This is a genomic window from Micromonospora sp. NPDC048040, from assembly GCF_055587185.1.
Map to the genome: position 1 here is coordinate 168,241 of NZ_JBVJGT010000006.1, position 51,791 is coordinate 220,031.

Sequence of the window (51,791 nt, forward strand, 5' to 3'; positions counted from 1 at the left end):
CGTCGTCGACGAGCGCGACCTGCGGGTGGGTGCTGCGCGCCCACTCCAGGGCCTTCGGGTTGACGTCGGTCGCCACCACCTCGGCGCCGTCGCCGAGCAGGTGGCCGACCAGGTACTTGCCGACCTTGCCCAGGCCGGCCACGCCGACCCGCCTGCCGGCCAGGGTCGGGGTGCCCCAGACGTGCTCGACGGCGGCCCGCATGCCCTGGAACACGCCCCAGGAGGTCAGGACCGAGGAGTCGCCGGCGCCGCCGTGCTCGACGCTGCGGCCGGTGACGTACGACGTCTCCCGGGCGATCACGTCCATGTCGGCCACGTAGGTGCCGACGTCGCAGGCGGTGTAGTAACGCCCGGCGAGGGACTCCACGAAGCGGCCGTAGGCGCGCAGCAGCGCCTCGCTCTTGATCCGCTCGGGGTCACCCCAGATGACCGCCTTGCCGCCGCCGAGGTCCAGCCCGGCCAGGGCGTTCTTGTACGCCATGCCCCGGGACAGGTCGAGCACGTCGGCGAGGGCGGCCTCCTCGCTCGCGTACGGGTAGAACCGGGTGCCGCCGAGCGCGGGGCCGAGCGCGGTGGAGTAGATCCCGATGATCGCCTTCAGGCCGGACTGCTTGTCCTGGCAGAACACGACCTGTTCGTGGCCCGTGGATCCCGGGTCGTCGTTGCTGGCGAATACGCCCATGAGTAGCTCCTGGTGTGGGGGGGTGCGGCCTTGTGGGACGCGGACCTGTGGACGCCGGCGGGATGCTGCCGGTGCCGCTGAGCCTAGTATCGGCCGACGCCGTCCGACCGCCCACGGCGCGCGTGATCGCGGCGCCGACGACGGTCGGGTTCCGATTCGTGGGAGGATCGCGCCGTGCCGTCGCTCTTCGCTTCTTACCTGCGCGTGTACGAGCCCCTGACCGCTTTCGACCGGGACCGCCAGACGTACTGGCGCCGCTACGTCGAGCAGGGGCGGGCGGTGGCCCCCGTGGAGGGGCCCGGCCGGCAACGGACGTCCGTGATCGAGGCGCTCGGCGCGGGCTGGACGCGGCTGCCCGACCTGCCGGACGAGGCGTACGTGCTGGAGGCCGACGACACGCTGTTGGTCTGCCCGTGGAACCTGCGCATCCGGGTGGCCGAGGCGGCGCTGAGCGCGCGTGACGGCGTGCCGCCGGTGCTGGCCGACGCGTTCGTGCCGCCGGTGCTCGCCGGGCAGGCCAAGGCGGTGGTGGAGGACTGGCGCAGCGGGGCCCGCGTGCTGGAGCACGGCGTGCCCCGGCTGCACGAGCAGATCGCGACGTGGGGTGTGCCGCTGCGCTGGTTCGTGCTCTTCGACCCGGAGGAGCGGCACCACGTGACCCGTCCGGGCCGGCGGGCGCTGCGCTTCCGGACGGAGATCTCGAAGGCGCGGCGCCGGTCGTCGCGGGCACTGTCGGTGCTGCGCAAGTCGGTCGGCGACGCGCCGATCACGGAGGCGGTCGAGGAGGCCGCCCGCTGGCTGGAGGAGTTCCACCCCCGCTCGATGGTGGAGCTGGACTACGGCGGCCTGGTCGACCTGCTCTCCGACGAGACGCTGGCCGCCGACGACTCGCCCGAGCTGGTGGCGAGCGGGCTCGCCGGGCTGTCCCGGGGCGAGGCCGAGGAGGCCTCGGCGGCGTACGACAAGTTGGTCGCGCGGTGGCGCGCGGTGCAGCTGCTGGAACGGTGCAACTGAGAACAATTCGCCCAGGCGGGGCCGCGAAGGCGAGGCGTCCTCGTAGTTGACGCATCACGAACCGTGATCATGAGTCCGAATAAGGTACTTTCTGCCGTGTAAAAGTCGCATAAATCGGGCATGGTTCATCCGTCCGTCTAGGGACGTTCGGCCGTTCGGCCCATGTCGGACATCGGGGACTAGCCGGACCATGGGAGACGCGTCGACCGGCGGGACCCCGGCCGATGTCTATACATGTGGAGGAGTGACCGATGGCATCGCGAACGCACGAACCAGAGCCGCTACTCACGCCGGCCGAGGTGGCGTCGATGTTCCGTGTCGACCCGAAGACGGTGACCCGGTGGGCCAAGGCTGGCAAGCTCAGCGCCATCCGCACCCTGGGGGGCCACCGCCGGTACCGCGAGTCGGAGGTCAGAGCCCTGCTACAGGGGCAGATCCCGCAGCAGCGCCAGGGGGACTGACGGCCGGAAGGCAACGGGTGTGCACGAAGGGCGGCGGACACGGTCCGCCGCCCTTCGTCGTGTCGGGGCCCGGCGGGTCGGCGCCCGCGGCCGGACCGGTTGCGCATGCCGGCCGCACAGGCGCCCCGGCCGCCGCGCGGCGACGGCGGGAGCAGCGGCGACGGCAGGGGGCGGGGCGTGGGTCAGTCGCCGCCCGAGGGCCGGCCGTGGGTCAGTCGCCGCCTGAGGGCCGGCCGGCGAGCGAGACCCGGATGCCGACCGTGCCGCCCTCGCCCCGGCGCAACCGGCTGCCGAGCAGGCTGAGCCGCCCGATCATCCGGTACTTCCGCTTGATCAGATCGCGGACCCGTCGGGTGTCGGCCGGGCCGCAGAGCGTCGCGTGGGCGGGCACCGCCTCGCCGTGCGGGCGGCCCCGGACGTCGCACGGCGCGACCGTGACGTCTCCGCTGCGCCGGATCCGCTTCACCTTGCCGGAATCCGCCGCCGACCACACCGCCAGCGCGTCGCCGTCGCGGACCGCCCAGACGGGCGTCGGCACCGCCCGCCCGTCCTTGCGGAACGTCGTCAGCAGGATGTATTTCTCCGCGGCGAGGCGGTCCAGTGTGGCCACCCCGCCAGGATACGGCCGCCGCGGCTGACTGACCGGCCGGATAGCGTGAAGCCGTGACGGTGGAACCACGGATCGGTGACGTCTTCGGCGAGATGCTGCGCGACGCGCTCGCCGTCGCCACCGGCATCGGCCCCCGGCCGCTGGCCGGCGGGCGGCTGCCGAGGCCGGTCATCGAGATCATCGAGCGGGACGACGGGCTGATCAACGGCGCGCCCGCCGCGCACTACCTGGACGGCCCGGCCGACTGGCAGCCGTACGACCACCGGGCGGTGGACCGGGTCGAGGGCGCCACCCTGGACGTCGGGGTCGGGGCGGGCCGGATCGCGCTGCTGCTCCAGGAACGGGGCGTGCCGGTCACCGGGCTGGACACCTCGGCCGGCGCGCTGGCCGTCTGCCGCCGCCGGGGCGTACGCGAGCTGGTGCACGGGACCGTCGACTCGCACGTCGCCGACGGCCGGCGCTACGACACGTTCCTGCTGCTCGGCAACAACGTCGGGCTGCTGGAGGGGCGGGAGCGTGCCCCGGCCCTGCTGGCGGCGCTCGCCGCGCTGGCCCGGCCGGGCGCGCGGGTCATCGCGCAGGGCACCGACCCGTACGGCACCCGGGACCCGCTGCACACGGGCTACCACGAGCGCAACCGGCGCCGGGGCCGGCTCGGCGGGCAGCTCCGGCTCCGCCTGCGCTACCGGGAGCTGGGCACCGAGTGGTTCGACTACCTGGTCTGCTCGCCCGACGAACTCGCCGAGCTGGTCCGGGGCACCGCCTGGCGGCTGACCGACGTGGACGATCACGACGCCCCGTACTACCTGGCCACCCTGCGCCTGGCCGGCTGACGCCCGGGGCCCGCAGCGCGGCGGCACCCCGGACGACCTGCGTACGCCTCAGACCTGGACAGTCGGGGTGAGCTGCTCGGGCGGGAGGCCGCCGTCACCGTCGACCACCTCGTCCGGGGTGCCGTCCTCGTCGAGGTCGACCATCGTGACGTCCACCTTGCCGTCGTGGTCGGTGTCGAACTGGAACAGGTCGGGCCTGCCGTCCCCGTCGGTGTCGGCCACCCAGACGTCGGTGCGGCCGTCGTTGTTGGTGTCCGCGCGCAGCAGGTCGACCCGCTCGTCCCCGCGGGTCTCCACCGTCTCCGCCGCGCCCGCACTGTCCACGGTCTCCGGTGCCTGGCTCATCTCGGTTCGTCCTTCCCTCGGTTGACGGCCGTCGTACCCGATCCGCGCCGCCCCCACGCATGCCGGGGCGAGCGTCGCTGCATAGGGTCGGCCCATGAGCGAGTGGAGCGGGTGGCGGAGCGCGGGTCAACCCCGGGTCGCCGCCGGAGGCAGGGAGGCGTCATGAGCGACCGCTTTGTCGTCGTCGGGGCCGGCACGATGGGGCTCGGCATCGCGTACGTGGCGGCCGGGGCCGGGCACGCCGTCGAGCTGGTCGAGGTGGACCGGGCCCGGGGCGCCGCAGCCGTGGACCGGCTCGGTGAGCTGTGGGACAGGGCGGTGGGGCGCGGCAAGCTGACCGCCGACCAGGCCGCGACGAACCGGGGGCGGGTGACGCTGCGGGCCGCGCTCGCCGAGGTCGCGCAGGAGCCGGCCGTGGTGGTGGAGGCCGTGCCGGAGCGGCCGGACCTCAAGCGGGCGGTGCTGCGCGAGGCCGAGGCGCTGCGTCCGGCGCTGCTGGGCAGCAACACGTCCAGCATCTCGATCGCCGAGCTGGCCGGCGGGCTGGCGCGACCCGGGCGCTTCGTCGGGCTGCACTTCTTCAACCCGGTCTGGGCGATGGCGCTGCTGGAGGTCGTGGTCGGCCCGGCCACCGCCGACGAGACCACCGCCGCGGCCGTCGCGCTCGCCGGCCGGCTGGGCAAGGACCCCGTCGTCGTACGCGACATGCCCGGCTTCGCCACCTCCCGGCTCGGGGTCACCCTCGGCCTGGAGGCGATCCGGATGGTCGCCGACGGGGTGGCCAGCCCGGCCGACATCGACAAGGCGATGGTGCTCGGCTATCGGCACCCGATCGGTCCGCTGGAGCTGACCGACCTGGTCGGGCTGGACGTGCGGCTGGACATCGCGCGCACCCTCCAGGCCGCGTACGGGGACCGGTTCGCGCCGCCGCCGCTGCTGGTGGAGATGGTGGCCGCCGGCAGGCTGGGCAAGAAGTCGGGTCAGGGCTTCTACCGCTGGGAAGGCGGGGTGAAGTCGTGAGCGGGCTGCGGGTCGAGGAGCGGCCGGACCGGCTGGTGGTCACGCTCGACCGGCCGGAGAAGCGCAACGCCATCGACGCCGACCTGATCGCCGAGCTGCACCAGGTCTGCGCGGAGCTGGAGGCGCGCCCCCGCCTGCTGCTGCTCACCGGCGGCACCGAGGGCATCTTCGCCGGCGGGGCGGACATCGGGCAACTGCGCGAGCGGGGCCGGCTGGACGCGCTCGCGGCGATCAACTCCGCCGCCTTCGCCCGGATCAGGGCGCTGCCGATGCCGACCGTGGCGGCGGTGGACGGGCCGGCGCTGGGCGGCGGCGCCGAGCTGGCGTACGCCTGCGACCTGCGGGTCTGCACCGAGCGTGCGGTGTTCGGCCAGCCGGAGGTGCGGTTGGGCATCCTGGCCGGCGCGGGCGCGACCCACCGGCTGCCGGCACTGGTCGGGGAGGCCCGGGCCAAGGAACTGCTCTTCACCGGCCGCCGGGTGGACGCCGAGGAGGCGCTGCGGATCGGCCTGGTCAACCGGGTGGTGGCCGAGCCCGACGAGCTGCTGCCCACCGCGCACGGGCTGCTGGACGAGATGGCCAAGGGGTCCGCGTTGGCGCTGCGGCTGACCAAGCTGGCGGTCGACGCGCCGGCCGCCGCGCACCCGCACCTCGACCTGGTCAGCCAGGCGGTGCTCTTCGAGGACGAGGAGAAGCACCGGCGGATGACCGACTTCCTGGAGCGGCGACGGTCCCGCTGACCGGGGGCATCCGCGCGGCGGCGCGCCGGCACCCGCGGCGGCGGTACCGGCACCCCGTCGCGGCGTCGGCGGCATGACGACGACGGCCGCACCGGTTATCCGGTGCGGCCGTCCGCGTGCGACGGGTCAGCGGCTCAGTGCCGGATCTCCACGCCGGCGTCCGCGAGCGCGCGGATCACCTGCGCCGACTCCGCGAACCCGATGATCAGCACGGCGTCCGCGCCGAAGTCCTTGATCTCCTTCGCCCCGGCCGTGAAGTCCACGGGGTTGGCCTTGGCGTCGGCCGGCGGCTCGTAGGTCAGCAGCTTGATCCGGTCGCCGTCGACGCCGGTACGCTCCAGCTCCGCCTTGACGGTGGCCTGGAGGCCCTCGCCGTAGGAGTCCTTGCGGGCCACGATCGCGATCTTCTGCGGCCCGTCCCGGAGGATCACGTCGGCCAGCGCCCGTCCCTGGAGGCTGTCCGGCGGTGCGGTGCGGAAGTAGAGGCCGTTGTCGTCCAGCTTGGTCAGCCCGGCGTCGGTGTTCGAGGAGGAGAACAGGACCTTTCCGGCCCGCACCACGTCGGGCAGGACCTCGCGGGAGATCCCGGAGGCGCCGGCGCCGATGAGGACGTGCACGTTCTGCTCCACGTGCTTCGCCACGGTGGCCTTGGCCACCTTCGGGTTGGTGCCGTCGTCGCCGTCGATCCAGACCACCGGCTCGCCGAGCACGCCGCCGGCCGCGTTGATCTCCTTGATCGCCAGGGCGGCCGCGGCGGCCATCGGCGGATACGCCAAGGCCAGGTCACCGGTCATCGGCAGCAGGCCGCCCACGACCAGCGGGGAGCCGTCGCTGCGGTCGGTGCGGCCACCGCGCTGCTTCTTCCCCTTCGGCGGGGCCTCGGTGCTCGCCGCCGACTCGTCGCCGGCGCCGACGAACTCCGTCTTGCCGTCGTTGAGCTGCTGGCCGTCGAAGTGCACCGTGGCATAACTGGCGGTCGCCGGCTCGCCGGCGTCGGTGAACCCGGCCCGGGTCATCGAGACGCTGCGGTACTCCAGGTCCTGGCCGGCGCGGGCCAACGCCAGGCAGGACGCCACGTCCTCGCAGCGCTGCCCCTCGTTGGTGACGCCGACGATCTGCTTGGCGATGGCGGCGGGGTCGGTGCTGCCGGCGAGCTGGGCGGCGATCGCGCTGATCACCACCGCGTCGTACGTCTCGGCGGTGTAGAGGAAGTCGTTCAGCCGCGGGTCGACGGACCGTAGCCGGTTCTTGAAGCTCTCCGGCAGCGGCGTCATCGGCGTGGTGCCCTTCATGCCGTCGACGAGGCTGGCGCGGTCCTTCAGCTCAGCGGGGTACGAGTTGAGCATGTTGCCGTCGGAGCCGTAGAGGCGCACCTGGTGGGTCGTCGCCTCGTCGGGCCCCTCGGTCCCGCAGGCGCTGGTGGCGAGCAGGAACGTCGCGCAGGCGGCCAGGGTGGCCGCCCGCGAGGCGCGTGACTTGAGCATGGTCGTCCTTCCTCCGGCGAAGGTCCGCTGCGCACATTAGCGTGCCGACATGTGCGGCGGGACCACGGAGGCGACTCAATCCGCAGGTCGCCCGCCATGCGCACGGAGAGTCACCATCGCCGATCGCTTGACCCGCTGCCCTACCGTGCGGTGCGTGACGGAATCACCACAGCAGACGCTCGACGACGCGACCGCCGTGCTCCGCTCGGCGCTGGCCGGGGACGGCGACGCGGTGGTGGGGGCGTTCGACGCGGTCGTCGACCGCTCCGGCCTGGCCGGCGCGTACGGGGTGGCCTGGTGCCTCGCCGCGACCATGGTGGGCGGGCCGGTGCCGCCGGGCACGTGCGCGCTGGACTTTCCCGGGATCGACGAGGCGGACTACGACACGCGCTGGGTGGCCCGCTTCGTCAGCGCGTACGCCAACGCCGACGCCGACACCGGCGAGGCGCTGTTCGGGGCGGCGGCGGCCGACGGGTTGCTGCCGGACTGCCTGCTCACCCTGGCCGGCTCGACGGTGGCCACCCTGCGCAGCCGGGCCGGCTGATCCGGGGGCCGCCGCCGTCCCGGGTCGACCCGCCCGCGTGACAGGCTTGGGGCATGTCCGAGGCCATGCTCAGCAAGGTGCGCAAGCTGCTGGCCCAGGCCGAGGACCCGGCCTGCACCCCCGCCGAGTCGGCCGCCTTCACCGCCAAGGCCACCGAGCTGATCGCCCGCTACGGCGTGGACCGGGCGCTGCTGGCCGCCCGGGACCCGGCCACCGACCCGGTGGGCGACCGGGTGGTCGAGGTCGTCGCCCCGTACGCCCGGGACAAGGCCGGCCTGCTCGCCGCAGTCGCCGACCCGCTGCGCTGCCGCTGCGTCCGCCGCCGGCAGGGCAGCGGCTTCGCCATGCACCTGTTCGGCTTCGCCAGCGACCTGGAACGCGTCGACCTGCTCTTCACGTCGCTGCTCGTGCAGGCCGCGCACGGGCTGGCCGCGGCCGAGGTGCCGCCCGGCGAGCATCCCGCCGCCTTCCGGCGCTCCTGGCTGGCCGGCTTCGCCCAGGTGATCGGCGTGCGGCTGAGGGCGGCCGAGGCCCACGCGGCCGCCGACTCGGGCGGGTCGTCGGTCGCGCTGGTGCTGGCCGACCGGTCGGATCGGGTGCGGCACCGCGTCGCCGAGGTGTACCCGCGCCTGCGCACCGCCGCGCCGCGCCGGCTGGTCGGCAGCGGGTTCGGCTCCGGCGCGGAGGCGGGACGCCGCGCCGACCTCGGGGGCCGGGGAGTCGCCACGGCTCCCGGCACCCGCCCGGGCATCGGCCACTGACGCTCGGGCCACGGCGACGGTGCCCGTGCCCGGCGGGTGCGGCGGCGGGTGGCGCGGGCCGGGTCAGCCGGCGCCGTGGGCCACCGTGGTCGCGTAGCGGGAGAGCAATTCGTGCCAGCCGGCGGTCAGCGCCTGCCGGTAGCCCTCCGCGGCCTCGCCGTGCCGGTCGAAGTGCCGGTGCTCGACCTCCACCCGGGTCCGCTCCGGCCCGTCCGCGTGGAAGAGAACCTCCACCTCGCTCGCCTGCGCCGGATCCGGCACCGGCGCCCGGTCGGCGCCGATCTGCCAGGTGAAGACCAGCCGCCGGGGCGGATCCCAGGTCAGCACGCGCCCCCAGTCGCAGCGGAAGCCGTACGGGCCGATCTCGTAGAGCATCCCGCCGGCGCGCGGCTCCATGCCCAGCTCGGCCAGGTGCTCCGGGCCGGACCACGTGTACTCCGTCACCCACCAGGCCGCCAGGGCGTCGGTGAACACCGCGAACGCCTGATCCGCGGGGCCGGGGACCAGGAGAACGCTGCGCAACGAGAACTGGTCGTACTCCTGCCGGAAGCCGGCCGGGTCAGCCATCTCCTGTCCCATAGGCCCGGACCATACCGGCTGATGCCCGGGTGTGCAGCTTCGCGCGCTGCCCGGTTCCGGACACCCTTTTCGTACGCCCGTACGGCGGCCGTCGGCCGGCCGGACGCGCCTTCCCGGGGCGGGACGGAGGCGGGACGGGATGGTCGACCGGATAGCGGGTAAGCGCGCCGGACGGTCCCGGCCGGACCGGGCCGGAGGATGCGGAGCGGGGAGCATGAGCGAGAACGCGCAGCAGCGGGAGCCGGACCGGGTCGCCGGGCCAGCGCAGGAGGGGGCGACGGAGCCGGACGTCCTGCTCGACGTACCGGAGGTGTCGGTCGACTCGATCCGGCTCGCCGTGGACGGGCTGGACGCCGACCTGTCCCTGCGGGCGCGCGTGGCCAACCTCCTCCAGCTCGACGCCGGCGTCCGGGTGCACCTGCGGGGCGTCGAGCTGGACATGACCGGGGTGCACGCCGAGGCACAGCTCAAGGTGCGCCTGGAGAAGCTGGTCGACATCCTCGACCGGGCGCTGAGCACCATCGACCGCAATCCGCAGATCATCGACGCCCTGTCCCGTACGGCGATCGCCTCGATCGACGACGTGAACCGGGCGACGCAGCAGTTGGCGAGCCCGGGCGGGCAGGTCGCCCGCGCGGCAACGCAACCCGGCGGGCTGCTCGCCGGCTCGGCAACGCAACCCGGCGGGCGGGTCGCCGGCTCGGCGGGGCAACCCGGCGGGCAGGCAGCGGGCTCGGCGGAGCGGCGGGGCGGGCAGGTCAGCGCCTCCGGGGAGCGGCCCGGCGGCGCGACCGACGATCTCGGGCAGCAGGTCGGCGCCATCGGCGCGGTCGCCGACCGGTCCCTGCGGGAGCCGGGCGCCCCGGGTCAGGGCGGGGGACCGGGCGCGGGCCAGGCGACGCCGGGCGGCGGCCCGGGCGGCGGCGGGGAGCAGGGCCAGCGCGCCCGGGAGCAGGCGGGGCGCGAGGCGGGCCCGTCCGCCCAGGCGCGCCCGGAGCGGGGCGGGCCGGAGCAGGCCCGCGGGGAGCAGGGCGGGCCTGGGCGCGGGCCGCGCGAGCAGCCCGACGAAGCCGGCGGTGGTGGGACGCCGAGCGCGGCGCAGCTCGCGGAGCAGGCGGGGGAGACGCTGCGGCAGGCCGGGCGAAGCGTGTGGGAGGCGATCCAGAGCGGGATGGCCCAGCGCCGGCAACAGGGGCGCTGACGGGGCGGCCCCCGACCCTGGGCCGCCCTCGTCGCGCCGGTGACGACGGACCAGCCGCAGACGACGCCGGTCCCCACCCGCGTCCTGCGCGGGCAGGGACCGTGCATCCCCGACGACTGCGGCCAGGGGTGGTGCTGGCCCACCGACCTTTCCGGCTGCCTGCCCCCTGACCAGTACGGGTCAGGGCGTCGGGCGCCTCGTCATGCCGCCTCGTCCCGGAAACGCACCTCGGGATAGGCCGGGGCCGGTGCGTCGAGCAGGGGCTGCGGTCGATCACGCAGGTGCGCGTCGAGGAACGCCGCGACGTACGCGCGGGTGATCAGCAGTTGCCGGTCCCCCGGGATGGCGCCCGGATCCATGCCTAGTTGGGCGCCGAGGACCGGCCGGTCCGTGAAGGAGAGGTGACCACTGCCGGTGACGGTGAGCCACCGCTTCCAGCCGGTCAGGCCGGGCCAGTCGCGCAGCCAGCTCGCGTCCGTCGGCCGCTCCGAGCCGACCAGCAGGAACGGCTTGGCCACGGTGCCCGCCGGGACCGGGACGAAGTGGGTGCCGTCCAGGTTGACGCCGGCGTCGACCCGCCGGTCGGTGCGGAGCACCTGCGCGGCGCTCGCGCCGCCGATGGAGTGCCCGGCCATTCCGATCCGGCTCGCGTCGATGAACCGGGCGCCGCGCCACACCGGACGCGGCCCGGTCAGCCGGTCCAGCAGGAACGACACGTCGGCCGCCCGTCCCTCGACCACCCGGGGGAGCCTGTCCTGCCCGGTCGCCTCACAGGCGAGACAGTCGGCGACCCGGCCGTCCGGGAACTCGACTCCCCGCGCCTCGTGGGGGTGGTCCACGCCGGCCACCACGTACCCCCGGCTGGCCAACTCCTCGGCCAGCCCGGTCAGCGACTCCCGGCTGAGACTGAAGCCGGGAGAGAGCACCACCAGCGGCCAGCCCCGGGCGGCCGGCCGGACCGGCACGTCGCGGCGGGCGTTGGTGCGTACGGTGGTCAACAGGTCCGGCGGGAGGGGCAACCCCTCGGCGGCGATGATCCGCGCGGAGACCGCCGCGGTGGTGTAGGGCGCCGGCGCGCCCGGCGCGGCCACCGCCGGATACCAGAGCGACACCATCAGCTCCCGGCGCAGCTCGGGCCGCCATTGGTCGGGCCGGGCGTCGTCGGTCAGGTGCAGCCAGGTGGTGCCGACCGGGTAGTGGCCGGTCGGTGCCGGCAGCTTCAACGCCGGCGCCGACGCCTGGGCCGCGACCGGACTGCCGGCCAGCAGTGCGGCCAGCAGCGTCAGGAGTACGAGCAGTGCCCGGCCGCCGCTACGCAAGGCGACCACCGGCCGTTGCGCCCGACGCCGCCGCGCCGAAGCGTGTCACCAGCGCAGTTGAAGTGATCATGCTGCCTCCCTGAGATCCGTCGTGACGCGTCGACGGTAGGGATCCGCCAGGGGCTCGCACCGTGCCCGAACGACAGGCGGGGGTACCCACCTTCGTCAGGTTCGGCCCCGCGCGGTCGGCCACGGCAGCGTCGACCGGCCCGGCGGAGGCGCAGCTTTCTCCGCGTCGCTTTCGGGGCTGGCCGGTCGGGCGACTGCCCGACGAGGAGATCCTCCGCGAGCGGCGGTGATCAGAGCAGGCCGGACACGACGATGGCCACGAAGATCAGGATCACCGCCTCGCTGACCAACCACGAGTGGTCATTGGCCCAGTCGCGGATCTTCGGCAGCGCTGCCGTCGCCCGCTGACCGAACGCGAGCAGGGCGAGCAGTGGCAATGCCAGTAGCAGCAGCGTTAGACACAGGAACGGCAGCAGGTTCCACCACGGCTTGTCGTGGCCTGCCAGGCTCCCGGCGACTGCCAGCATGGTCGCCTCGTCGCTGGGCATGGCGATGAAGAGAAGGAAGCCCAGCTTGAAGGCGAAGCGCGGCTCGGCCTCCTGCAACCTGCTCATCCACTTCGGCGGCTGGCTTCGCCTGCGGCGGGCGAAGATCATCACCATCAACGCCAGCAGCACCAGCAGCACCACCCAGTCGATCACGCGACGCGTGCCGTCATGCTTGCGCTGCCCGTTCCCGGCGCCATGCACCGTGTGGAAGACGACGTACCACACGGTCAGCGCGACGAGGATGCCGAGCCCGGCGCCGACCAGGTAGGCGAGCGAGCTGCGCTTCGCGTTCCGGCTGGAGGCGAGGAAGATGGCGCTGATGATCTGCGGACCGGCGATCATCACGAAGGCGAGCGGCAGGACACTCAGCAGATTCACGGTCCCTCCCTGTCGCCCTGATTCTTTTCCGAACCGGCCCGCCAGGTCGGCGTTCTGGGTGATCCGGTCCGTCCGGCCCACAGTGAGTCCGCGCAATCCACGTGTGACACGGGACGGGCCATCGGCGGGATTCCGGGGTCAACGAGGGGCAGACCGGGCAGCCGGGATTTCGGGCGGAACGCGGAAGCGCCGACCGGCTTTCGCGACGGGGTTACCGGCCGCTCGTAGGAGCACGAGGCGTCGATGAAGGGTCGGTGATCAGCTTCTCGACTCGGGCGCGGATGTCGTCGCGGACCTGGCGGACGACGTCGAGGGGCTGCCCGGCGGGGTCGGTGAGCTTCCAGTCTTCGTAGCGTTTGCCGGGGAAGACGGGGCAGGCGTCGCCGCAGCCCATGGTGATGATGACGTCGCTGGTTTCGGCGGTGTCCCAGGTGAGCCGGGCCGGGGTTTGGTCGGTGATGTCGATGCCGACCTCGCGCATGGCTTCGACGGCGACGGGGTTGATCTGGTCGGCGGGTTCGGAGCCGGCGGAGCGGACGTCGATGGTGTCGCCAGCGAGGTGGCGCAGCCAGCCGGCGGCCATTTGGGAGCGGCCGGCGTTGTGGACGCAGACGAACAGGACGGTGGGCTTGTCGCTCATCGGGGGCCTCCTGTCAGGTGATGGTGGGGCTGCGGCGTTCGATGAGGGTGACGTCGCGCCAGGTGCCGTGGTGTCGGCCGACGCGTTCGCGGGTGCCGACGGTGCGAAAGCCGCAGGCGGTGTGCAGGGCGAGGCTGGCGGTGTTCTCGGGGAAGACCCCGGATTGGATGGTCCAGATGCCGGCCTGCTCGGTGGAGGCGATCAGGGCGTCGAGAAGGAGTCGGCCGACTCCTAGACCGCGGGCGTCGGGATGGACGTAGACGGAGTGCTCGACGACCCCGGCGTAGACGCATCGGTCGGACACGGCCGAGCAGGCCACCCAGCCCAGGACGCGGCCGGTGGGGTCGACGGCCACCCAGCGGTGGTGCGGTAGCCGGGTCGCGGTGAACCGCTCCCAGGTCGGTGGCTCGGTTTCGAAGGTGGCGTGGCCGGTGGCGATGCCGAGCCGGTAAATGTCGAGCACGGCGTCGGCGTGCTGGTCGCCCATCGCGGTGATGGTGATGCCGGCGGTGCTGGCGGGGGCGGTCATCGGTTTTCCTGGGCGAGGTGCGGCACGACGACGGCGTCGGCGGAGTCGGCGGCGTGGGGGTACCAGGCGGCGAGGGCGGCGACGGCGACCAGGCCGCCGACGAGCTGGGCGGCGATGAAGCCAGGCACGGATGCGGGGGCGATGCCGGCGAAGGTGTCGGTGAAGGCCCGGCCGATGGTGACGGCCGGATTGGCGAACGAGGTCGACGAGGTGAACCAGTACGCCGCCCCGATGTAGGCGCCCACGGCGGCCGGAGCAGCGGAGGTGCGGCCGGAGCGGGCGAGGGCGAAGATCAGGAGGACCAGGCCGGCGGTGGCGACCACCTCAGCCAGCCACAGGTTCCCACCGACCCGGTCGGTGCGCGACCAGGCCACGGCCGGCAGGTCGAACATGAGGTCAGCCAGGACAGCCCCGGTGATCGCGCCGCCGATCTGGGCTGCGGTGTAGGCGGCGAGATCCCGTCCGGTCAGGCCGGTGCCGGCGCGGCGGCCGAGCCACCAGTCGACGGCGGAGACGACCGGATTGAAATGCGCCCCGGACGCCGGCCCGAAGGTCAGGATCAGCGCGCCCAGGGCCAGGGCGGTGGCGATCGCGTTTTCCAGGAGCTGGAGCCCGACGTCAGCCGGAGAGAGCCGGGAGGCCGCGATCCCAGACCCGACCACGGCGGCGACCAGGAGGGCGGTGCCGGCGAACTCCGCCGATGCCCGCCGGGGCAGGGCGAGGCTCACTCGGCGCTGCCGGCTGCGGGGGCGGCGGAGATCTCCAGCAGCGCGCCGAGCTGGCGGAACGCCTCCAGCTTCACCCGGTACCAGACCCAGGTGCCGCGCCGCTCGGAGTCGACCAGGCCGGCCTCGCGCAGCACTTTGAGATGGTGGGAGATGGTCGGCCCGGACAGGTCGAACGCCGGGGTCAGGTCGCAGACGCACATCTCCGGCACCGACGCGATCATCGACATCAGCCGCAGCCGGACCGGGTCACCGAGGGCCTTGAACATCGGCGCGACTACCGCCGCCTGCTCGGGGTTCATCGGGCGGACAGCGATCGGGGAGCAGCAGGCGACCGCGTTGAGGCCCACCACCGGCAGCTCTTGTTTCGACATTCCTCTAGCTTGACAGATCTCAAAACAGGGTGCAACGTAGTCCTTGCTTCGAAAAGCATCTAGGCAAGGGCGACCTGATGTTCAAGCTGTTCCACCCCCGCCGTAGCGCCCCCGACCAGGGCGTGACGTTCTGCGAGCCCTGCGGGCAGGTGTGCGCCGCGGCTTGCCGTGCCGACGCCCGCTACGAGCGCAACCGCACCGCCGCTCTCACCTACCACGTCCGCTGAATTCATCAGGAGGAACAACCATGTCTCGTGTCCAGCTCGCTCTGCGCGTGTCCGACCTCGAAGGCTCCGTGGCCTTCTACTCGAAGCTGTTCGGCGCCGAGCCCGCCAAGCGTCGCCCCGGCTACGCCAACTTCGCCGTAGAGAACCCGCCCCTGAAGCTCGTCCTCTTGGAGGGCGAGGCCGACCAGCCCACCGTGATGGACCACCTGGGCGTCGAGGTGCTCAGCACCGACGAGGTCACCGCCGCGACCCGGCGTCTCACCGACTCCGGCCTCATCACGCTGGAGGAGAACAACACCGAGTGCTGCTACGCCCTCCAGGACAAGGTGTGGGTGCGCGGGCCCGGCAACGAGGCCTGGGAGGTCTACACCGTCAAGGCCGACTCCCCCCGGTTGGAGAAGGCCACCGAGAGCGCGTGCTGCACCCCGGCCGCCGAGGAGGAGCCGGCCACGGCCAGTGCCGCTGGAAGCTGCTGCTGACTGGTGAGGCATACGCGCCCGACCTCGACCAGGGGGCGGGCGCGTTCGGCTTGAGGGGAGCCGTGCGATTCACGTGCGATACGTGACGGTTAAGGCGAAATAGCCGAACACGACGCCGGCGACTCCCGGAAGGAGAACGCGGGTGTAATCCCACAACGGCACCCACAGCACACCTGCGGCGAGCGCCAAGAACGACAGTGCCATGCCTTCGCGATCGCGTGCCATGCCTGCTTGATCGCGTGCCATGCCTGCTTGGTCGCGCGTTAGCGTCGGCAGGTCGGCCACCAGGACGTCCAGTTCGCCGTAGGTCTTCGCGGCGTAGGCATGCGTTGACCGGTCCTCGAACTCCGCGAGGGTCAACCGCCCCTCGCTCGCAGCGACGCCGAGCCGGACCACGACCGCTTCTCGCTCGCGGTGTGACACCCGGATGTCGTTCACAAGCAGAGGGTAGCGACGGCAATGGTCACGAGAGGGACCGAAACCGAATCTGATCGACCCGGCAGGCGAGGAAGCGGCGTGCAGCGAACGTGCAACATGTGGCGGTGATCACCGGCGAAGAGCGGTCAACCACGGGCAACGCCGATCGATACGGCAGGAGCCCGCACGCAGAAGCGCCGACCGGCGTTTCCGCTGGTCGGCGCTTCAGTAGCCCGGCGAAAGGCTATGTGGCCAGGGGCGGGGTCGAACCGCCGACCTTCCGATTTTCAGTCGGACGCTCGTACCAACTGAGCTACCTGGCCGTGTTGCTCGGTTCATGCTACCCGCACGGCGGGCTGTCCGCCGGGAGGGTCACACGCTCCGATACGCAGAACGCCGCGCATGGTGGGCGCGGCGTCAGCGCTGGCGGTCCTGACGGGACTTGAACCCGCGACCTCCGCCTTGACAGGGCGGCGAGCACTCCAACTGCTCCACAGGACCTAGCTTTGTTGCCTCCGGCCGAAGCCGGACCGTGCCCCCAACGGGATTCGAACCCGTGCTACCGCCTTGAAAGGGCGGCGTCCTGGGCCGCTAGACGATGAGGGCGGCCCCGCCATCATTGCACACTCGCAACTTCAAGCGGACTTGCTCCCATCCGGCCCCGCCGGAGGCTTGGATAGCTTACGTGATGGTCGGCCGCTCGACCAAACCGGTATGGCGCTGGCCACAACGAGCCCCAAAACCGCAGGTCAGGGGCGGTCTAACGGAGCCGGGCGATGCCGAAGCGGCGCTTCAGGTCGGTGATCAGGTGCGGGCAGGCGGCCAGTGTCGCGGCCCGATCGCCGCCTCCGTCGTGCAGCAGCACGACCGATCCGGGCCGGGCCGCGGCGCGTACCCGCTTGGTGATCGTCGCGGTGGTGGGCTTGCCCCAGTCCTGCGGGTCGACGTTCCAGTGCAGCGACCGCATGCCCAACTGCTTGGCGACCGACACCACCTCGGGCGTCCACCGGCCGCCCGGCTGCCGGTAGAACGGCACCTTGGCCCCGGGCACCGCGGCCCGGATCGCCGCGTTGGTGCGGGCCAGGTCGCTGCGGATCTCGGCGACCGGTCGCCGGGCGAGGTCCAGGTCGTGGCGCCAGCTGTGGTTGCAGAGCTGGTGCCCCTCCCGCACGATCCGCCGCACCAGATCGGGGTGGCGGCGGGCCTGGGTGCCCACCACGCAGAACGTGGCGGTGACCCGCGCCGCGCGGAGCTGGTCGAGGATCTTCGGCGTCCAGACCGGGTCGGGCCCGTCGTCGAAGGTCAGCGCCACGGCCCGCACGCCGCTGCTGCGCTGCAGGCCCGGCGGCAGTTTGCTGGGCAGCGGCCGGACCAGGCGTTTGGGGGGCGGGGTGCTGCGGGTCGGGCGCGGGCTGGCCGTCGGGGTCGGCTCCGGCGGCAGCGGCGCCGAGGCGACGGGGCTGGGGCCGGCCGCCTCCGGCGGGGACGCGGAGGTGTCGCCGCAGCCGCCGAGGACAAGGGCAAGGGCCAGACCGGATGCCAGTACGGCGCGTGGGCGCATCGTTCGCTCCCGAAGGGGGTCGGGGTCAGCGGACCCCCGACGCTAGTGGACGGCTTTCCGTCCCGGCACCCCGGTCAGCCAGCGGTGGACTGGCCCAGCGAGTCGCGTACGGCCAGCGCGAGCGAGACCGCCTCGCTGAGGTCGAGCGGCCGCACCACCCCGGCGGGCAGCGAGTCCGCCGGCCAGCCGGGGCCGGCGGCGAGCACCAGCAGCGGCCGGCGGGGCGCGGCGAGCAGGGCGGTGAGCTGGGCGGGATCGGCGGTGGCCGGGGCGTGCGACCAGACGACCACGGCGGCCGGCCCGGTCCGGTTGACCGCCTCGACCAGCGCCGCCATCGGCACCCGGGCACCGAGCATCCGGTAGCCCACCCCGGCCTCGGCGAGCGCGGCGGCGAGCGCCTCCAGCGGCAGGCTGTGCTGCTCCTCGTCGGCGCAGGAGAGCAGGACGCGCGGCGGCCCGGTGGGCGCGCCGGCCCGGGCGACCGCCGCGAACGCCTCCGACACGCACCGGGACACCAGGTGCTCGACCTCGATCAGGCCGGCGGTGGCGGCGTGCCGCTCCCCGATGCCGACGAGCACCGGGCGCAGCAGCCCGTCCCAGGTGGCGACCACCCCGTCCGTCTCGACGGCGTGCGCGATCGCCTCGCTGATCGCCACCGAGTCCAGCCGCATGGCGGCACGGGCCAGGCCCCGGGCGGCCGGCCCGGCCCGGCCGACCGGGATCGTCGGGCCGCCGCCGTCCCGAGCGCCGGCGGTACGCGCGGGCGGGCGGGCGCCGGCGTCGGCGGCGGGTGCGGCCTCCGGCGTCCGACGGGCCCAGCGGGCCGCCTCGGCGGGGGTGACCCCCTGGGCGGTGAGCCGCCGCATGATCTCCAGGCGCGCGAGGTCGGCCGGCGTGTAGCGCCGGTGGTGTCCCGGTACGTGCTCGCTCGGGCCGAGCCCGTAGCGCTGGTGCCAGGTGCGCAGGGTGGTGACGGCGACCCCCAGCTGCCTGGCCACCGCCCCCGCGCTCAGCGCCTCATCGGCCACCCGACCGCTCCGACGCGTCGTCCGCCGGCAGCGCGGAGGGGCTCGTGGCCGTGTTCGGCGGGCCGACGGTCGGCCGCAGCAGCCGGTTCACCACCCCGCCGAGCCAGGGCGCGTACGCGCGGGGATCGGCGTCGAGGTCGGCGACCAGCTCGACGGGATCGACCCAGCGCAGCTCGGCCACCTCGTCGGGGTCGGGCAGCAGCGGCGTGCCCGGCCGGAACCCGCCCCGCAGGACGTGGTCGTACTCGAACTCGACCCGGCCGGTGGCCGGGTCGTCGGCGTAGTAGACGTACACCCCGACCTCGGTCAGCTCGACCGGGTCGGCGCCGAGCTCCTCGCGCAGCCGGCGGTTGGCGGCCTCGACCAGCGACTCGCCGGGCGCGGGGTGACCGCAGCACGAGTTGGCCCAGCGCAGCGGGAAGCGGGTCTTCACCCCGGCCCGGCGCTGGAGCAGCACTCGGCCGTCGGGGTCGACGAGCAGCACCGAGAAGGCGCGGTGCAGCTGGCCCGGGGGCTGGTGGGCGGCGGACACGGTGGTCTCGCCCCGTGCGTGCCCGGCGTCGTCGACGAGCTCGACGAGGTGCTTCTCGCGGGTGGTCACGGCAGGTGCCTTTCGGGTGTGCGGGCGAGGGCCATCAGGATTCCCCGGTGATGCGGCCGGCGGCGAGCTTGCCGGAGATGAGCACCATCGGCACGCCGACGCCGGGCTGGGTGCCCGAGCCGACGAAGACCACGTTCGGCAGCGTCCGGTGCAGGTTCGACGGGCGGAACGGGCCGGTCTGGAAGAAGCTGTGCGCGGCGGCGAACGGGGTGCCGGCGGCCATCCCCTGCTCGGCCCACTCGGCCGGGGTGACGGCCCGCAGCACCTCGATGCCCGCGCCGAAGCCGACGTAGCCGCGCTCCTCCAGGGTCCCGACGAGCTGGTCGGCGTAGCGGTCGGTGAGGTCGCCCCGCCAGTCGAACGGCGCCCGGTGGAGGTTGGGCACCGGCGCGAGCACGTAGTAGCTGTGCCGGCCGGCGGGCGCGACCGACGGGTCCGTCCGGCTCGGGTTGGTCACCAGCAGGGACGGGTCGCTCATCAGCTCGCCGCGCCGGATGACCTCATCGAAGGTGCCCTTCCAGGACCGTCCGAAGTGGATGTTGTGGTGGGCGATCCTCCCATATCCCTGCCGGGATCCAATGTGCAGGACCACGCAGGACGGCGAGTAGGTGAGCCTGCGGGGGCGGGTCGGCGGCAGCAGGTCGCGGTAGGCGACCGGCAGGTCGGGGTTGAGCACCACCACGTCGGCCGGGATCAGCTCCCCGTCGGCGGTCAGCACGCCGGTGGCCCGGCCGTTCGCGGTCTCCACCCGGGTCACCGTGGTGTCGTACCGGATCTGCACGCCGTGTTTCTCGGCGGCGCCGGCCATGCCGCGGGAGACCGCGTGGATGCCGCCGCGCGGGAAGTAGACCCCGGCCACCGAGTCGAGGTACGCGATGACCGCGTAGATGGCCAGGGCGTCGTGCGGGGCGAGGCCGGCGTACATCGCCTGGAAGGAGAAGATCCGCTGGGTGCGCGGGTCGCGGAAGAACTGGTTGATCTTCGTCTGGAGCCGGCGGAAGGCGCCGCCCGCCAGCAGCCTCAGGAGGTTGCCGGTGAGCAGGTCGGTGGGTGCGTCCAGGTTGCGCTCGATGAAGTCGGCGCGCTCCCACTGCCAGAGCTTCCGGGCGTAGTCGACGAAGCGCAGGTAGCCGTCGGCCTCGCGGGGGCCGCAGACCCGGGCGATCTCGGCGGCCATCCGGGCGGTGTCGGTGATGACGTCCAGCGTCGACCCGTCGGGGTAGTAGGCCCGGTAGGCCGGGTCGAGCGGGGTCAGGTCGAGCCAGTCGTCCAGTTCCTCGCCCACCGCGCCGAGCGCCTCGGCGATCAGGTCCGGCATGGTGAGCACGGTGGGGCCGGTGTCGAACTCGTAGCCGTCGACGCCGAGCCGGCCGGCCCGGCCGCCCGGCACCGGCTCGCGCTCCAGCACGGTCACCTGTCGGCCGCTGCCCGCCAGGTGCAGCGCGCAGGCCAGCCCACCCAGGCCGGCGCCGACCACCACCACCCGGTCCGTACGCCCGTGCACGGTGCGCACGCGACCACCCCCCTGTGCGAAGCTGCCCATCATGCCCGCCGGTTGGTGGCGGCGGTGGCGAGACCGGTCAGCGCGGTGCGCGCCGTCTCGTCGATCGACGCGGCGTCGAGCGCGGCGAGCGCCTCGGCGACCCGGTCGGAGATCATGCGCTCGACCCGGTCCACCGCGCCCGTGTCGGCGACCACGCCGGCGAGCCGGGCGATCTCCTCGTCCGTCACCCCGTCGCCGACCCGGTCCAGCACGCGCCGCTGAGCCGGCGTGGCGAGCTGCCGGGCGAGCATGAGCAGCGCGGTCGGCTTGCCGGTGCGCAGGTCGTCGCCGGCCGGCTTGCCGGTGGCCGACGGGTCGCCGTAGACGCCGAGCAGGTCGTCGCAGAGCTGGAACGCCTCGCCGACCGCGAGCCCGTATCGGGTGTACGCGGCGGTCAGCGGGGCGTCGGTGTCGACGCCGGCCAGGCAGGCGCCGAAGAGCAGCGGCTTCTGCACCGTGTAGCTCGCGGTCTTGTAGCGGGCGACCCGCAGCGCGCGGTCGACCGACCAGTTCGCCGCGTCGCTCTCGCCGAGCACGTCGAGGTACTGCCCGGCGATCGTCTCCACCCGCATCTGGTCGTAGCAGCGGCGGACGTGGAGCAGCCGGGCCGGCGGCAGGGCGGCGTGCGCGAGGAGCCGGTCGGCCCACACCACGCAGAGGTCGCCGACCAGCACCGCGACCGCCTCGCCGAACCGACGCGGGTCGCCCCGGTGCCCGGCGGCGGCGTGCCGGGCGGCCTGCGCCACCTGCACGGTCGGCCGGCCGCGTCGAGTGGCGGAGGCGTCCATCACGTCGTCGTGCACGAGGGCGAAGGTGTGCAGCAGCTCCAGGGCGGCGAACGCCGGCAGCACGGCCGGCAGCGGCTCCGCGCTTCCCGCGCCGCGCCAGCCCCAGTAGGCGAACGTCGGCCGGACCCGCTTGCCGCCGGCCAGCACGCTGTCGCGCGCCGTCGCGGCGAAGCGGCCCATCGCCGCGTCGATCTCGGCCAGCGAGGCGACCTCGGCGGCCAGGAAGGCGGCCAGGGTGCGGTCCACCGCCGTGACCAGATCCCTGGTGTACGCGGCCAGGACCGCGCCGACGAGGTCGTCCCCGTCCTCCGGGCCTGCCGGCGTGACGTGGAGGGTGTTGCCGGCAACTGCGTCGTTGGCCATGCGGCCGAGGGTACCCTAGGGTTACGTCTTGCGTCGATTGGTGCGTCGATACTTGAGGAGGGCCGGTGGACACGGATCTCACCGCTGCCTATGACCGTTGCCGTGCGGTGCACAGACGCCACGGCCGCACCTACTATCTCGCCACCCGGCTGCTGCCCGCCTGGAAACGGCGGCACGTGCACGCCCTCTACGGGTTCACCCGCTACACCGACGAGATCGTCGACCGGACCGAGAAGTTGTCCCCGGCCGAGCGCGCGGCGCGGCTCGACGACTGGGCCGGCCGCTTCGTCGCCGGGCTGCACGGCCAGCCGGTCGACGACCCGCTGCTCCCGGCCGTGCTGCACACCATCGCCGTCTTCGATCTCGACCGGGACGACTTCGTGTCGTTCCTCAAGAGCATGGCGATGGACCTGACGGTCACCTCGTACCGCACCTACGACCACCTGCTCGACTACATGGAGGGCTCGGCGGCCGTCATCGGCACGATGATGCTGCCGATCCTGGGCAGCTCCGACCCGGCTGCGGCCCGCGAGCCGGCGCGCCAGCTCGGCTTCGCCTTCCAGCTCACCAACTTCATCCGGGACATCGGCGAGGATCTCGAGCGCGGGCGGACGTACCTGCCCGACGACGACCTCGCCCTGTTCGGCGTCACCCGCGAGGAGTTGACCGAGGCCCGCGCCCGGGGGCGCGCCACGCCCCGGATCCGGGAGTTGATCGCGTACGAGGTGGGCCGCGCCCAGGCGCACTACGCCGCCGCGGCACCCGGGATCACGCTGCTCGCGCCCGCCTCGCAGGCGTGCATGCGCACCGCGTACGCGCTGTACGGCGGCATCCTCGACGAGGTGGCCGCGCAGGACTACGACGTCTTCGCCGGCCGGGCGCTGGTGCCGCGGCGCCGCCGGCTGGCGGTGGCCGCCCGCGCCCTGCTCACCCCGACCGGCACGCCCGTGGTGATCCCCGGGCCCGCCGTGGCGACCGCCCCGGTCCCCGTGCCCGCCCCGTGACGGCCGCGCCGCCCCGGGGGGTCAGAGGCAGGAGTGCAGGGCGTCCACCAGGGCGTCGACCCGGTCGTGGTCGGCCAGATGGGACGTGGCGTAGGCGAAGGTGTAGCCGCGCGCGGGGTCGGCCCAGGCGGAGCTGCCGCCGATCCCGCCCATGCCCCAACTACCGTCCTCGTCCCACTGCATGCCCAGCGTCCACCGGGTGCGCCGGCCCAGCAGCAGGTCGTCGCCGTCGTACTGGACCCGCGTCGCCTCGCCCACCAGCTCCGGGCTGAACAGGCGTACGCCGTCGAGGACGCCGCCGGCGAGCAGGCCAGCGTAGAGCCGGGCCAGAGCGCCCGCCGTCGAGTGCAGGTTGACCGCCGGCACCTCCGCGCCCCGCCAGAGCGGGCTGTTCACCACCGCCAGGTCCCGCCCGCTGGGCGGGTTGTCCAGCGCCCGCGCCCAGAGCGATCCCGGCGTGCCGGCCACCCGGTCCGGCCACCCCGGGTCGCCGTACCGCAGCTCGGCGCAGCGCCGCCGGTCCGCCTCGCCGAGGCCGAAGCCGAGGTCCAGCCGCCACGGCCCGGCGATCTCCTCGGCCAGGAAGCGGCCCACCGACCGCCCGTCGACCCGCCGCACCAGCTCGCCCACCAGATGCCCGTACGTCCAGGCGTGCTCGCCCGCGACGGAACCCGGCGGCCACTCCGGCCCGGCGGCGGCGAGGTCGGCGCAGAGCAGGTCCCAGTCGGCGACCGCGGCGGCCGGCCGGGGCACCGGGAAGGTCGGTAGTCCGGCGGTGTGCGCGAGCACCTGCCGGACGGTGGCCGCGGTGCGGAAGTCCGGCCAGTGCGCGGCGACCGGGTCGTCCAGGCCGAGCCGGCCCCGGTCGACCAGCATCAGCAGGCAGAGCGCGGCGACGGGCTTGCCGACCGAGTAGACGTTCACCAGCGTCTCCGGCAGCCACGGCCGCCCCGGCGACCGTTCCCCGCCGACGATGTCGACGACCGGCTCCCCGTCGTACCAGATCGCCAGGCCGGCCCCGGTCTCCCGGCCGCTGGCGAGCAGGTCGGCGAAGCAGTCGTGGACGGCGGAGAAGCGGGCGCGCATCCGGCCACCGTAGGCGGCCGACCACCGCCCGGGCAGCGAATATCGCGCCGGCCGGGTGGTCGGAGACCGGGTGGTGCGGAATGCTGGCGGGATGGCGGAGCCGGAACTGGTGGACGTGGTCGTGGTCGGGCTCGGGGTCGGCGGCGAGGAGGTGGCCGGGCGGCTCGCCGAGGCCGGGCTGACCGTCGTCGGCGTCGAGCGTGACCTGGTCGGCGGGGAGTGCCCGTACTGGGGATGCATCCCGAGCAAGATGATGATCAGGGCGGCCAACGCGATCGCCGAGGCGCGCCGGGTCGACGGGCTCGCCGGCACCGCCCAGGTCCGGCCCGACTGGGCGCCCGTGGCGAAGCGGATCCGCGAGGAGGCCACCGACACCTGGGACGACACGGTCGCCGTGGAACGCTTCACCGGCAAGGGCGGCCGGTTCGTCCGGGGCAGCGCCCGCCTCGACGGCCCCGGCCGGGTCCGGGTCGGCGAGCGGGTCTTCCAGGCCCGGCACGGAATCGTGCTCGGCACCGGCACCAAGCCGTCCGTGCCGCCGGTCGACGGGCTGGCCGACACGCCGTACTGGACCAACCGCCAGGCGATCGAGGTCGAGGAGCTGCCGGAGTCGCTGCTGGTGCTGGGCGGCGGCGCGATCGGCCTGGAACTGGCCCAGGTGTTCGCCAGGTTCGGCGTCCGCGTCACCGTCGTCGAGGCGGCGGGCCGGGTGCTCGCGGTCGAGGAGCCGGAGGCGTCCGAGGTGGCCGCCGCCGCGCTGCGCGCCGACGGGGTGGAGATCCACACCGGCGTACGGGCGGAGCGGGTCCGCCACGACGGGCGCGGCTTCACGCTGCGCGGGGCCGACGGGGCGGAGTTCACCGGGCAGCGGCTGCTGGTGGTGACCGGCCGTCGGGCCCACCTCGACGAGTTGGGCCTGGACACCGTCGGGGTGGACGCCGGCCAGCGGTACCTGGCCGTCGACGACCGGCTGCGCGTCACCGACGGGATGTGGGCGGTCGGCGACGTCACCGGGGAGGGCGCGTTCACCCACGTCGCCATGTACCAGGCGGGGATCGTCGTCGCCGACGTGCTCGACCACGCCCGGCGCGCCGACGGCGGGCCGGACGCCAGCGGCACCGCCCGCGTGACGGGCGGCGCGGCCGGCGTGGTCAGCGCGTCCGGCGCCGCCGGGCCGGGCGCCTCCGCCGGCGCGGTGCCGCCCGCCGACTACCGCGCGCTGCCCCGGGTCACCTTCACCGACCCCGAGATCGGCGCGGTCGGCCTCACCGAACGGCAGGCCCGCGAGCGCGGGATCAACGTGCAGGTCGGCCTCGCCGAGCTGTCGTCGTCGGCGCGCGGCTGGATCCACAAGAGCGGCAACGAGGGCTTCGTCAAGCTGGTCGCCGACGCCGACCAGGGCGTGCTGGTCGGCGCGACGTCGGTCGGACCGGCCGGCGGCGAGGTGCTCTCCGGGCTGGTGGTGGCGGTGCACGCGGCCGTGCCGCTGGCCCGGCTCCGGCACATGATCTACGCCTACCCGACGTTCCACCGTGCCATCGAGGACGCGCTGCGGCACCTGCGCTAGCCGGCCGCGCCGTGCCGCCAGCGCTAGCCGGCCGCGCCGTGCCGCCAGCGCTAGACGGCCGCGCCGTGCCGCCCGGCGCCGGCGGCGAACCGGGCCGCCCCGGCCGCCGCGTCGGCGGCGAGCGAGTCCATCCCGTACGCCAGCTCGGTCGCCAGCGCCGCCGGCTCCGGCTGGCCCGCGCCGGCCAGCACGGCGGCCCGGTCATTGCGCAGGCAGGTCTGCGGGTGCCGGGCGATCTCGGCCGCCAGCCGCTCGGCCGCCGCCCGCGCCTCACCCGGGGCGACCAGCCGGTTCACCAGCCCCATCGCGTACGCCTCCTCGGCCGGCACCGGCCGGCCGGTGAGGATCAGGTCCATCGCCCGGCTCTCGCCGATCAGCCGGGGCAGCCGGACCGTCCCCCCGTCGATCAGCGGCACCCCCCAGCGCCGGCAGAACACCCCGAGGACCGCGTCGGACTCGGCGACCCGCAGGTCGCACCAGAGCGCCAGCTCCAACCCGCCGGCCACGGCGTGACCGGAGATCGCGGCGATCACCGGCTTGCCGAGCGTCATCCGGGTCGGGCCCATCGGGCCGTCCCCCTCCGGCTCGACCCGGTTGCCGCTCGGGGTGCCGATCGCCTTCAGGTCGGCCCCCGCGCAGAACGTGCCGCCGGCGCCCCAGAGTACGGCCACCGCCGCGTCGGGGTCGGCCTCGAAGGCGCGGAACGCGTCGGCCAGGGCCCGGGCCGTCGGCCCGTCGACCGCGTTGCGGGCCGCCGGCCGGTCCAGGATCACCGTGGTCACCGGCCCGTCGTGCTCGACGCGTACGCCCATCGGCACAGCATGCCCCGGTGGTGCCGGCGGCGCCAGGGGGCGTCAGCGCGCCTTCGTGGCGCGGGGGCGGACCAGGGTCGCGCCCAGCGCGGCGCCGACCACGCACGCCACACCGGCCGCCTGCGGCCAGGCCAGCAGCTCGCCCAGCAGGACCAGCCCGACCAGCGCGCCGATCGCCGGCTCCAGGCTGAGCAGGATCGCGAAGACCCGGGCCGGCATCCGGCGCAGCGCGGCCAGTTCGGCCGAGTACGGCAGCACCGACGACAGCAGTGCCACCGCGACGCCCAGCGCGAGGGTCCACGGATCGAGCAGCGCCGTGCCGCTGCCGGCGACCCCGAACGGCAGTACGGCGAGCGCGGCGACGGCCATCCCCAGCGCGAGACCCTGGCTGCCCGGCACGCGGGCGCTGACCGCCTTGCCGAGCAGTACGTACCCGGCCCAGCCGACCGCGATGGCGACGCACAGCAGCAGCCCCACCCGGTCCACCCCGGTCCCGCCGAGCCCGCTGATCAGCAGCACCCCGCCGCCCGCCAGGACCGCCCACGCCACGTCGGCGGGCCGGCGGCTGCCGGCGAGCGACACCAGCAGCGGCCCCGCGAAACCGATGGTGACCGCCACGCCGAGCGGCACCCGGTGCAGCGCCGCGTAGAAGGCGAGGTTCATCAGCGCCAGGGTGAGCCCGAACGCCCCGACCAGGCCGGCGGCGCGCCAGCCCAGCCGCAGCCCGGGCCGGGCCACGAGCAGCAGGATCAGCGCGGCGAAGCCGAGCCGCAGCGTGGTCGTACCGCCGGCGCTGGTGCTGCCGAAGAGTTGCTTGGCGACGGCCGCACCGACCTGCGTGGAGAGCATGCCCAGCAGCATCAGCAGCGGCGGCGGCACGGCCCGGGGCCGGCCGAGGGCGACGGTCAGCCGGGCCGCCGGGTGGCCGGCCGGCAGCGGGCGGGAGGCGAGTGCGTACACCCGGACCACACTGGTCGCGGACGGCGCGGCCCGCGACCGGATTTCCACGCCCGGCCGGCGGTCGGGCCCGGCCCTTGGCGGGTCCGGCCGGGCGGCGGGGCGGCGGGTCCGGGTGGCGCGGCGCTAGCATGCCGGGCGGCACGATCATGTGAGGTGCCCCGCGCGAGCGGGGAGAATCGGGAAGCCGGTGCGAATCCGGCACGGGCCCGCCGCGGTGACCGGGGAGCCACCGTCCACGCGCGAGAGCGCAGCCACTGGCCCGCCCGGGCCGGGAAGGCGGACGGCCAGGCGTCGATCCGGGAGTCCGAAGACCGGCCTCGCGGTCACGTGCCCACGCCCGGAGCGTGGGCCGAGCGCAGCGGGAGCCTGCCTTGGATCTCTACGACGTCATCCATCGCCGCCGGGACGTCCGCGGCCAGTTCACCGGGGCGCCGGTGCCCGACGGGACGCTCCACCGCGTCCTGACCGCGGCGCACGCCGCGCCGAGCGTCGGCTACTCCCAGCCCTGGGACTTCGTCCTCGTCCGCGACCCCGAGTTGCGGCGCCGGTTCCACGAGCACGTCCTGACCGAGCGGGACACCTTCGCCGCCACCCTGGACGGGGAGGCGGCCGAGCGGTTCGCCCGCATCAAGATCGACGGGGTGCTGGAGTCCACCCTGTCCGTGGTGGTCACCTACGACCCGGCCCGCGGTGGCCCCGCCGTGCTCGGGCGGCACGCCATCGCCGACACCGGGCTCTACTCGGCCTGCCTCGCCATCCAGAACCTCTGGCTGGCTGCCACCGCCGAGGGGCTCGGCGTCGGGTGGGTGTCGTTCTACCGGGAGCCCTGGCTGGCCGAGCTGCTCGGCATCCCCGACGGCGTACGGCCGGTGGCGTGGCTCTGCCTCGGGCCGGTCACCCACTTCGAGGCCGTGCCCGACCTGGCCCGGCACGGCTGGCGGCAGAAGCGCCCGCTGGCCGAGGCGATCCACCACGACCGCTGGACGCCGCCGGACCGCTGACCGCACCATCGCGGAGGGTGGGCCCCATCCGGCCGGGGCCCGCCCGGTTCCGGGTCGGCAGGGGCCTCGTCACGTACCGCTGCGGATCCGTCACCGGAGACCGGTTTGCGGTCGCTCCTGCCGGGAAGTCGGTCCGGGTGCGAGCACTCATGACGAAGATCGAGCAGGCCTCCGCGCTGGACCGGATCGGCGACCGGTTGCAGCGGGCCGTCCAGGCCACCCTCCGCCCAAGGCGCGTTCGCGACTTGCTGCACGGTGTCTGGCTGGGGCACCCGCTGCACCCGGCGATGGTGCAGGTGCCGGTCGGCGCGTGGCTCAGCACGGCCGTGCTGGACCTGATGCAGGGGCAGCGCCGCGCCGCCACCACGCTGTGCGCGGTGGGCACCATCAGCGCCCTGCCGGCTGCGGTCGCCGGGCTCAACGACTGGGCAGCCCTCGCCCGAGACCAGCGCCGGATCGGCCTGGTGCACGCCGCCTCCAACAGCGTCGGCCTGGCGTTCTACGCCAGCTCCGTGGCCGCCCGGATGACCGGCCGGCACAACCTCGGCCGTACGCTCGGCTTCCTCGGGCTCAGCGCCGCGAGCATGGGGGCGTACATCGGCGGGCACCTGGCGTACAAGCAGGGCGCGCAGGTCAACCAGAGCATTTCCGAGCTGCACCGGATGAGTGACGGCTGGCACTCGATCGCGGACATGTCCGCCCTGCCGCAGCGAAAGCTGATCACTCGGGAGATCGACGACGTCTCGGTGATCCTCTACCGGCACGGCGACGAGGTCACCGTGATGCTGGAGCGCTGTCCGCACCAGAGTGGCCCGCTCGGCGAGGGCGAGGTGCAGGAGATCGACGGGCACGCGTGCGTGGTCTGCCCGTGGCACGGCAGCACGTTCCGGCTCAACGGCGGCGAGGTCGTGCACGGGCCGTCCGGCAACGACCAGCAGGTCCTGCCCACCCGCATCGTCAACGGCATGCTGGAAACCCGCCTCCCCTGACCCACCCACCCCACCCTCATGCCGTTGATCATGAAGTTGTTGCGGTCCTGATCGGAGCGGCGTCAAGTGGTGAGTGCAATCGTCAGGGCGCGATGAGTTGAGCGAGACGCTGGGTTGGGTGGGTTAGGGGCGGCGGTGGCGAGCACGTCGTCGTAGCACTTCACCGTGCGGCCGTTCCACTGGCACTTCCCGCCGCCGCCCCCGCCGCCCGAGTCGCCGCCCCCGCCGGTGTCCCCGCCGCCGGGGCCGCCCGGGGTGCCGGGGTCGTCGTCCCAGACGCTGCAGTCGCTCTGCCCGGGCGGGCACTCCGCGCCGGGGTCCGCGCGCCCCGCGGCGGGTGCGGACACGGCCGCCCCGAGCGCCAGCAGCAGCGCCAGGCCGGCACCGGCCAGCGCCCGGCGGGTCGCTCCGGCACGGGCCAGCGCCCGGCGGGTCGCCCCGGCCCCGGCGGTGCGGGTGCGGGTCGCCCCGGCCCTGCTCGACGCGACGGCCGGGGCGCCCCCTCCTCCCCAGGTCAGCACGGCAGGTCCTCGTGGGCGGCACCGGCGCTGATCAGCCAGCGGCCGTCCGGGTACCGGGTGGCGGTCGCCGTGGCCAGGTGCCGGGTCCCCCCGGTGCCGGGGACGACCCGCTTGTCCCTGGCGTAGACCAGGCGGTAGCCGGTCGCGTCCAGGCAGTCCTGGATCTCCACGGTGGGCGGGCTCGAATCCAGGCTCACCGACGTCACGGTGGGGTCGGAGACCAACGTGCCGGTACGCATCGCGCCGTGCTCCTTCGCCTCGCGGATGGACAGCCGGACCCGCGTCAGCAGCGGGTCGGCGAGGAACCGCGACAGGTCCGGGTGGTGGGGGTCGCTGCGCCCGCTCGCCGTGCGGGACGCGGCGAGGTATCCGGCGTACGCGGCCAGGGCCGCCTTCCTGGCGGCCTGCTCGTCAACGCCCCGATGGGTCGGGGTCGGGGCGCCGTTGGCGGGAGCCGCCCGGGTGGTCGTCGCCGGGTCGGCGCCGCAGGCCGTGACCGCCGCGATCGCCGCGATGGCGAGCAGGCGGGCCGTCGACCGGCCGAGCTGCCGTCCGCGCACGTCGTGCCTCCTCGGTGGCCGTCCGGAGGTCGGTGCACCGGCCTCCGGGCATGCGGCGGCGTGGCCGAATGGGGCCATCCGGACCTGTCGGAAAGCGTCGTCGCATTCGCCGTTATGGATATCTACAAATGCAAGCCCTGGGTCGTCCCGTCGTTTCGTCGCGGGGTTGCACCGCACCCAAGGGGCGAGCATAGGCTGACGTCCGCCGATGCGACAGAGGCAATTCAGATGACTACCATGAGTGATGACAGGTGGTGGCGAGGGGTGACTGCGGGCGGTGCGATCGAGTCGGGCTGCGGGGTTCCGCAGGGCGGCTGGAAAAGTCGACGCGGCGGGAGTCCGTCCGGTGAACGAGTGGGCGTCGTGGTCGCCGGGGGCTGTCCCGGACGCGGCGTCTGGTCCGATCCGTCCCCCGCCCTGAGGTATCAAAATTCCATTCGTATGGGATTCCCGCTCATGTGGTCGCGCTATTTCCGCGCGCATTTCCGCGATTCCGGCGGGAGGGGCGCAGGCCGTCGCGCCCGTTACCGGCCGGCCGGGTCGTCACTACCCTCCGTGTCGCGCCCCGGCGTCCGGCGGGAGGGCCGTCCATGGCGCTGACCGAACCGCCGGTGCGGGCGGAGCCCGCCGGGCCGCCGCCGGTCGCCTCCCCCGCCGCGCGGGCGCTGGCCGTCCTCGCCCTCGGCCCGGTGCTCCGCCTCGCCGCGATCCGGTACGCCGTACCGCCGGGGGTGGCCACCAGGACCGGGTGCGACGCCTGCGGCGCTCCGATCGGGCTGGCCCGGCCGTGGCCAGCGCTGGGCCCGACGGCCCGGTGCGGGCGGTGCCGGGATCGCGTCGGCCCGCCGCCCGGCGCGGTCGAACTCGCCGTGGCGGCGGCGCTCGGGGTGCTGCTGCTGGTCGGTCCGCCCGCCGCGGTGCTGGCCGCCACCGCCTGGTGGCTGGGCTGGGCGATCCCCCTCGTCTTCGTCGACGCGGCCGTGCACCGGCTGCCGGACCGGCTCACCTGGCCCGCCGCGGCAGGCACCTGGCTGCTGCTCGGCGTGGCCGCGCTCGCCGGGGCGGGGCCGGCGCCCTGGCTGCGGGCCACCGTGGCCGGGGCGGGGCTGGCGCTGTTCTTCGCCACCACCACGCTGCTGTTCGGCCGGCGCGGGTTCGGCCTCGGCGATGCCAAGCTGGCGCTCGGCGTCGGCGCCCTGCTGGGCTGGTACGGCTGGGCCCTCCCGGTGGTCGGGCTGGTGCTCGCCCTGCTGCTCTCCGGGCTGGTCGGTGTCGCGCTCCTGGTCACCCGCCGCGTCGGCTGGCGCAGCCACCTCCCCTTCGGCCCCTTCCTCGCCCTCGGCGCCGTCGCCGCGCTCCTCCTGGCCTGAGCCCGCCCGCCGCGTGGTCAGCGGCGAGCGGTCGGGGTGGGGTCCGGGACGGGGCGCTCGGCGTGGCGGGCGCGGCGTTGGAGCAGGCCGGCGGCGGGGCGGGCGAGCAGCGGCGTGAGCAGCGCGGTGACGAGGGCGCCGAGCAGGACGCCGACGACCACGTCGTGCGGGTAGTGCACGCCGACGAAGGTGCGGGAGAACGCGGCCAGCGCCGCCACCGGCACCGCGACCAGCCCGACCCGGCGGGACAGCAGCAGCGTCGCCACCGCCAGCCCGCCCGCGATCGTCGAGTGGTTGCTGGGGAAGGACCAGTCGCCCGTCGGCGGGCAGTGCCCCGCGATGATGGCCAGTTCGGTCGCCACCGCCCGGCAGGGGCGCTCCTGGTCCACCACCACCTTCAACGCCTCGCTGCACCCGTACGCGAGCACCACCGCCACCGGCGTCACCAGGGCGTACGCGCGGGAGCGCGGGCCGCCGCCGAGGCGCGACACGGCCCCCACCAGCCACAGTGCCCCGAGCAGCAGGATCGCGGCCTCGGTGAAGTGCCCGGCGAACCACTGCACCGGTTGCGGGGTGTCGGCGGCGAAGTCGACGATGTCCCTGTACCACTCGGCGCTGATCTCCGGCACATCCGTCGTGCCCGCATCAACCATGACTCACCTCACCAATCGTTCATACCGCGTTTACCTCACGGACAACCCTGGAACACCTGGAAGCCGGACGCAGTGTGCGTTGGTCAGGCCGAGACCCTGACTTTCGTCTCAGCGATCTCTCAGCCCGGTCTGCCACGGTCGACCCGGTACGTCGGACTCCCTGGAGGCGCTGTGCACGACACCCCGACCGCCGATCGGCCGCCGACCGCGCCCGGGGCCGGGGACGACGAGGCCTGGCGGATCCGGCGTACGGAGGCGGACCTCGACCGGCTCGCCGAGACGGAGTCGATCTTCGCGCTGGGCAACGGCTGGGTCGGCTGGCGCGGCAACCTGGACGAGGGCGCCCCGTACGGCATGCCCGGCAGCTACCTGAACGGCTTCCACGAGCGGCGCGAGCTGACCTACCCCGAGGACGGGTACGCCTTCCCGCAGCTCAGCGACACGGTGATCAGCGCGCCGAACGCCGCCCTGATCCGCCTCTGGGTCGACGGCGAGCCGCTGGACGTGCGCACCGGCACCCTGCGCACCCACGAGCGGGTGCTCGACCTGCGCGCCGGGGTGGTCGAGCGGCACACCGAGTGGGTCTCGCCGGCCGGGCACGGCGTACGCGTCCGCAGCACCCGGCTCGTCTCGCTGCCCCGCCGCCCGGTGGCCGCCGTCCGGTGGAGCGTCGAGCCGCTGGGCGGGACGGTCGACGTGCGGGTCTGCGCCGACCTGCTCGCCAACGAGCGGGTGCCGGAGCGCTCCGACGACCCCCGCGCCGCCTCGGTGATCCATGACCCGCTGACCGCCGAGTACCGCCACTCCAACGGGCACGACGGCGTCCTCGTGCACCGCACCGAGCGCAGCGGGCAGCGGGTAGCCGTCGCCGTCGCGCACGAGGTGCGGGCCCCGGCCGGCTTCGCCCCCGCCGTCGACTGCGCGCCGGACCGGCTGCGCCTCACCCTGACCGGGACGCTGCGCGCCGGCGAGCGGCTGGAGCTGACGAAGTTCGCCGCGTACGAGTGCGCCACGGTGGACGCGACGCCGCCGCAGGGGCTGGCCCGCCTGGTCGCCGAGGAGGCCGGGGCAGCCCGCGCGGCGGGCTTCGACGTGCTGCTCGCCGCCCAGCGCGCGGCCCTGGACGCCGCCTGGCAGACGGCCGACGTGCTGCTCGACGGCGACGCCGAACTCCAGCAGGCCATCCGGTTCGCCGTGTTCCACCTCATCCAGGCGGGCCGGCCGGACGGCGACCGGACCATCCCCGCCAAGGGCCTGACCGGCAACGGCTACGACGGGCACGTGCTCTGGGACACCGAGGGCTACGTGCTGCCGGTGTTGACGTACCTCGCCCCCGAGGTGGCCCGGTCGGCGCTGCGCTGGCGGCACGCCCACCTGCCCGAGGCCCGCGAACGCGCGGCGGAGCTGCGGCTGGCCGGGGCGACCTTCCCGTGGCGCACCATCGGCGGCCGGGAGTGCTCCGGCTACTGGCCGGCCGGCACCGCCGGGCTGCACGTCAACGCCGACATCGCCGACGCGGTGCTGCGCTACGTCGCCGCCACCGGCGACCACGAATTCCTCGCCGGGGTCGGGCTGGAGCTGCTGGTCGAGACGGCCCGGCTGTGGCACGGCTTCGGCCACTGGTCCGACGCGGGCACCTTCCACCTGCGGGGGGTGACCGGCCCGGACGAGTACTCCGCCCTGATGGACGACAACCTCTTCACCAACCTGATGGCCCGCCGCAACCTGCGCGGCGCCGCCGACGCCGCCGAGCGGCACCCCGAGGCGGCGGCCCGGCTCCGCGTCGACCCGGCCGAGGTGGCCGGCTGGCGGGCCGCCGCCGACGCGGTCTTCGTCGCGTACGACGGCAAGCGCGGGGTGCACCAGCAGGCGGCCGGCTTCACCGCGCAGCCGGAGTGGGACTTCGCGAACGCCTCCGACGACGACTACCCGCTGCTGCTGCACTTCCCCTACCTGGAGCTGTACCGCAAGCAGGTGGTCAAGCAGGCCGACCTCGTGCTCGCCATGCAGCGGTGCCCGGGGGAGTTCACGGCCGACGAGAAGGCGCGCAACGTCGCCTACTACGAGGCGCGGACCGTCCGGGACTCGTCGCTGTCGGCCTCCCCGCAGGCGGTGCTCGCCGCCGAGGTCGGGCACCTCGACCTGGCGTACGACCTGTTCGCCGAGTCGGTGCTCCAGGACCTGGCGGACCTGGGCGACAAGACCGGCGACGGGCTGCACCTGGCGTCGCTGGCCGGGGCGTGGCTGGCGCTGGTGCAGGGCTTCGGCGGGCTGCGCGACGACCGGGGGGTGCTCTCCTTCGACCCCCGGCTGCCGGCACGGATCGACCGGCTCGGCTTCTGCCTGCGCTGGCACGGCCACCGGCTGCGGGTCACCCTGACCCGGGACGAGGCCCGCTACGAGCTGCCCGACGCCGACCCGGCGACCGGCATCGAGGTGTGGCACCACGGCGAGCCGCTCCGGGTCACCGGCGCCGGGCCCGTGGCACGGCCGATGCCTGCCGTCCCCGACCCCGGCCCCGAGCCGCCCTCCCCGCCCGGCCGCCGCCCCACCCGCCGCTCCGCCGGCGACCGCTGACGCCGCGATATCCCGGGGCGGGCGCGGGCCGCGGTTGGCTAGGGTGGCGCGGTGCCCGACCTCCAGCGGCTCGCCGCCCACCACGCCGTCGCGCTGCTGCGCTTCGAACGCGAGAACCGGGAGTGGTTCGCCCGGTCGGTGCCGGACCGCGGCGACGCGTACTTCGCCGACTTCGACGCGCGGCACGCGGGGCTGCTCGCCGAGCAGGAGACCGGCGCGTGCCACTTCCACGTCCTGGTCGACGCCGACGGGGCGGTGCTGGGCCGGTTCAACCTGGTCGACGTCGCCGACGGCGAGGCCGAGCTGGGCTACCGGGTGGCCGAGCGGGCCGCCGGGCGCGGGGTGGCGACCGACGGCGTCCGCCGCGTGGCCGCGCTGGCACGTGCGGCGTACGGGCTGTGCCGGCTGAGGGCCAGGACGACCCTGGACAACGCCGGCTCGCTCGCGGTGCTGCGGCGCACCGGCTTCACGCCGGTCGGCGAGATGTCACTCGACGGGCGTCCCGGCCTGCGGTTCGTCCGCGAGCTGACGGCCGACGACTGACGCGCCGGTCATCCGCTCCCGGACGGCCTCCAGCGCCTCGAAGGCGTACGCCCAGTTGTGGCACTTGAAGCTGCGCAGCCCCTCGATCGGGGTGCGGCAGTCGGCGCAGCGCACCCCGGCGATCGCGTCCGGGACCTCGGTGTTGACGTACCTGCGGTCGCCGAGGATGACCGTCGCGATCATCATCCGGTCGTGCACGCCGGAGAGGGCGGAGGAGACGATGTCGTACCAGGTGACCCGCCGCCCGCACTTGGGGCAGTCCGGCTCGTCGCCGCTGACCCACAGCGGGGCGCCGATGCTGCGCAGCGGCATGCCGAGCAGCTTCTCGATGCGCCGCACGTCCGACTCCGGGGTCGTCCACCGGTGCGCGCCGGGCAGCGACGCGGGCGAGTCGTAGACGGCACGGAACAGGACCGGGTCGACCTCCACGGTCTCGCGCTGACGGGTCATCGGCGTGCCTCCTCACGGTCGGTGCCCCCACCGTCGTCGCAGGTGGGGGCGGCTCAACCGGATCAACGACACGGCGGGCCGCCGGATCGCGTCGTGGCCGACGACATCCGCCGGCCGGCTCAGCTCTCCGGCGGTGGCGGCAGTTCGGCGTGCCGCACCCGGTAGCCGCCCTCGGTCACCGGGGCGAAGGGAGCGGGCGCCATGCAGGTGCCCACGCTGCCCTCCCGCCACTGCCCGTCCGGGCCCTGGTCGGCGTTGACCACCGCCCAGGAGAAGCCGACGCGGTCGCGGCCCGGCCCGTCGTACACGCTGAAGCCCAGCCGCCGCCCGACGAGGTCGGCCACCGGCGCGTCGGCCTCGGTGACCACGGCGGTGAGGGTCGCGGTCCGCGCGGCCGTGACCAGGCAGTCGACCCGGGCCGCGAAGCGGACGGTGGAGCCGTCCGCCGCGACCCGGTGGGCGACGTGGACGGTCCCGGTCGCGTCGGTGGGCAGGCCCTGGGGCGCCCCCGGCAAAGGTCGGGTGTACGGGGTGGCGCGCGCGTCGAAGCTGAAGCTGCGCACGTCCTGGTCCGGCGCGAACGTCAGCCGGATCTCGCCGCTGCCGGTCACGTGCGCGATCCCGGCGGGCTCCCGGTCCGCCGTCGCCGAGGCGGTGGCGCCCGACGCGCCGGCCAGGGCCACGCCGACCACGACGGCCGCCGCGCCCAGCCCACGGAGTGTCGTCCTCATCGATCCTCCCGAAAACGGTGGCGACCCCTCGTCGCCCTCGCCCTCCAGGCTTCCGGCCGGCCGCCGGCCACACCTCCCGCGACGGCGTGAGTCCCCTCCTTCCCACGGGGGACGCCCCGCCGTCAGCGGTCGTTCAGCATGAGCAGCACCGTCTCGTGCTCGACGTCGAGGAACGCCACCCGCCCGCGCGTGGCGGGCGGGGCCTCGTCGTACGACCGGCTGTGCAGCCAGCGGGCCCCGGCCGGGACGTGCGGCCGGAGGTCGGGCCACACGTCGGCGGGCGTCCTGCCCTGGTCGTGCTGGGCCGGGTCGTCGGCCGCGACGGGCGCGAAGTCGTACTGCTTCGCCAGTTCTCGGGCGTCCTGCGGATGGAGTCTGACGACGGCCTGGTACGCCCAGTCCGTCGGACCCGGGACCCGGGAACACGGCTCGCCCAACGCGCGAGCCTGCCAGTGGATCTCGGGATAGTCCCCGAGACCCGGCAACTCCTCCGGCGGGTCCCAACGGTCCACCCGGACCTTGGCCTCCGCCTCGTCCACCGACTCCTGGCACCCCCGCGCCTCGCGCGCCGCCGCGCCGCCGCAGCCGGCGACCAGCCCGATCGCCGTGACGATGGTGGCGGCCCGTGCCAGCGTCCCCGTCCTCATGGCGAGGACAGTAGACGGTCGCCGCTCACCCCTCACCGGGCCGGCGCGGCTCGGGACCTACGCCCAGATCGCCGTGCCGGTCAGCCTTCGTAGAGCGGGTAGTCCCTGGTGCTCGGCTTCGTGTCGTCCACACCGACAGCCCGCAGGTCGGCCGTGTCGAACGTCAGCTCCGCGCGGTCGCCGAGCATCACCGCGACGAGTGCGTCGAGCATCTCCAGGTGGGTCTCGCGCGACTCGGCGGTGAGGGCGTCGATGCGCTGGCTGGCCGCCATGACGCGCTCGCCCTCCGCCCCCGCCTCCTCGACCTTCCGGATCAGGAGGCCCGCCTCCAGGAAATCGGACCACGGAGTGCGCAGCGCGAAGAACGAGGCGGCCGTCGAGGAGAACAACATGAACAGCACCCGGTGGGTGAACGTGTCGACGCCGTCCCGGTGCAGCCGCAGCCCGAAGAGCTGCTGGAGCCCGTCGAGCATCGCCGCGTAGTGCGCCTTCAGCGCCGCGTTGTAGGCCGACGATTCGGCGTAGTAGCCACCGAACCTGTTGCCCTGTGCGGCAAGGTAGACGCGGACGAGGTCGCGCCGGTCGTACATGCAGCCCTCCTGCGATGATCCACAACGTTCGGTTCAGGCGTCGACGGCGGTGCCGGCCCGGCCGGTCAGAGCCTTCCAGGCGGTGTCGGCGAGTGCGCGGACGTCGGTGTCCGTCAGGGTGCCCTCGACCAGCCACCGGTAGACGAGCGGGCCGGCGAGGAGATCGCGCGCGGTGGCCGGCGAGGTGTCGGACGGAAGGTCGCCACGGGCGATGCCGCGCTCGACGACGTCGGTGATGGTGTTGAGGCGGGGACGCAGGTACCGCTCCCGCAGTGGTGCGGCGAGGTCGTCGCGCCCGATGCTGTCGGCGAGTACGCCGAGGATGACCGGCGCCAGGCCGGCGAGCCGGTCGACGAGGCCGCGTGCCAGGTGGTGCAGGTCGGTGCGGGTGTCGCCGGTGTCCGGGGCGGGCGCGACGGGCACCGCTTCGGCCAGGGCGTCGACGACCAGACTGGCCTTGTCGGGCCAGCGGCGGTAGACGGTCGGCCTGGTCACGCCCGCCCGGGTGGCCACCTTCTCGATGGAGAGGGCGCGGTAGCCGCCGTCGCGGAGCAGGTCCAGGGTGGCGTGCAGGATCGCCGCGTCGGTCTCCGGCCGCCGGGGCCGACCTCGCTCGTTGGCCACGTCACATCCTCTATAATTTACGAACTGTATCGTAAATTATAGGCCCATGACTTCGCGGAAGGACGGAGCCCTCCCCGCGGCGGCCACCTGGGGGCTGCTGGCGGCCTGGGCGATCCACGACGCCGAGGAACTCGCCACGATGGGCGCCTGGCTCGACCGCGCCCGGCCACGGCTGCGGGCCCGCTTCCCGCAGGTGCCCGAGCGGGTGTGGGACCAGCTCCGGGTCAGCCCGGCGCAGGCACGCATCGCCATCGGCGCGATGGGCGTCGTGATGGCCGCCGCGGCGGCCCGGGGCGCTCGCACCGGCGGGCGCAGCGGCTTCTACCAGTCGGCCCTGGTCGGCTTCGGCCTGCACGCGGGCGGGCACGTCGCCCAGGCCGTGGTCACCCGCGGATACACCCCCGGCGTGGTGACCGCGCCGCTGGTCGTCGCCCCGTTCTCGCTGTGGGCCTGGCGGCGTCTGCGGGCGGCCGGCGTACCCCAGGCCGGTGGCGGTGCCACAGCGAGCGCGGCCCTGCTGCTGCCGCTCGTCGCCGGCGCCTGTCACGCCGTGGCCCGCATCCTGGCACCGGAGCGGCCACGCTGACGGGCGTGCCGGCAGAATCGATCGGCGGCGGCGGCACCGCCGCCAGCAACCCGGCGACCCTGGCACCACGCCGGGCGGGGGCCGGCACCCGCACAGCCAGGATCAGCGCTAGCGATCTGGCAGGAACTGTGCCGCCCACATCGCCTTCGCCCGAACTCTCGGATCCGCACTCAGCTGGGTGAGGATGTGCCGGGCTCGCACAGGGGCACCTTCGACGAGGTCCAGGATTTCGGCGGACAACCCGTCCTGGTCGTCCCCCAGGTCCCGAGCCGCCGCTTGAAGCAGCACCGGCAACGACTCCACTCCCGCGATGCGGGCCAACGCGGTGGCGATGGCGTCGCGGGCGAAGAAGTTGCCCTCGCCGAGGTAACGGTCGAGTTGGGCCTCCAGGGCCGGCAGCAGTGCCGCATCGCGGCTGGCCACGAGGTCGTCGACGATGTCGTACACCTCGGTGCCGTCGTCGTCCTCTTCCGGCTCATCGATTCGCCGGACGAGAGCATCCACGCTTGCCATGCAGGAAGCCTAGGGCCCTGGCGAACGCGGGAACCGACGTGACCGCCCGGCAAGCCGTTCCGGCCAAGACCTTGGGGCCATTCGATGCCCCGCGCCCACCTACGATCTGACCCATGCGTCGCGTCGCGCCGGTATTGGCTCTCTTGCTCCTGGCCGCTTTGTCCGCTTGCACCTCCGAGCCGAAGGACGCCGGGCACACGACGTTGACCGTCCTGCTGGACCGCGACGTGACGGCAGCGCAAAAAAGTGCGGTGGAGCAGCGGCTACGCGCGATGCCGAGCGTCGAGGGCGTCGCCTTCGAGACCCGCGAGCAGGCCTACGAGAAACTGCGGAAGGACTCGCCGGACCTGGTGGCGGATCTGGATCCGGAGAACATGCCGGAGTCCCTTCACGCGACTGTCACCGACGCGTCGGTCGCCGAGGCGGTCGATCTGGTGATGGGTACGGTCGACGGCGTCGAGTGGGTTGGGCTCAGGATCGCCGATGCTGATCCCCTGCCGTCGCGGATCGGGGCGATCGTCCGGCTGGAACCGACGGCTACGGAAAAGCAGCGAGCCGCCGTAGAGGAGGCCGTCCGGGCGCTGCCCCGCGCGGAGTCGGTCGAGTTCGAGGAGCGCGACGCCGCCTACGAGCGGCTACGCAAGCAGTGCCAAGGCAAGGGCGACCTTGCCGCGCAATTCGACTCGCAGGTGGCGCGCGCTTCGCTGCGGCTCCAGCTTCCCTTGAACGGCAAGGGTGGGACCGGGCTACCCGAGATCGAACGCCTCGATGGCGTCGAGGCGATTCGCCTGGTGCCCGTGGCGATGCTCTGAGTGGCGCCGCCGGAGCGGCCAACGGGGTCCCTACGCCGTCCTCCTCCGCAGCTCGCAGCGACCGTCGGTGCAGGAGCGCTCCAGGCGCCCCGACGAAAGCGTCTGCACGAGGCCGACCGCCCAGCACATCGGACAGCCCCGGAGTGCGAGCAGGCCGACGGGGAAGAGCAGCAGGCTAACCGGGCCGACGACTGGCAGGAGTGCGATCGAGCCGATCAGCCCGCCGAACCCGACCACGCCACGGGCGAGGTGCCGCGCCAGCGATTGACTGGCGAACGAGGGACCATCAGCCATCGATCATCCCTCCCTGCAGGGCGCGGTGCACCGAGGCGCGGGCGCGGTGCAGCCGGGACTTCATCGCGGCCGTGCTGAGGCCGAGCGCGTCGGCGACGGCCCGGCCCGGGAAGCCCTGGATGTCCCGCATGATCAGCACATGACGCTGGTCGGCGGGCAACGCGGCGATCGCCTCGGCGACGCGGCCGGCTTCGAGACGTTGCAGCACCTCGTCCTCGGCCGACGCCGCGGCGATGTCGGCCACTGGCGCAGGGCGATGGCCGACGAGCCGCAGCCGGCGCAGGCATTCGTTGCGTACGATCCGGAACATCCACGATGCCAGCGCCCCGGAGGCACGCAGCGTGCCAATCTTGCGGTAGAGGATGATCAACGCCTCCTGCGCCGCATCCTCGGCATCTTCGGGCGTGGCGCACAGCGTGTGCGCGAACCGCCGCACGCCCGGGTACGAGCCGGAGACCAGCGCGGTGACCGACGCGATGTCCCCGCGCTGGGCGGCGATAACCAACTGCTCGCTCGGCCATGCGGTCTCAGCCACGGGAACGTCCCCTCCGTCGCAGCAGGAATACGGTGCACATGCAGACCACGAGGGCTCCGACCGCGATGGCACCCCACCATACGAGCTCCATGTCATCCTCCAGTTCTCCGCCGGCGCGTCTCGCCGGCACAGGTAAGAGGCGACGAGCCCGGCAGAGGATTCGGGTCCTGACCGACCAGTTGCAACGGCGCCCGCACTCGGCGAGAAAGCAGCCATTTGTACGAAGATTGTCCGGAATTCATCGGAGCCGGTCTCCTGCGGACGCCGGCTACCCGAGAGCCCACCGGGTGGCCTCACCTATGGGGGTTGTCGCGGATGACCAGCAGCGGTAGAAAGCCAGCAGTCCACACAGACGTGCACGATTGACGGTGGCTGCCTTCGTTTTCGCACCACATCAGGTCCCGCACTTCAATTCCCTTGTCGGCCAAAGGATGTCTCAGTGAGCGACACACCGCATCTCGGTCCAGTTCCCCAGCGCATTGCCGTATCCTCGCCGAGATCTTCTCTGAATACGCGGCCGGCGCCGTCACCGTGCCCCAGCCATGAATAGCCACCACGCCGGGCAAGCCCTCACCGAGCCATGATCACAATCCCCGGCTGGCGCACCAGGCGTATGTCAGCAGCTCCCCGCACTGACCGCTGCGTCGGGCGCGCTACGGGCGCGGCTGACTCAAGGGCCTAAGATCGTGCCCTTGGAGAGTCGCGGAGCCGTCAGCGTGGTACCCTGCGGCGCGCTGAATTGCTCGACTCGGGTCGATGCAAGTTCCATTGCAGCGACATGCCGCCCGTGCGTGAGATCAGGGGGCGATGGCCACACAGTGGCGGGGAAGCAGAAGATCAAAACCATCTAGTACTTCGTTGAGTTACCGGAGGTCAGACAGCCATGCAGATCTACTACCTCGAAATCGTGACCAAGGAAGTCGACGTGGTGTGTGCCACCTACGCAGCAGCGAATGGGGTGCAGTTCGGCGAGCCGGATTCCGGGCTCGGCAACGCGCGGACGGCCGAAATGCCGGGAGGCGGGCTGGTGGGGGTGCGGGCGCCGTTGCGCGAGACCGAAGAGCCGGTGGTGCGGCCCTACTGGCTGGTAGATGACATCGAAGCGGCCGTCGCAGCGGTAGCGGAGGCCGGCGGCGAGATAGCCGTGGAGCCGCTGGAGATCCCCGGGCATGGCACCTTCGCCATCTACGTTCAAGGCGGCAACGACCACGGCTTCTGGCAGCTGTAGACCATCAGCCGAGACGCGCCTGTCAAGGATCACCTGAGACACGGCGCGGCCCGGTCCGCCGCATTACCGTTCGGGGCGCTCGGCCAGTCGGGCTAGCGTGACCAGGATCGGGGCCAGGCTTCCACGCGCGTGACTATTCGCTGGAGGCTTGCCTCGAAGGCAGCGTCGTCAAGATCGTCCTCTCGGCGACGGGACCACAACTCATTCAGTTCGTCTTCAATGGCACCCAGCTCGATGAGGCGATCGGCGGATGCAAGCGCCCTTCGGCGCAACTCGGCCGGGCTTCCGGAACTGGTGGTCATCTTGTCCGCGAGGACGGCGAGTGTGCAGCGCGCCTCAGCGGCGATGCCGCGCCCGGCGGCCTCCACGGCGCGCAGGGTCCCCTCCGGGCCCTGGACGATCTCGGTGAACAAGGCGAGCAGCCGCGAGTTGCGCACGAGTGGTCCGTCCGTCATCGTCCGGCCTTTCGCTGTTCCATCACTGCCGCCGCTTCAGCCGAGTCCAGGATTCAGGAAGCTACCCGCTTGGCAGCCGACCTGCTGCTGCACTTCGCTGCTGTACCGGCCCCGATCCTGGCAGCAGCGAAACCCGGTCAGGGCCGTTGACCTGCGGAAAGTGGGCCGCCAGGGACTCGAACCCTGAATCCCACTCACTTGGCAGAGATCATCTCGATTTGGGCTGATCGGTCAATGGGCCTGGGTAAACTCTTCCATTGTCTTACAGCGGTTGACGGCTCTTGTTGGCCTCAGTTGTGCCCAGGTTGTGCCCGACGATCTTGGGTGGCCCGGTGCCGGTCGTCCATCCGGGCCGCCCTCTAGCCGTCCAGCGGTTGGACTCTTGGCATCCCATCGATCAAGATGTCAGTTATGTCTTGCAGAAGGTCCACTTCGGGGTCTCTGGTCGGAACGGCTCGATCACAGGGCCTCGGCGCATGAGCCGACGGTGGGACTTCTACGAGGCCGCCGGCGGGGGTGATCCAGTCCGCAGAGAGATCCTTAAGTCCAGGCTTACGACGGCCGAAGCCGCAAAGCTACAAACGATCATGGACAGGGTCGCGGAAGGGCGCACCCGGCCCGGCGACGTCAAGCCGCTGCGGGACGGCGTGCTAGAGGTGCGTGTGCGGGTGGGCCAACGCCGACTCAGACTGGCCTACGGTGAGTGTGAAGACGGGCTCGTCCTCCTGGCGCTTCACTTCTTCCAGAAGCAGCGACAGAACGAGAGTCACCACGTCGAGGTCGCCGTAGATCGTTTCCGTGACTGGAAGTCACGACACGACAGGTAGTGCCATTATCGCCTATAGGCGATACGCTGGCGGCAACCAAGGGGAGATAGGACATGGGACACGAACTTTTCGATCTTCTCGGCCTAGAACCGGACAATCCTCGCGTTCAGCTTGCTCGGGAGGACGCCAGGGACGCCGAACGCCTGATCGACACGCTCGTCGGTCTCAGAGTTCGTCAAGGTCTCACTCAGGCGGAGGTGGCATCTGAGATGGAGACAACTCAATCTGCCGTCTCAAAGTTCGAACGATCCGGGGGAGATCCCAGGCTTTCCACCGTTCAGCGCTACGCGAGGGCAACGGGCGCACGAGTTCGACTCATGGTGGAAGTTTCTCGCCCCGCCGCGTCTTGGAATGCGAGCTATCATGTGCCCGCATCTCTCGATAGTGAAATCGACGAAGCCGATAGCCCGACCGAACTGTGCCCAGTAATTGAATTGGCGTCATGACTTCCAAAACTGTTGCCAATGTGGCCGAACTCGCGTCTCTGCTCAACCTCAAGGGCGTGCGCGTGTATGAAGTTTCGGCACGGAGGCGCGATGGGTTCGACCTAGAAGAAGTTCCTGTTGACTCAGGTGCTTCGGACCTGAAGGTCCAGCAAGCAGTGACGGCCGATGAGCTCATCTTCCGCTCCCGAATCGAGATAGCCACCAAACGAGCGATAATATGGGCTGATGTCGCGGCCATATTCGAGACGGCTGAGGCAATAGTCGAGCCAGCTGAGGAGATCCTCGAAAACTTCGCTCACGAAGTTGGTCTACCAACCACAATGCCTTACCTGCGGGTGTACGTGCAGCAGGCGGCGAGACTTATTGGCGTGCCGGCTCCGCTACTCAAGCACTATTGGGGCGATGAGTTGAGGGGACTAGAACTTCGCCGCCATGAGCACGGAGAAAGTGATAGCCCCGAGCATCCGGAGTCTCCGAACGCCTGAGGACTTTCGGACGAGACCCCCGCACCCCACCTGCCTTAGCCATCCCGTCGGCCTTCGTCCGCACACCGTGGAGTGGGTGGGGCCTGCTCGGTCAAGGTGGAGCACACCACCGTCTGAACGACCTTGACCGGGCAGGCCCCACCCACTCGGCTTTGCCCGGACGGAGGCTGTCGGGATGGCGCCAACCATCCCGGAGTGCCCGAGAACCCCGCCGGAGGCACTGCCTGTGTCTCGACCAACTGAAGCCCCGGATCTGCCATCTACCACGGCGGCCCGGGGCTTCGTCGTATGTCGCGCCGCCGGCGGGCTGCAACCGTCGCGCTGGCGGCCGAAGGCCAGAGGCGCGGCGGCGGGCCATCGGCCCGGCCCAGGTTCGGCGGCGCGAGCGGCCCGCGACGCGGGCCGCCTTGATCCCGTACAGAAAGTTCTCACACCACATGCGTTGCCTCCTTGCCCTGAGACTGCATCGAAGCTCTTGCACCGATGACTAGACTGAATCGCTTGCCGTTCGTGCGGGCTGCGGAAGGGGCTACATGATCACCAGGTTCAAGCTGAAGTGCAGCGGGTGCGAACAAAGCTTCATCCTTCGCCTAGAGATCACACCTACCGTGCTCACGCGCATTTTGTTCCAGTGCCCGTTGTGCTCCTATGGCATCAGGGGCAGCTTTCAGGGACGTGAACTTGACAAAGCCACGGTTCAATTCGATGACGCCTCTATCGAGCCCGAACCTGTTGAGGAAATTCCTGACGACGCTGCGGTCTTCACCGCAGGGACGGTGTCGCCCCTGGCTCCTGCGGCACGTTCGCTCGGCGACTTCGGCGGGGGTCCTAACATAACTTTCGGCCGGCTTGTAGGGGACAACTTGTGGGCTAATAGATTCCATGAGCGCCTACACGGGCAGGCGGACCTGTGGCGACAGTACGAGCGGTTTCTTCACTATTATCTCAACCAGCAATGGGATCTCTTCCACAAGAAGGGCGCGGAGCTTCACCGAGGGTGGGTCAAACCTAAGAACTCACAAGAGCGACACATTGCCGCTTTGTGGCCAGCGCAAAACCTGCTACTTCCTTTAATTCCGGGGCACGGCGGGAGGGAACTAATAAGGGATTTCGTAGCTTCGGTTCCGGCGGCTGTGCACAATACAGATTTCACAAGTTGGGCAGCAAGGGCAGAGAAGTCGGGGACGCTAGGCGGGATTCATAAGCGGCTCTTCGTTCAACTCCAGTCGTTTGTGCGCGCATGGGAGAGCTGGGCACCCGGATTTATCGTCAGGGCCACGGAGCCCGCCATGGCGCAGCACCTAGAGGAGTTGCGAGTCGTCAGGGACGATTTCCATACCCTCAGAGATCTCTATGTTCAGGTGTACGAAACGTGCTTTCAAGCGCTGCCTTACGCGATCGCAGTGATGAACGCGGCCGCGAGAGGAAACCCGGACTCATTCTGCGTGGTGCCGGAAATCATCCTGAAGAGCAACGCAAAGGCGAAGAGCCCGAAATCGCTCGATGATTTTGCCGACCTACCGAATGCCACTAAGATTCACTGGTTCCAGGATTGGCCGTCGTGGATTTCTCAACTACCCAATCTCCTGGATAAGCGAATTCGTAACGCAGTGGGACATGCCAGCGCAAGTTACGACTTGGCAGACGCTGTAGTAGCCGGCGACGACTTCCGTATTAGCTATCTAAATTTCGCGGCGTCCACCCTTGATCTGGGACACCCCCTCCTTGTCCTCCTTCAGGTCATCAAGTCTGTAAGGCTTATCGCTGCGGACGCGCGTTGAGCGGGAAGGATTGCCAAAGACAAGCGAGGTGACAAAGTGCAATTCTGCGAAGACGGCGGGGCACTGGTGACAGGGCACGCCTAACGGCCGTAGGATGACGACGTGAAGGAGATCGCCAAACGGGCTGCTCAGGTGAGCGCGGAGCACCTTAGCAGCGTCCTGCCACGTCGCTGGAGTCATGTGCAAGCGGTGGCAGCGAAAGCGCAGCGCCTCGGACCGCTAGTAGGCGATGATGCCGGCGTGCTTACTGCCGCTGCATGGCTGCACGATATAGGCTATTCGCCAGATATCGTGGATACCGGGTTCCACGCTCTAGATGGTGCCCGCTGGCTACTGAGGGAAGGTTTTTCCCTGCGCCTCGCTGCGCTTGTTGCTCACCATTCGTGCGCCTCCTACGAGGCCGATGAACGCGACCTCGGAGAGGTGCTGGCCTTGGAATTTCCCCGAGAGGAATCTCCGACGTCCGATGCACTTTGGTATGCCGACATGACAACGGGTCCGGATGGCCAGGACTTCACGGTCGTTGACCGACTCGCCGAAATCCGCCAGCGCTACGGACCGGACGATCTAGTGACTCGCTTTTGGCAGAAGGCTGAGCCCGTATTGATGGAAGCGGTACATCGGACTCAGGCACGCATCGCGGCTCATCCGATGTAGGGCTCTCTCCGTTGCTCAAAACCGTGGTCGATGCGGAGTCGCATCGACGGATGAATTGACAGGTTGTCAAGTTCGCCCAACGCGACCCACCGCACAGCCGAGGACTCTTCGCTTGTAGTAGGAACGCCGCCGATATACCGGGCTCGGAAGCAGATCGAGAACTGCTGCCGCACCTCGCCGTCGCTGTACTCCACGACATGGTTAGGGTTGGTGTAGATCCCGATCACCCCGATCACCTCAACTTCGACGCCGGCCTCTTCGCGCGTCTCCCGTACGGCCGTCTCAGCGATGTACTCGCCGAAGTCCTGGGCGCCGCCGGGTAGCGCCCACAGGGCGTTGTCGGTGCGCTGAATGAGCAGTACCCGTCCCTGGTCGTCTTGGACGAAGACGGTTACTGCGACGACGATGCTGTTCGGCTTCGGGGCTTTGGGGTTGTTGAAATGCTCGATCCGGGCCATGGCCCTAGCCTCTCACCGCCGACGGCTCAGTGCTCTGGCCAGACGGCCCGCTTCTTCCCGAGGACTCTGTTGAAGCTGGCGACGTAGCTGTCAAACAAGTCTCCGCCGCCGAGCCGGCGGACGTGCAGCACGGGGGCGTACGCGGCCGGCGTGCCGTAGAGGTGGGTGTTGACCAAAATCTCGTCGTCGAAGCGGTAGATGGAGTTGTACAGGATCGTGTCGTGGTAGTAGATCCCGACGTTGGGCAGGTCCCGCAGGTCCGTGTAGAAGGCCAGGGCGTTCAGGATCTTGCTGGACATGGCGTGACCGATGCCTTCGTCGTCGCCGCGCTCGGCAATGTTCTTGCCCTCCGGGTCGCCGAATAGCAGCTCGACCTGGACCCCGGCCAGCGCCTTCTCGCGCAGCGTCGGCACCCATCGGTGGTTGAACTCGGGCAGGAACAGCCCGCCGTAGACCAGGACGCCGACCTGGCGGGTGGCCTTCTCCAGCAGCTGTTGCCAGAGGTCGGTCGGCACGGCTCCGCGGCGCGGGTAGATGTGGACGACTTCGGACTGGCTGACCTGGACCGCTCGCTGCGTGGGTAGCGCGTCCGGCCAGAGGTACGACTCGCTCTCATCCAGGAGCTCGGCGATGGAGTGGCGGTAGCGCGGGTACGGGTTGCGGCTCTGGGTGATCCACCGTTCGACGGTCTTCGGATCGACGCCGAGTTTGTCTGCGAGCGTGGCCGGCGTCAGGCCCTTCTTGAGCATCCCGCTGCGTAGGCGGTCGTTCGGCATCTCGGCTCCTGCTCGTTGGACGGCGGGACGACTTAGAGGGACGACTAACCCTAGCAAGGACGTCCCTAGTCGTCCATATCTCGTGGTGAACTCGTCACTACTGATCGACGCACCCTGATTCCACAAGAGCTGCCGTCCAGAGAGGACGCACTTGGCCCACCGATGCGGGCTCAGCTCACGAGATGAAGGAGTCAGTCATGGGACGTCTGCTGCTGGACACCTCGCGGGTGTCGTACGAGGTGTCGGTGAACCCGGTGCCGAAGCTGGACCAAAACGGTCAGCAGAAGTTCGATCGGGAGACGAAAAACCCGATGTGGACGGTGCACCTGTACGCGCTGTCGGAGGGCAGTGCGGAGGTCATCAACGTGACGGTGGTCAACCCGGTGATGCCGCCGGTGACCGTTCGTCAGCCGGTGGTTCCGGTGGACCTGGAGGCGCTGCCCTGGGTCAACGACCGGGACGGCAAGGTCCGTTCGGGTGTGGCGTTCCGGGCCTCGGCCCTGACGCCGCTGGACACCGCCGCCTAGCGGCGGGCGTGTCGATCGGCTCCACAGAAGCGAAGTGGTGGACACGGGGTCGCCGTTGATTGGCGTCGTCTGCGACCCCGCGTCCTGTCCCAACAAATCCGGTCCCTACCTAGGGAGGACTTGTCGTGTCCAAGTCTAGTTCGCGGTCCCCGTTCGGCTGGTCGAACCGTGGGGGCAACGCTGTCACTGTCATTGAGGCTCCGGTCGCCCGTTCTTATCGTCGTCGGGCCACCATCGCCTTCTGGGTCACCCTCGGCGTGGTCGGCCTCCTGGCCGCCACGGTGGCCTCGCACTACATGCACCCCATCGTGGGTGCGCTGCTCGGTGGGTTCATCGGTGCCCTGTTCGGCGCGGTCGTGTTCGCGCTGATCGTGGCGTGGCCGGTCCTGCGGGTGTTCTGGCACTGGCTGACCGAGATCGTGCTCGGTCTGGTCGTCGTCTACGGCTGGATCGGCGTGATGCAGTCCACCCCGATGTGGGGGTCGCTGCTTGTCGTCGCCCTGGTCGTCGGCCTGCCGGCCGCGATCGGCCCGGTCCGCCGCCGCATCATGGCGTGGGTCTGGTGTCTGGTCGTGCGGCACCGGCTGCGGATGTGCTTCGCGGCGTTCATCGCCACCAACCGTGCCGGTTCGCTGCCGCTGATCCTGCCCGCCCGGCCGACCCCGGCCGGTGAACGGGTGTGGGTGTGGTTGCGTCCCGGCCTCTCGCTCCGCGACTTGGAGCAGGAGGGGCAGGTGCAGAAGCTCGCCGTGGCGTGCTGGGCGAACGAGGTCCGTGTCATGCGCGCCTCCCGCAAGTACGCGGCGCTAATCCGCGTGGACATCACCCGCCGAGAGCCGCTGGCGGGCAAGGTTCTGTCTCCGCTGCCGGACTACGTCCCCGCCGACGTGCCGGCCAACGCTCCTACCTCACCGGGCATGCCACCTGTCGGCCTGGACCTGCCCGACGTGCCGGACGAGCCGGTCACTGCACCGGCCGACGCCCCCCGGCCGCGCAAGCCGCGCAACCCCACCACCGCGAGCCCGAACGGGTTCGACCCTTCCGACTACGCCTGACCGACCGGGACGGCGCGGACCGAGTACCCGCCACGGGTCCAGCGTCCGCGCCTCTCCCATCCTCCCCCGCCCGCTTGACACCTACGTGTCAACCAACCCCGTTGGGAGCCCGTCATGGACCTCACCGACACCATCGAACTGCCCGCCCACACCGACCCGGCCACGGTGCCGGTCGCCTCTGTCTTGTCCATCTTCGATCCGGTGTTCCTCGGCATCGATGAGTTCGGGCAGGCCGTGTACCTGCCGATGATCTACCGGAACATCCTGATCGGTGGTGAGCCCGGCGCGGGCAAGTCGTCGCTGTTGAACACGATCGTCGGCCACGCGGCCCTGTGCCCGGATGTGCGGCTGTGCCTGCTCGATGGCAAGCAGGTCGAGCTGGGTCTGTGGGAGGACGCCTGCGACGTGTTCGTCGGCCCTGACCTGAACCACGCGATCCGCACGCTGCGCCGGGTGCAGACGGTAATGGACAACCGGTACGCCTTCCTTAAGGCCCGGCGTCGCCGGAAGATCGGCCCGAACGACCTGTTCGGTCAGATCCTCGTCGCCTGCGACGAGATCGCCTACTTCTCCGCCACCGCCGGGGACAAGAAGGACCAGGAGCTGTTCGCCGCGCTGCTGCGCGACATCGTGGCCCGTGGCCGCGCGGTCGGCATCATCGTCGCCGCCGCCACGCAGCGGCCCTCGTCGGACATCATCCCGACCTCGCTGCGGGACCTTTTCGCCTGGCGCTTCGCGGGCCGCTGCACCACCGACGTGTCGTCGGACATCGTGCTCGGGCACGGCTGGGCCGCCCGCGGCTTCTCCTCCAACACCATCGATCCCAACAACCAGGGCGCCGGTTTCCTCATCGCTGAGGGCGGCATCCCGGCCCTGGTCAAGGCCGCCTACATGACCGACGCCGACATCATCCGGGTCGCGGACTACGCGGCCTGGACCCGCCGGCAAAGCGGCCTGGTCACCCCCGCCGAGCGGTACGCCACCGCCTACAAACCGAAGGCTGCGGCATGACCACCACCGCCACCCGATCGCGGGTCCTGGACCTGGTGCTCATCGGCACCGCCGAGGACATCGCCGCACTCACCGCCATCGCCCGCCAGACGGGCTCGCTCGTCTTCCGCTCCGCACCCACCGCCGCCGGCCCGAACGACGACCGGCAGCGGGTGTTCCTCCGGCTCCACCTGCACCACCGATAGAGGAACGGCCGACAGACCGGGACCAGCCCTAGGAAAGCGAACCCGGCCCGTCGGCCACCAACCACCGCCCACGAAAGGACGTGGCCGCCATGAACCCTACCCAAAATCAGCCCGACACCTGCGGCGCGCTGGCCGACCTGACTCCGGCCGTCATCTTGCGCTGCGCCGCCCGCTACCTGGAACTGCACGGCTGGACGCAGCGCGTCTACTTCGACCGCACCACTGAGGCGTGGTTCCCGCCCGCCTGCGTCACTGGCGCTCTCGGCATGGCTGTCTACGGCAACTGCCTGCCGATCCTGCTCAACGAGCCGGCGGCCCCGGGTGCCCGCCAGTACGACCTGGCCATGCGGTACCTGGCCGACTACCTCTGGCGCGACGGCCGCACGCCCGAGCACGACTACTACAGCGCGCTCTGCTGCTCCGACCGCGAAATCGTCCAGGACTGGAACGACGACGCTACCCAAACCCTGACCGATGTCCTCGACGTCCTCCGCGCCGTTGCCGACGACTACGACTGGACGCACGCCACCGAGGACGACCTTGAAACCTACGCCGATGCCTGCGTGTGGTCGGAAAAGCGCCCAACCCGTGAGGGCTTCCTCGCCTGGCTCGGTGCCCGATGAGCGCCCGCCTCGACCGCCGGCTTCTCGCCGCTGGCCTGGGCGTGACCGT

At 72.2% G+C, this 51,791-nt stretch carries 63 protein-coding genes, 3 tRNA genes, 2 pseudogenes and 1 riboswitch (2 of these 69 only partly in view); of the genes and pseudogenes, 31 read left to right on the forward strand and 37 right to left on the reverse strand.

From position 1 onward, the window contains the following. Positions 1-682: the 5' portion of a Leu/Phe/Val dehydrogenase gene (locus ACZ6O2_RS10010; RefSeq protein ID WP_350702126.1), read on the reverse strand. Its footprint begins 401 nt before the window's first position; 682 of the gene's 1,083 nt are visible here — the first part of the coding sequence; the start codon lies at positions 680-682; the stop codon falls past the left edge of the window. Positions 683-856: 174 nt separating this feature from the next. Between ACZ6O2_RS10010 and ACZ6O2_RS10015 the strand changes: the two genes are divergently transcribed. Together ACZ6O2_RS10015 and ACZ6O2_RS10020 are read left to right on the forward strand one after the other, a co-directional pair. Further along, positions 857-1,696, forward strand: a complete 840-nt coding sequence (locus ACZ6O2_RS10015; protein WP_350702125.1) for a DUF8083 family protein — start codon at positions 857-859, stop codon at positions 1,694-1,696. 251 nt (positions 1,697-1,947) lie between these two features. Continuing rightward, a complete protein-coding gene (locus ACZ6O2_RS10020; RefSeq protein ID WP_007073996.1) occupies positions 1,948-2,157 on the forward strand; it encodes a BldC family transcriptional regulator in 210 nt (69 codons plus the stop codon). A gap of 211 nt (positions 2,158-2,368) precedes the next feature. Here ACZ6O2_RS10020 and ACZ6O2_RS10025 read toward each other — a convergent pair whose 3' ends face one another. Continuing rightward, entirely contained in the window at positions 2,369-2,767 is a 399-nt protein-coding gene (locus ACZ6O2_RS10025; protein WP_350702123.1) for a PPOX class F420-dependent oxidoreductase, read from the reverse strand. Between the two features lie 53 nt (positions 2,768-2,820). On the opposite strand from ACZ6O2_RS10025, the gene ACZ6O2_RS10030 reads away from it, so the two are divergent. Beyond that, entirely contained in the window at positions 2,821-3,600 is a 780-nt protein-coding gene (locus tag ACZ6O2_RS10030) for a class I SAM-dependent methyltransferase (RefSeq protein WP_466022598.1), read from the forward strand. Positions 3,601-3,648: 48 nt separating this feature from the next. Here the strand turns inward: ACZ6O2_RS10030 and ACZ6O2_RS10035 are convergent, their stop codons facing one another. Then, positions 3,649-3,945, reverse strand: a complete 297-nt coding sequence (locus ACZ6O2_RS10035; protein ID WP_466022599.1) for a hypothetical protein — start codon at positions 3,943-3,945, stop codon at positions 3,649-3,651. Between the two features lie 162 nt (positions 3,946-4,107). Here ACZ6O2_RS10035 and ACZ6O2_RS10040 point away from each other — a divergent pair, with 162 nt between their 5' ends. After that, the gene (locus tag ACZ6O2_RS10040; protein WP_466022600.1) at positions 4,108-4,965 is read left to right on the forward strand and encodes a 3-hydroxyacyl-CoA dehydrogenase family protein; all 858 of its coding nucleotides are present in this window, start codon (positions 4,108-4,110) and stop codon (positions 4,963-4,965) included. Further along, positions 4,962-5,705 (forward strand): enoyl-CoA hydratase/isomerase family protein, encoded by a 744-nt coding sequence (locus tag ACZ6O2_RS10045; protein WP_350702117.1) that lies wholly within the window; start codon positions 4,962-4,964, stop codon positions 5,703-5,705. The genes ACZ6O2_RS10040 and ACZ6O2_RS10045 overlap by 4 nt, the downstream gene beginning before the upstream one ends. 134 nt (positions 5,706-5,839) lie before the next feature. Here ACZ6O2_RS10045 and ACZ6O2_RS10050 read toward each other — a convergent pair whose 3' ends face one another. Next, positions 5,840-7,189 carry an ABC transporter substrate-binding protein gene (locus ACZ6O2_RS10050; protein ID WP_350702116.1) on the reverse strand — a complete coding sequence of 450 codons (1,350 nt, stop codon included), beginning with the start codon at positions 7,187-7,189 and terminating at the stop codon, positions 5,840-5,842. Between the two features lie 154 nt (positions 7,190-7,343). Between ACZ6O2_RS10050 and ACZ6O2_RS10055 the strand changes: the two genes are divergently transcribed. Both ACZ6O2_RS10055 and ACZ6O2_RS10060 read left to right on the forward strand, forming a co-directional pair. Beyond that, positions 7,344-7,733: a hypothetical protein gene (locus ACZ6O2_RS10055; protein ID WP_350702114.1), complete on the forward strand. Its 390-nt coding sequence runs from the start codon at positions 7,344-7,346 to the stop codon at positions 7,731-7,733. Positions 7,734-7,786: 53 nt separating this feature from the next. Next, positions 7,787-8,494, forward strand: coding sequence for a DUF2786 domain-containing protein (locus tag ACZ6O2_RS10060; protein WP_350702112.1), 708 nt, complete (start codon positions 7,787-7,789; stop codon positions 8,492-8,494). A 63-nt stretch (positions 8,495-8,557) separates the two neighbouring features. Here the strand turns inward: ACZ6O2_RS10060 and ACZ6O2_RS10065 are convergent, their stop codons facing one another. Further along, positions 8,558-9,073 carry an SRPBCC family protein gene (locus ACZ6O2_RS10065; protein ID WP_350702110.1) on the reverse strand — a complete coding sequence of 172 codons (516 nt, stop codon included), beginning with the start codon at positions 9,071-9,073 and terminating at the stop codon, positions 8,558-8,560. 214 nt (positions 9,074-9,287) lie between these two features. On the opposite strand from ACZ6O2_RS10065, the gene ACZ6O2_RS10070 reads away from it, so the two are divergent. Beyond that, on the forward strand, positions 9,288-10,274 hold the full coding sequence (locus ACZ6O2_RS10070; protein ID WP_466022601.1) for a hypothetical protein: 987 nt from the start codon (positions 9,288-9,290) through the stop codon (positions 10,272-10,274). Positions 10,275-10,474: 200 nt separating this feature from the next. On the opposite strand, the gene ACZ6O2_RS10075 is transcribed toward ACZ6O2_RS10070, so the two are convergent. From ACZ6O2_RS10075 to ACZ6O2_RS10100, 6 genes and pseudogenes are all read right to left on the reverse strand, one after another. Continuing rightward, positions 10,475-11,602, reverse strand: a complete 1,128-nt coding sequence (locus ACZ6O2_RS10075) for an alpha/beta hydrolase family protein (RefSeq protein ID WP_466022602.1) — start codon at positions 11,600-11,602, stop codon at positions 10,475-10,477. A 290-nt stretch (positions 11,603-11,892) separates the two neighbouring features. Further along, positions 11,893-12,528: a GAP family protein gene (locus ACZ6O2_RS10080; RefSeq protein WP_466022603.1), complete on the reverse strand. Its 636-nt coding sequence runs from the start codon at positions 12,526-12,528 to the stop codon at positions 11,893-11,895. A gap of 211 nt (positions 12,529-12,739) precedes the next feature. Then, entirely contained in the window at positions 12,740-13,168 is a 429-nt protein-coding gene (locus ACZ6O2_RS10085) for an arsenate reductase ArsC (protein ID WP_363702390.1), read from the reverse strand. A gap of 13 nt (positions 13,169-13,181) precedes the next feature. After that, positions 13,182-13,697 (reverse strand): GNAT family N-acetyltransferase, encoded by a 516-nt coding sequence (locus ACZ6O2_RS10090; RefSeq protein WP_466022604.1) that lies wholly within the window; start codon positions 13,695-13,697, stop codon positions 13,182-13,184. 20 nt (positions 13,698-13,717) lie between these two features. Beyond that, a pseudogene (locus ACZ6O2_RS10095) lies at positions 13,718-14,425 on the reverse strand (aquaporin); the annotation flags it as partial. Then, positions 14,422-14,796, reverse strand: a complete 375-nt coding sequence (locus tag ACZ6O2_RS10100; protein ID WP_466022605.1) for an ArsR/SmtB family transcription factor — start codon at positions 14,794-14,796, stop codon at positions 14,422-14,424. The gene ACZ6O2_RS10100 and the pseudogene ACZ6O2_RS10095, both read right to left, overlap by 4 nt. Before the next feature lie 77 nt (positions 14,797-14,873). On the opposite strand from ACZ6O2_RS10100, the gene ACZ6O2_RS10105 reads away from it, so the two are divergent. Both ACZ6O2_RS10105 and ACZ6O2_RS10110 read left to right on the forward strand, forming a co-directional pair. Beyond that, the gene (locus ACZ6O2_RS10105) at positions 14,874-15,023 is read left to right on the forward strand and encodes a hypothetical protein (protein ID WP_466022606.1); all 150 of its coding nucleotides are present in this window, start codon (positions 14,874-14,876) and stop codon (positions 15,021-15,023) included. 20 nt (positions 15,024-15,043) lie between these two features. Beyond that, positions 15,044-15,502 (forward strand): ArsI/CadI family heavy metal resistance metalloenzyme, encoded by a 459-nt coding sequence (locus tag ACZ6O2_RS10110; RefSeq protein WP_466022607.1) that lies wholly within the window; start codon positions 15,044-15,046, stop codon positions 15,500-15,502. Positions 15,503-15,571: 69 nt separating this feature from the next. Here the strand turns inward: ACZ6O2_RS10110 and ACZ6O2_RS10115 are convergent, their stop codons facing one another. The 9 genes from ACZ6O2_RS10115 to ACZ6O2_RS10155 all read right to left on the reverse strand — a co-directional run bounded on the left by ACZ6O2_RS10115 (position 15,572) and on the right by ACZ6O2_RS10155 (position 21,803). Continuing rightward, positions 15,572-15,940 carry a DUF1707 SHOCT-like domain-containing protein gene (locus tag ACZ6O2_RS10115; RefSeq protein WP_466022608.1) on the reverse strand — a complete coding sequence of 123 codons (369 nt, stop codon included), beginning with the start codon at positions 15,938-15,940 and terminating at the stop codon, positions 15,572-15,574. Positions 15,941-16,168: 228 nt separating this feature from the next. Beyond that, positions 16,169-16,242, reverse strand: a tRNA-Phe gene (locus ACZ6O2_RS10120). Positions 16,243-16,343: 101 nt separating this feature from the next. Further along, positions 16,344-16,420, reverse strand: a tRNA-Asp gene (locus ACZ6O2_RS10125). A 32-nt stretch (positions 16,421-16,452) separates the two neighbouring features. Next, positions 16,453-16,525, reverse strand: a tRNA-Glu gene (locus ACZ6O2_RS10130). Between the two features lie 154 nt (positions 16,526-16,679). After that, a complete protein-coding gene (locus ACZ6O2_RS10135; protein WP_466022609.1) occupies positions 16,680-17,480 on the reverse strand; it encodes a polysaccharide deacetylase family protein in 801 nt (266 codons plus the stop codon). A 74-nt stretch (positions 17,481-17,554) separates the two neighbouring features. Next, positions 17,555-18,508: a MerR family transcriptional regulator gene (locus ACZ6O2_RS10140; RefSeq protein WP_466022610.1), complete on the reverse strand. Its 954-nt coding sequence runs from the start codon at positions 18,506-18,508 to the stop codon at positions 17,555-17,557. Beyond that, positions 18,498-19,109, reverse strand: coding sequence for an isopentenyl-diphosphate Delta-isomerase (gene idi / locus ACZ6O2_RS10145; protein WP_466022611.1), 612 nt, complete (start codon positions 19,107-19,109; stop codon positions 18,498-18,500). The genes ACZ6O2_RS10140 and idi overlap by 11 nt, the downstream gene beginning before the upstream one ends. Positions 19,110-19,143: 34 nt before the next feature. After that, positions 19,144-20,652: a phytoene desaturase family protein gene (crtI, locus tag ACZ6O2_RS10150; protein ID WP_466022658.1), complete on the reverse strand. Its 1,509-nt coding sequence runs from the start codon at positions 20,650-20,652 to the stop codon at positions 19,144-19,146. Beyond that, positions 20,652-21,803, reverse strand: a complete 1,152-nt coding sequence (locus ACZ6O2_RS10155) for a polyprenyl synthetase family protein (RefSeq protein ID WP_466022612.1) — start codon at positions 21,801-21,803, stop codon at positions 20,652-20,654. The genes crtI and ACZ6O2_RS10155 overlap by 1 nt, the downstream gene beginning before the upstream one ends. Before the next feature lie 65 nt (positions 21,804-21,868). On the opposite strand from ACZ6O2_RS10155, the gene ACZ6O2_RS10160 reads away from it, so the two are divergent. Continuing rightward, a complete protein-coding gene (locus ACZ6O2_RS10160; protein ID WP_466022613.1) occupies positions 21,869-22,807 on the forward strand; it encodes a phytoene/squalene synthase family protein in 939 nt (312 codons plus the stop codon). Between the two features lie 21 nt (positions 22,808-22,828). Here ACZ6O2_RS10160 and ACZ6O2_RS10165 read toward each other — a convergent pair whose 3' ends face one another. Beyond that, a complete protein-coding gene (locus ACZ6O2_RS10165; RefSeq protein WP_466022614.1) occupies positions 22,829-23,893 on the reverse strand; it encodes a serine hydrolase domain-containing protein in 1,065 nt (354 codons plus the stop codon). Between the two features lie 91 nt (positions 23,894-23,984). Between ACZ6O2_RS10165 and ACZ6O2_RS10170 the strand changes: the two genes are divergently transcribed. Then, complete coding sequence (locus tag ACZ6O2_RS10170; RefSeq protein WP_466022615.1) at positions 23,985-25,460, forward strand: dihydrolipoyl dehydrogenase family protein; 1,476 nt, start codon at positions 23,985-23,987, stop codon at positions 25,458-25,460. Positions 25,461-25,510: 50 nt separating this feature from the next. On the opposite strand, the gene ACZ6O2_RS10175 is transcribed toward ACZ6O2_RS10170, so the two are convergent. After that, the gene (locus ACZ6O2_RS10175) at positions 25,511-26,272 is read right to left on the reverse strand and encodes a crotonase/enoyl-CoA hydratase family protein (protein WP_350702086.1); all 762 of its coding nucleotides are present in this window, start codon (positions 26,270-26,272) and stop codon (positions 25,511-25,513) included. 42 nt (positions 26,273-26,314) lie between these two features. Then, a complete protein-coding gene (locus ACZ6O2_RS10180) occupies positions 26,315-27,232 on the reverse strand; it encodes an EamA family transporter (RefSeq protein WP_350702084.1) in 918 nt (305 codons plus the stop codon). Positions 27,233-27,371: 139 nt separating this feature from the next. Next, a riboswitch (cobalamin riboswitch) is annotated at positions 27,372-27,566 on the forward strand. A 37-nt stretch (positions 27,567-27,603) separates the two neighbouring features. Between ACZ6O2_RS10180 and bluB the strand changes: the two genes are divergently transcribed. Together bluB and ACZ6O2_RS10190 are read left to right on the forward strand one after the other, a co-directional pair. After that, positions 27,604-28,233 (forward strand): 5,6-dimethylbenzimidazole synthase, encoded by a 630-nt coding sequence (gene bluB / locus ACZ6O2_RS10185; RefSeq protein WP_466022616.1) that lies wholly within the window; start codon positions 27,604-27,606, stop codon positions 28,231-28,233. A gap of 149 nt (positions 28,234-28,382) precedes the next feature. After that, positions 28,383-29,222 (forward strand): Rieske (2Fe-2S) protein, encoded by an 840-nt coding sequence (locus ACZ6O2_RS10190; protein ID WP_466022617.1) that lies wholly within the window; start codon positions 28,383-28,385, stop codon positions 29,220-29,222. Between the two features lie 140 nt (positions 29,223-29,362). On the opposite strand, the pseudogene ACZ6O2_RS10195 reads toward ACZ6O2_RS10190, so the two are convergent. Together ACZ6O2_RS10195 and ACZ6O2_RS10200 are read right to left on the reverse strand one after the other, a co-directional pair. Next, positions 29,363-29,644: pseudogene (locus ACZ6O2_RS10195) on the reverse strand (hypothetical protein); the annotation flags it as partial. A gap of 92 nt (positions 29,645-29,736) precedes the next feature. Beyond that, positions 29,737-30,303 carry a hypothetical protein gene (locus tag ACZ6O2_RS10200; RefSeq protein ID WP_350702068.1) on the reverse strand — a complete coding sequence of 189 codons (567 nt, stop codon included), beginning with the start codon at positions 30,301-30,303 and terminating at the stop codon, positions 29,737-29,739. 590 nt (positions 30,304-30,893) lie between these two features. On the opposite strand from ACZ6O2_RS10200, the gene ACZ6O2_RS10205 reads away from it, so the two are divergent. Further along, positions 30,894-31,673 carry a prepilin peptidase gene (locus ACZ6O2_RS10205; protein ID WP_466022618.1) on the forward strand — a complete coding sequence of 260 codons (780 nt, stop codon included), beginning with the start codon at positions 30,894-30,896 and terminating at the stop codon, positions 31,671-31,673. Positions 31,674-31,690: 17 nt separating this feature from the next. Here ACZ6O2_RS10205 and ACZ6O2_RS10210 read toward each other — a convergent pair whose 3' ends face one another. Beyond that, positions 31,691-32,326: a phosphatase PAP2 family protein gene (locus ACZ6O2_RS10210; protein ID WP_466022619.1), complete on the reverse strand. Its 636-nt coding sequence runs from the start codon at positions 32,324-32,326 to the stop codon at positions 31,691-31,693. Positions 32,327-32,497: 171 nt separating this feature from the next. On the opposite strand from ACZ6O2_RS10210, the gene ACZ6O2_RS10215 reads away from it, so the two are divergent. Both ACZ6O2_RS10215 and ACZ6O2_RS10220 read left to right on the forward strand, forming a co-directional pair. Then, entirely contained in the window at positions 32,498-34,903 is a 2,406-nt protein-coding gene (locus ACZ6O2_RS10215; protein WP_466022620.1) for a glycoside hydrolase family 65 protein, read from the forward strand. Between the two features lie 51 nt (positions 34,904-34,954). Further along, positions 34,955-35,446 (forward strand): GNAT family N-acetyltransferase, encoded by a 492-nt coding sequence (locus ACZ6O2_RS10220; protein WP_466022621.1) that lies wholly within the window; start codon positions 34,955-34,957, stop codon positions 35,444-35,446. On the opposite strand, the gene ACZ6O2_RS10225 is transcribed toward ACZ6O2_RS10220, so the two are convergent. The 5 genes from ACZ6O2_RS10225 to ACZ6O2_RS10245 form a co-directional block, all read right to left on the reverse strand. Then, positions 35,390-35,896: a hypothetical protein gene (locus ACZ6O2_RS10225; protein WP_466022622.1), complete on the reverse strand. Its 507-nt coding sequence runs from the start codon at positions 35,894-35,896 to the stop codon at positions 35,390-35,392. The two genes, ACZ6O2_RS10220 and ACZ6O2_RS10225, sit on opposite strands and share 57 nt — an antisense overlap. Before the next feature lie 119 nt (positions 35,897-36,015). Beyond that, positions 36,016-36,627, reverse strand: coding sequence for a hypothetical protein (locus ACZ6O2_RS10230; protein WP_466022623.1), 612 nt, complete (start codon positions 36,625-36,627; stop codon positions 36,016-36,018). A 122-nt stretch (positions 36,628-36,749) separates the two neighbouring features. Next, positions 36,750-37,274, reverse strand: coding sequence for a hypothetical protein (locus ACZ6O2_RS10235; protein WP_466022624.1), 525 nt, complete (start codon positions 37,272-37,274; stop codon positions 36,750-36,752). A gap of 80 nt (positions 37,275-37,354) precedes the next feature. Continuing rightward, complete coding sequence (locus tag ACZ6O2_RS10240) at positions 37,355-37,864, reverse strand: hypothetical protein (RefSeq protein WP_466022625.1); 510 nt, start codon at positions 37,862-37,864, stop codon at positions 37,355-37,357. 33 nt (positions 37,865-37,897) lie between these two features. Beyond that, positions 37,898-38,488, reverse strand: a complete 591-nt coding sequence (locus ACZ6O2_RS10245; protein WP_466022626.1) for a TetR/AcrR family transcriptional regulator — start codon at positions 38,486-38,488, stop codon at positions 37,898-37,900. 46 nt (positions 38,489-38,534) lie between these two features. Between ACZ6O2_RS10245 and ACZ6O2_RS10250 the strand changes: the two genes are divergently transcribed. Continuing rightward, entirely contained in the window at positions 38,535-39,074 is a 540-nt protein-coding gene (locus tag ACZ6O2_RS10250) for an HXXEE domain-containing protein (protein ID WP_466022627.1), read from the forward strand. A 108-nt stretch (positions 39,075-39,182) separates the two neighbouring features. Here the strand turns inward: ACZ6O2_RS10250 and ACZ6O2_RS10255 are convergent, their stop codons facing one another. Continuing rightward, positions 39,183-39,587 (reverse strand): hypothetical protein, encoded by a 405-nt coding sequence (locus tag ACZ6O2_RS10255; protein WP_466022628.1) that lies wholly within the window; start codon positions 39,585-39,587, stop codon positions 39,183-39,185. Between the two features lie 113 nt (positions 39,588-39,700). On the opposite strand from ACZ6O2_RS10255, the gene ACZ6O2_RS10260 reads away from it, so the two are divergent. Next, positions 39,701-40,399: a permease-like cell division protein FtsX gene (locus tag ACZ6O2_RS10260; RefSeq protein ID WP_466022629.1), complete on the forward strand. Its 699-nt coding sequence runs from the start codon at positions 39,701-39,703 to the stop codon at positions 40,397-40,399. Positions 40,400-40,429: 30 nt separating this feature from the next. Here the strand turns inward: ACZ6O2_RS10260 and ACZ6O2_RS10265 are convergent, their stop codons facing one another. Together ACZ6O2_RS10265 and ACZ6O2_RS10270 are read right to left on the reverse strand one after the other, a co-directional pair. Then, positions 40,430-40,693, reverse strand: coding sequence for a hypothetical protein (locus ACZ6O2_RS10265; RefSeq protein WP_466022630.1), 264 nt, complete (start codon positions 40,691-40,693; stop codon positions 40,430-40,432). After that, positions 40,686-41,228 (reverse strand): RNA polymerase sigma factor, encoded by a 543-nt coding sequence (locus ACZ6O2_RS10270; protein ID WP_350702042.1) that lies wholly within the window; start codon positions 41,226-41,228, stop codon positions 40,686-40,688. Before ACZ6O2_RS10270 ends, ACZ6O2_RS10265 begins: the two co-directional genes overlap by 8 nt. An 883-nt stretch (positions 41,229-42,111) precedes the next feature. Between ACZ6O2_RS10270 and ACZ6O2_RS10275 the strand changes: the two genes are divergently transcribed. Then, positions 42,112-42,456 carry a VOC family protein gene (locus ACZ6O2_RS10275; RefSeq protein ID WP_350702041.1) on the forward strand — a complete coding sequence of 115 codons (345 nt, stop codon included), beginning with the start codon at positions 42,112-42,114 and terminating at the stop codon, positions 42,454-42,456. A gap of 92 nt (positions 42,457-42,548) precedes the next feature. Here the strand turns inward: ACZ6O2_RS10275 and ACZ6O2_RS10280 are convergent, their stop codons facing one another. Beyond that, complete coding sequence (locus tag ACZ6O2_RS10280) at positions 42,549-42,893, reverse strand: hypothetical protein (RefSeq protein WP_466022631.1); 345 nt, start codon at positions 42,891-42,893, stop codon at positions 42,549-42,551. Positions 42,894-43,387: 494 nt separating this feature from the next. Here ACZ6O2_RS10280 and ACZ6O2_RS10285 point away from each other — a divergent pair, with 494 nt between their 5' ends. The 5 genes from ACZ6O2_RS10285 (at position 43,388) to ACZ6O2_RS10305 (ending at position 47,107) form a co-directional block, all read left to right on the forward strand. After that, positions 43,388-43,738 carry a hypothetical protein gene (locus tag ACZ6O2_RS10285; RefSeq protein ID WP_466022632.1) on the forward strand — a complete coding sequence of 117 codons (351 nt, stop codon included), beginning with the start codon at positions 43,388-43,390 and terminating at the stop codon, positions 43,736-43,738. 53 nt (positions 43,739-43,791) lie between these two features. Further along, on the forward strand, positions 43,792-44,184 hold the full coding sequence (locus ACZ6O2_RS10290) for a helix-turn-helix domain-containing protein (RefSeq protein ID WP_466022633.1): 393 nt from the start codon (positions 43,792-43,794) through the stop codon (positions 44,182-44,184). Beyond that, positions 44,181-44,669: a hypothetical protein gene (locus ACZ6O2_RS10295; RefSeq protein ID WP_466022634.1), complete on the forward strand. Its 489-nt coding sequence runs from the start codon at positions 44,181-44,183 to the stop codon at positions 44,667-44,669. Before ACZ6O2_RS10290 ends, ACZ6O2_RS10295 begins: the two co-directional genes overlap by 4 nt. A gap of 533 nt (positions 44,670-45,202) precedes the next feature. Beyond that, positions 45,203-46,450, forward strand: a complete 1,248-nt coding sequence (locus ACZ6O2_RS10300; RefSeq protein ID WP_466022635.1) for a hypothetical protein — start codon at positions 45,203-45,205, stop codon at positions 46,448-46,450. Positions 46,451-46,552: 102 nt separating this feature from the next. Beyond that, on the forward strand, positions 46,553-47,107 hold the full coding sequence (locus ACZ6O2_RS10305) for an HD domain-containing protein (protein WP_466022636.1): 555 nt from the start codon (positions 46,553-46,555) through the stop codon (positions 47,105-47,107). Here the strand turns inward: ACZ6O2_RS10305 and ACZ6O2_RS10310 are convergent. Both ACZ6O2_RS10310 and ACZ6O2_RS10315 read right to left on the reverse strand, forming a co-directional pair. Next, on the reverse strand, positions 47,095-47,565 hold the full coding sequence (locus ACZ6O2_RS10310) for an NUDIX hydrolase (RefSeq protein WP_466022637.1): 471 nt from the start codon (positions 47,563-47,565) through the stop codon (positions 47,095-47,097). The genes ACZ6O2_RS10305 and ACZ6O2_RS10310 overlap by 13 nt on opposite strands. A gap of 26 nt (positions 47,566-47,591) precedes the next feature. Further along, positions 47,592-48,341 (reverse strand): helix-turn-helix domain-containing protein, encoded by a 750-nt coding sequence (locus ACZ6O2_RS10315; protein ID WP_466022638.1) that lies wholly within the window; start codon positions 48,339-48,341, stop codon positions 47,592-47,594. 197 nt (positions 48,342-48,538) lie between these two features. On the opposite strand from ACZ6O2_RS10315, the gene ACZ6O2_RS10320 reads away from it, so the two are divergent. The 6 genes from ACZ6O2_RS10320 to ACZ6O2_RS10345 all read left to right on the forward strand — a co-directional run. After that, positions 48,539-48,868, forward strand: coding sequence for a hypothetical protein (locus tag ACZ6O2_RS10320; protein WP_393105810.1), 330 nt, complete (start codon positions 48,539-48,541; stop codon positions 48,866-48,868). Positions 48,869-48,993: 125 nt separating this feature from the next. Continuing rightward, entirely contained in the window at positions 48,994-49,923 is a 930-nt protein-coding gene (locus tag ACZ6O2_RS10325; RefSeq protein WP_466022639.1) for a hypothetical protein, read from the forward strand. A 114-nt stretch (positions 49,924-50,037) separates the two neighbouring features. Further along, positions 50,038-50,934 carry an FtsK/SpoIIIE domain-containing protein gene (locus ACZ6O2_RS10330; protein WP_466022640.1) on the forward strand — a complete coding sequence of 299 codons (897 nt, stop codon included), beginning with the start codon at positions 50,038-50,040 and terminating at the stop codon, positions 50,932-50,934. Then, positions 50,931-51,119, forward strand: a complete 189-nt coding sequence (locus ACZ6O2_RS10335) for a hypothetical protein (protein WP_466022641.1) — start codon at positions 50,931-50,933, stop codon at positions 51,117-51,119. The genes ACZ6O2_RS10330 and ACZ6O2_RS10335 overlap by 4 nt, the downstream gene beginning before the upstream one ends. Before the next feature lie 89 nt (positions 51,120-51,208). Next, entirely contained in the window at positions 51,209-51,742 is a 534-nt protein-coding gene (locus ACZ6O2_RS10340) for a DUF6197 family protein (protein ID WP_466022659.1), read from the forward strand. Then, on the forward strand, positions 51,739-51,791 hold the 5' portion of the coding sequence (locus ACZ6O2_RS10345) for a hypothetical protein (RefSeq protein ID WP_466022642.1). Its footprint extends 247 nt past the window's final position; the window shows 53 of its 300 coding nt (coding positions 1-53); the start codon lies at positions 51,739-51,741; the stop codon falls past the right edge of the window. The genes ACZ6O2_RS10340 and ACZ6O2_RS10345 overlap by 4 nt, the downstream gene beginning before the upstream one ends.

Coding starts and splice junctions, on each gene's coding strand:
- ACZ6O2_RS10050 (WP_350702116.1), bottom strand. CDS start 7,189: ATGCTCAAGTCACGCGCCTCGCGGGCGGCCACCCTGGCCGCCTGCGCG.
- ACZ6O2_RS10210 (WP_466022619.1), bottom strand. CDS start 32,326: ATGGTTGATGCGGGCACGACGGATGTGCCGGAGATCAGCGCCGAGTGG.
- ACZ6O2_RS10315 (WP_466022638.1), bottom strand. CDS start 48,341: ATGCCGAACGACCGCCTACGCAGCGGGATGCTCAAGAAGGGCCTGACG.
- ACZ6O2_RS10240 (WP_466022625.1), bottom strand. CDS start 37,864: ATGTACGACCGGCGCGACCTCGTCCGCGTCTACCTTGCCGCACAGGGC.
- ACZ6O2_RS10260 (WP_466022629.1), top strand. CDS start 39,701: ATGCGTCGCGTCGCGCCGGTATTGGCTCTCTTGCTCCTGGCCGCTTTG.
- ACZ6O2_RS10100 (WP_466022605.1), bottom strand. CDS start 14,796: ATGTCGAAACAAGAGCTGCCGGTGGTGGGCCTCAACGCGGTCGCCTGC.
- ACZ6O2_RS10060 (WP_350702112.1), top strand. CDS start 7,787: ATGTCCGAGGCCATGCTCAGCAAGGTGCGCAAGCTGCTGGCCCAGGCC.
- ACZ6O2_RS10285 (WP_466022632.1), top strand. CDS start 43,388: ATGAGCCGACGGTGGGACTTCTACGAGGCCGCCGGCGGGGGTGATCCA.
- ACZ6O2_RS10065 (WP_350702110.1), bottom strand. CDS start 9,073: ATGGGACAGGAGATGGCTGACCCGGCCGGCTTCCGGCAGGAGTACGAC.
- ACZ6O2_RS10110 (WP_466022607.1), top strand. CDS start 15,044: ATGTCTCGTGTCCAGCTCGCTCTGCGCGTGTCCGACCTCGAAGGCTCC.
- ACZ6O2_RS10235 (WP_466022624.1), bottom strand. CDS start 37,274: ATGAGGACGGGGACGCTGGCACGGGCCGCCACCATCGTCACGGCGATC.
- ACZ6O2_RS10105 (WP_466022606.1), top strand. CDS start 14,874: ATGTTCAAGCTGTTCCACCCCCGCCGTAGCGCCCCCGACCAGGGCGTG.
- ACZ6O2_RS10230 (WP_466022623.1), bottom strand. CDS start 36,627: ATGAGGACGACACTCCGTGGGCTGGGCGCGGCGGCCGTCGTGGTCGGC.
- ACZ6O2_RS10225 (WP_466022622.1), bottom strand. CDS start 35,896: ATGACCCGTCAGCGCGAGACCGTGGAGGTCGACCCGGTCCTGTTCCGT.
- ACZ6O2_RS10255 (WP_466022628.1), bottom strand. CDS start 39,587: ATGGCAAGCGTGGATGCTCTCGTCCGGCGAATCGATGAGCCGGAAGAG.
- ACZ6O2_RS10170 (WP_466022615.1), top strand. CDS start 23,985: ATGGCGGAGCCGGAACTGGTGGACGTGGTCGTGGTCGGGCTCGGGGTC.
- ACZ6O2_RS10265 (WP_466022630.1), bottom strand. CDS start 40,693: ATGGCTGATGGTCCCTCGTTCGCCAGTCAATCGCTGGCGCGGCACCTC.
- ACZ6O2_RS10020 (WP_007073996.1), top strand. CDS start 1,948: ATGGCATCGCGAACGCACGAACCAGAGCCGCTACTCACGCCGGCCGAG.
- ACZ6O2_RS10205 (WP_466022618.1), top strand. CDS start 30,894: ATGGCGCTGACCGAACCGCCGGTGCGGGCGGAGCCCGCCGGGCCGCCG.
- ACZ6O2_RS10250 (WP_466022627.1), top strand. CDS start 38,535: ATGACTTCGCGGAAGGACGGAGCCCTCCCCGCGGCGGCCACCTGGGGG.
- ACZ6O2_RS10330 (WP_466022640.1), top strand. CDS start 50,038: ATGGACCTCACCGACACCATCGAACTGCCCGCCCACACCGACCCGGCC.
- ACZ6O2_RS10275 (WP_350702041.1), top strand. CDS start 42,112: ATGCAGATCTACTACCTCGAAATCGTGACCAAGGAAGTCGACGTGGTG.
- ACZ6O2_RS10090 (WP_466022604.1), bottom strand. CDS start 13,697: ATGACCGCCCCCGCCAGCACCGCCGGCATCACCATCACCGCGATGGGC.
- ACZ6O2_RS10135 (WP_466022609.1), bottom strand. CDS start 17,480: ATGCGCCCACGCGCCGTACTGGCATCCGGTCTGGCCCTTGCCCTTGTC.
- ACZ6O2_RS10070 (WP_466022601.1), top strand. CDS start 9,288: ATGAGCGAGAACGCGCAGCAGCGGGAGCCGGACCGGGTCGCCGGGCCA.
- ACZ6O2_RS10175 (WP_350702086.1), bottom strand. CDS start 26,272: ATGGGCGTACGCGTCGAGCACGACGGGCCGGTGACCACGGTGATCCTG.
- ACZ6O2_RS10165 (WP_466022614.1), bottom strand. CDS start 23,893: ATGCGCGCCCGCTTCTCCGCCGTCCACGACTGCTTCGCCGACCTGCTC.
- ACZ6O2_RS10300 (WP_466022635.1), top strand. CDS start 45,203: ATGATCACCAGGTTCAAGCTGAAGTGCAGCGGGTGCGAACAAAGCTTC.
- crtI (WP_466022658.1), bottom strand. CDS start 20,652: ATGGGCAGCTTCGCACAGGGGGGTGGTCGCGTGCGCACCGTGCACGGG.
- ACZ6O2_RS10310 (WP_466022637.1), bottom strand. CDS start 47,565: ATGGCCCGGATCGAGCATTTCAACAACCCCAAAGCCCCGAAGCCGAAC.
- ACZ6O2_RS10085 (WP_363702390.1), bottom strand. CDS start 13,168: ATGAGCGACAAGCCCACCGTCCTGTTCGTCTGCGTCCACAACGCCGGC.
- ACZ6O2_RS10340 (WP_466022659.1), top strand. CDS start 51,209: ATGAACCCTACCCAAAATCAGCCCGACACCTGCGGCGCGCTGGCCGAC.
- ACZ6O2_RS10290 (WP_466022633.1), top strand. CDS start 43,792: ATGGGACACGAACTTTTCGATCTTCTCGGCCTAGAACCGGACAATCCT.
- ACZ6O2_RS10335 (WP_466022641.1), top strand. CDS start 50,931: ATGACCACCACCGCCACCCGATCGCGGGTCCTGGACCTGGTGCTCATC.
- ACZ6O2_RS10320 (WP_393105810.1), top strand. CDS start 48,539: ATGGGACGTCTGCTGCTGGACACCTCGCGGGTGTCGTACGAGGTGTCG.
- ACZ6O2_RS10190 (WP_466022617.1), top strand. CDS start 28,383: ATGACGAAGATCGAGCAGGCCTCCGCGCTGGACCGGATCGGCGACCGG.
- ACZ6O2_RS10040 (WP_466022600.1), top strand. CDS start 4,108: ATGAGCGACCGCTTTGTCGTCGTCGGGGCCGGCACGATGGGGCTCGGC.
- ACZ6O2_RS10295 (WP_466022634.1), top strand. CDS start 44,181: ATGACTTCCAAAACTGTTGCCAATGTGGCCGAACTCGCGTCTCTGCTC.
- ACZ6O2_RS10035 (WP_466022599.1), bottom strand. CDS start 3,945: ATGAGCCAGGCACCGGAGACCGTGGACAGTGCGGGCGCGGCGGAGACG.
- ACZ6O2_RS10155 (WP_466022612.1), bottom strand. CDS start 21,803: ATGGCCAACGACGCAGTTGCCGGCAACACCCTCCACGTCACGCCGGCA.